37 protein-coding genes, 1 tRNA gene, 1 other RNA gene and 1 pseudogene are annotated in these 52,816 nt (G+C 73.6%); 24 read left to right on the forward strand and 16 right to left on the reverse strand.

Annotated elements, in window-relative coordinates; all coding sequences use genetic code 11:
- Positions 1 to 291: 291 nt before the first annotated feature.
- A tRNA-Ser gene (locus tag AC3ERT_RS32650) sits at positions 292 to 376 on the reverse strand.
- A 72-nt stretch (positions 377 to 448) separates the two neighbouring features.
- Here AC3ERT_RS32650 and ffs point away from each other — a divergent pair.
- The 9 genes from ffs to AC3ERT_RS32695 all read left to right on the forward strand — a co-directional run bounded on the left by ffs (position 449) and on the right by AC3ERT_RS32695 (position 10,321).
- Positions 449 to 545: signal recognition particle sRNA small type (gene ffs / locus AC3ERT_RS32655), an RNA gene on the forward strand.
- A 132-nt stretch (positions 546 to 677) separates the two neighbouring features.
- Complete coding sequence (locus AC3ERT_RS32660) at positions 678 to 3,098, forward strand: DNA polymerase III subunit gamma and tau (RefSeq protein WP_435178480.1); 2,421 nt, start codon at positions 678 to 680, stop codon at positions 3,096 to 3,098.
- Positions 3,099 to 3,397: 299 nt separating this feature from the next.
- The gene (locus tag AC3ERT_RS32665; protein WP_435127779.1) at positions 3,398 to 3,733 is read left to right on the forward strand and encodes a YbaB/EbfC family nucleoid-associated protein; all 336 of its coding nucleotides are present in this window, start codon (positions 3,398 to 3,400) and stop codon (positions 3,731 to 3,733) included.
- A gap of 150 nt (positions 3,734 to 3,883) precedes the next feature.
- A complete protein-coding gene (recR, locus tag AC3ERT_RS32670; protein ID WP_335982420.1) occupies positions 3,884 to 4,483 on the forward strand; it encodes a recombination mediator RecR in 600 nt (199 codons plus the stop codon).
- Positions 4,476 to 5,291 carry a DUF5063 domain-containing protein gene (locus AC3ERT_RS32675; RefSeq protein ID WP_435178482.1) on the forward strand — a complete coding sequence of 272 codons (816 nt, stop codon included), beginning with the start codon at positions 4,476 to 4,478 and terminating at the stop codon, positions 5,289 to 5,291. Before recR ends, AC3ERT_RS32675 begins: the two co-directional genes overlap by 8 nt.
- A 218-nt stretch (positions 5,292 to 5,509) precedes the next feature.
- Entirely contained in the window at positions 5,510 to 6,784 is a 1,275-nt protein-coding gene (locus tag AC3ERT_RS32680) for an aspartate kinase (RefSeq protein WP_202234598.1), read from the forward strand.
- 320 nt (positions 6,785 to 7,104) lie between these two features.
- Complete coding sequence (locus AC3ERT_RS32685) at positions 7,105 to 7,776, forward strand: SigE family RNA polymerase sigma factor (RefSeq protein WP_435127784.1); 672 nt, start codon at positions 7,105 to 7,107, stop codon at positions 7,774 to 7,776.
- Positions 7,773 to 9,170 (forward strand): hypothetical protein, encoded by a 1,398-nt coding sequence (locus tag AC3ERT_RS32690; RefSeq protein ID WP_435178484.1) that lies wholly within the window; start codon positions 7,773 to 7,775, stop codon positions 9,168 to 9,170. Before AC3ERT_RS32685 ends, AC3ERT_RS32690 begins: the two co-directional genes overlap by 4 nt.
- A 179-nt stretch (positions 9,171 to 9,349) precedes the next feature.
- Positions 9,350 to 10,321: an SURF1 family protein gene (locus AC3ERT_RS32695; RefSeq protein ID WP_335982416.1), complete on the forward strand. Its 972-nt coding sequence runs from the start codon at positions 9,350 to 9,352 to the stop codon at positions 10,319 to 10,321.
- Here the strand turns inward: AC3ERT_RS32695 and AC3ERT_RS32700 are convergent.
- The 4 genes from AC3ERT_RS32700 to AC3ERT_RS32715 all read right to left on the reverse strand — a co-directional run bounded on the left by AC3ERT_RS32700 (position 10,301) and on the right by AC3ERT_RS32715 (position 14,423).
- Positions 10,301 to 12,145: a S9 family peptidase gene (locus AC3ERT_RS32700; protein ID WP_435127789.1), complete on the reverse strand. Its 1,845-nt coding sequence runs from the start codon at positions 12,143 to 12,145 to the stop codon at positions 10,301 to 10,303. The genes AC3ERT_RS32695 and AC3ERT_RS32700 overlap by 21 nt on opposite strands.
- Positions 12,146 to 12,304: 159 nt before the next feature.
- Entirely contained in the window at positions 12,305 to 12,814 is a 510-nt protein-coding gene (locus AC3ERT_RS32705; RefSeq protein ID WP_335982414.1) for a universal stress protein, read from the reverse strand.
- A 225-nt stretch (positions 12,815 to 13,039) separates the two neighbouring features.
- Positions 13,040 to 13,627, reverse strand: a complete 588-nt coding sequence (locus AC3ERT_RS32710; protein ID WP_435127850.1) for a TetR/AcrR family transcriptional regulator — start codon at positions 13,625 to 13,627, stop codon at positions 13,040 to 13,042.
- 115 nt (positions 13,628 to 13,742) lie between these two features.
- Positions 13,743 to 14,423: a GNAT family N-acetyltransferase gene (locus AC3ERT_RS32715; protein ID WP_435178486.1), complete on the reverse strand. Its 681-nt coding sequence runs from the start codon at positions 14,421 to 14,423 to the stop codon at positions 13,743 to 13,745.
- A gap of 66 nt (positions 14,424 to 14,489) precedes the next feature.
- Between AC3ERT_RS32715 and AC3ERT_RS32720 the strand changes: the two genes are divergently transcribed.
- From AC3ERT_RS32720 to htpG, 7 genes are all read left to right on the forward strand, one after another.
- Positions 14,490 to 15,494 carry an NAD(P)-dependent oxidoreductase gene (locus AC3ERT_RS32720; protein ID WP_435178488.1) on the forward strand — a complete coding sequence of 335 codons (1,005 nt, stop codon included), beginning with the start codon at positions 14,490 to 14,492 and terminating at the stop codon, positions 15,492 to 15,494.
- A 142-nt stretch (positions 15,495 to 15,636) separates the two neighbouring features.
- Complete coding sequence (locus AC3ERT_RS32725) at positions 15,637 to 16,239, forward strand: GNAT family N-acetyltransferase (protein WP_435178490.1); 603 nt, start codon at positions 15,637 to 15,639, stop codon at positions 16,237 to 16,239.
- A 77-nt stretch (positions 16,240 to 16,316) separates the two neighbouring features.
- Positions 16,317 to 17,111, forward strand: coding sequence for an SAM-dependent methyltransferase (locus AC3ERT_RS32730; RefSeq protein ID WP_435178492.1), 795 nt, complete (start codon positions 16,317 to 16,319; stop codon positions 17,109 to 17,111).
- 141 nt (positions 17,112 to 17,252) lie between these two features.
- A complete protein-coding gene (locus AC3ERT_RS32735; RefSeq protein WP_435178494.1) occupies positions 17,253 to 20,690 on the forward strand; it encodes a hypothetical protein in 3,438 nt (1,145 codons plus the stop codon).
- Between the two features lie 440 nt (positions 20,691 to 21,130).
- Positions 21,131 to 22,222, forward strand: coding sequence for a DUF1996 domain-containing protein (locus AC3ERT_RS32740; RefSeq protein ID WP_335982405.1), 1,092 nt, complete (start codon positions 21,131 to 21,133; stop codon positions 22,220 to 22,222).
- Between the two features lie 110 nt (positions 22,223 to 22,332).
- Positions 22,333 to 24,090 carry a discoidin domain-containing protein gene (locus tag AC3ERT_RS32745; protein WP_435178496.1) on the forward strand — a complete coding sequence of 586 codons (1,758 nt, stop codon included), beginning with the start codon at positions 22,333 to 22,335 and terminating at the stop codon, positions 24,088 to 24,090.
- Between the two features lie 149 nt (positions 24,091 to 24,239).
- Positions 24,240 to 26,207: a molecular chaperone HtpG gene (gene htpG / locus AC3ERT_RS32750; protein ID WP_435178498.1), complete on the forward strand. Its 1,968-nt coding sequence runs from the start codon at positions 24,240 to 24,242 to the stop codon at positions 26,205 to 26,207.
- Between the two features lie 114 nt (positions 26,208 to 26,321).
- Here the strand turns inward: htpG and AC3ERT_RS32755 are convergent, their stop codons facing one another.
- Positions 26,322 to 27,371 (reverse strand): PASTA domain-containing protein, encoded by a 1,050-nt coding sequence (locus AC3ERT_RS32755; protein WP_435178500.1) that lies wholly within the window; start codon positions 27,369 to 27,371, stop codon positions 26,322 to 26,324.
- 315 nt (positions 27,372 to 27,686) lie between these two features.
- Here AC3ERT_RS32755 and AC3ERT_RS32760 point away from each other — a divergent pair, with 315 nt between their 5' ends.
- From AC3ERT_RS32760 to AC3ERT_RS32785, 6 genes are all read left to right on the forward strand, one after another.
- Positions 27,687 to 30,590, forward strand: coding sequence for a DEAD/DEAH box helicase (locus AC3ERT_RS32760; RefSeq protein ID WP_435178502.1), 2,904 nt, complete (start codon positions 27,687 to 27,689; stop codon positions 30,588 to 30,590).
- A 134-nt stretch (positions 30,591 to 30,724) separates the two neighbouring features.
- Positions 30,725 to 31,258, forward strand: coding sequence for an EF-hand domain-containing protein (locus tag AC3ERT_RS32765; protein WP_435127852.1), 534 nt, complete (start codon positions 30,725 to 30,727; stop codon positions 31,256 to 31,258).
- A 122-nt stretch (positions 31,259 to 31,380) separates the two neighbouring features.
- Entirely contained in the window at positions 31,381 to 33,339 is a 1,959-nt protein-coding gene (locus tag AC3ERT_RS32770) for an acyl-CoA dehydrogenase family protein (RefSeq protein ID WP_435178504.1), read from the forward strand.
- 180 nt (positions 33,340 to 33,519) lie between these two features.
- A complete protein-coding gene (locus AC3ERT_RS32775) occupies positions 33,520 to 34,881 on the forward strand; it encodes a cytochrome P450 (RefSeq protein ID WP_435178506.1) in 1,362 nt (453 codons plus the stop codon).
- 229 nt (positions 34,882 to 35,110) lie between these two features.
- Positions 35,111 to 35,914 carry a DUF4232 domain-containing protein gene (locus tag AC3ERT_RS32780; protein WP_435178508.1) on the forward strand — a complete coding sequence of 268 codons (804 nt, stop codon included), beginning with the start codon at positions 35,111 to 35,113 and terminating at the stop codon, positions 35,912 to 35,914.
- Between the two features lie 127 nt (positions 35,915 to 36,041).
- On the forward strand, positions 36,042 to 36,164 hold the full coding sequence (locus AC3ERT_RS32785; RefSeq protein WP_335982393.1) for a hypothetical protein: 123 nt from the start codon (positions 36,042 to 36,044) through the stop codon (positions 36,162 to 36,164).
- Between the two features lie 18 nt (positions 36,165 to 36,182).
- Here AC3ERT_RS32785 and AC3ERT_RS32790 read toward each other — a convergent pair whose 3' ends face one another.
- The 9 genes and pseudogenes from AC3ERT_RS32790 to AC3ERT_RS32830 form a co-directional block, all read right to left on the reverse strand.
- The gene (locus tag AC3ERT_RS32790) at positions 36,183 to 37,100 is read right to left on the reverse strand and encodes a YncE family protein (protein ID WP_435178522.1); all 918 of its coding nucleotides are present in this window, start codon (positions 37,098 to 37,100) and stop codon (positions 36,183 to 36,185) included.
- Positions 37,101 to 37,292: 192 nt separating this feature from the next.
- A pseudogene (locus tag AC3ERT_RS32795) lies at positions 37,293 to 38,702 on the reverse strand (alkaline phosphatase family protein); the annotation flags it as partial.
- 165 nt (positions 38,703 to 38,867) lie between these two features.
- On the reverse strand, positions 38,868 to 39,350 hold the full coding sequence (locus tag AC3ERT_RS32800; protein WP_435127856.1) for a hypothetical protein: 483 nt from the start codon (positions 39,348 to 39,350) through the stop codon (positions 38,868 to 38,870).
- 178 nt (positions 39,351 to 39,528) lie between these two features.
- Positions 39,529 to 40,704: a glycoside hydrolase family 1 protein gene (locus AC3ERT_RS32805; protein ID WP_435178510.1), complete on the reverse strand. Its 1,176-nt coding sequence runs from the start codon at positions 40,702 to 40,704 to the stop codon at positions 39,529 to 39,531.
- Between the two features lie 39 nt (positions 40,705 to 40,743).
- A complete protein-coding gene (locus tag AC3ERT_RS32810; RefSeq protein ID WP_435178512.1) occupies positions 40,744 to 41,658 on the reverse strand; it encodes an alpha/beta fold hydrolase in 915 nt (304 codons plus the stop codon).
- Positions 41,655 to 43,466: an ABC transporter ATP-binding protein gene (locus AC3ERT_RS32815; RefSeq protein ID WP_435178514.1), complete on the reverse strand. Its 1,812-nt coding sequence runs from the start codon at positions 43,464 to 43,466 to the stop codon at positions 41,655 to 41,657. The genes AC3ERT_RS32810 and AC3ERT_RS32815 overlap by 4 nt, the downstream gene beginning before the upstream one ends.
- A complete protein-coding gene (locus AC3ERT_RS32820) occupies positions 43,463 to 44,404 on the reverse strand; it encodes an ABC transporter permease (RefSeq protein ID WP_335982387.1) in 942 nt (313 codons plus the stop codon). The genes AC3ERT_RS32815 and AC3ERT_RS32820 overlap by 4 nt, the downstream gene beginning before the upstream one ends.
- 5 nt (positions 44,405 to 44,409) lie before the next feature.
- Entirely contained in the window at positions 44,410 to 45,390 is a 981-nt protein-coding gene (locus AC3ERT_RS32825) for an ABC transporter permease (protein WP_335982385.1), read from the reverse strand.
- A 31-nt stretch (positions 45,391 to 45,421) separates the two neighbouring features.
- Positions 45,422 to 47,074, reverse strand: a complete 1,653-nt coding sequence (locus AC3ERT_RS32830) for an ABC transporter substrate-binding protein (protein ID WP_435178516.1) — start codon at positions 47,072 to 47,074, stop codon at positions 45,422 to 45,424.
- Between the two features lie 254 nt (positions 47,075 to 47,328).
- Between AC3ERT_RS32830 and AC3ERT_RS32835 the strand changes: the two genes are divergently transcribed.
- Positions 47,329 to 48,477: a LacI family DNA-binding transcriptional regulator gene (locus AC3ERT_RS32835; protein ID WP_335982381.1), complete on the forward strand. Its 1,149-nt coding sequence runs from the start codon at positions 47,329 to 47,331 to the stop codon at positions 48,475 to 48,477.
- Positions 48,478 to 48,549: 72 nt separating this feature from the next.
- Here the strand turns inward: AC3ERT_RS32835 and AC3ERT_RS32840 are convergent, their stop codons facing one another.
- Positions 48,550 to 50,217, reverse strand: a complete 1,668-nt coding sequence (locus tag AC3ERT_RS32840) for an alpha-amylase family glycosyl hydrolase (RefSeq protein ID WP_435178518.1) — start codon at positions 50,215 to 50,217, stop codon at positions 48,550 to 48,552.
- Between the two features lie 494 nt (positions 50,218 to 50,711).
- On the opposite strand from AC3ERT_RS32840, the gene AC3ERT_RS32845 reads away from it, so the two are divergent.
- Entirely contained in the window at positions 50,712 to 52,763 is a 2,052-nt protein-coding gene (locus AC3ERT_RS32845; RefSeq protein WP_435178520.1) for a TolB family protein, read from the forward strand.
- Positions 52,764 to 52,816 lie beyond the last annotated feature (53 nt).

Below are 52,816 nucleotides of genomic sequence, written 5' to 3' on the forward strand. Positions count from 1 at the left end.
TACGCGACATTGGCCCGCGCCCACTCTGCGGTGGTTCCTGTTGCGGGCGCCGGTGGCGACCGGGGTGGAGGAGAGGATGGGTTCCGTCGCGTCGGGGTCCGTGTTGCGACCGGTTTCCGGCCTGTCGAAGGTGGCGAGGCGTTGTCGAGAGCGAGAGCCCAGCCAGCGTCTGACCTCGTAGTTGGTAGGCGGCTTAGAGGTCCGTCTGAGACCAGAACTGAGACCACGCAACGACGAAGCCCCCGGCCGCGGAGCGGTCGGGGGCCTCGTCTGCCCTGCTCGGGCCGAGTGCGGAGGATACGAGATTCGAACTCGTGAGGGGTTGCCCCCAACACGCTTTCCAAGCGTGCGCCCTAGGCCACTAGGCGAATCCTCCGGGGGAGACATTACAGGGTGGTGGGGGGTGGTTGCGAACTCGTTCGCCGGGTGGGGGGTGGGGTAGGGTGGGCGCAGCCCCTCGCGTGGCGCTATCTCGCTGAACTCCCCCAGGGCCGGAAGGCAGCAAGGGTAGGTGAGCTCTGGCGGGTGCGTGAGGGGTCTTTGCATGTCCGGGGCCGGGCTGGGGCGGGTCCGGGGCGCGGGGCGGGGTGGCCGAAGCGCCGGGGCGGGGTGCCGAAACGAGGTGGGGGACCTCGGGGTGGGGCGCGGTGTCGGTGGGCCCGGATACCCTCGGAGGCGTGTCACTTGCCCTGTATCGCCGCTACCGCCCGGAGACCTTCGCCGAGGTCATCGGGCAGGAGCACGTCACGGACCCGTTGCAGCAGGCGCTGCGCAACAACCGGGTCAACCACGCGTACCTGTTCAGCGGGCCGCGGGGCTGCGGCAAGACGACCAGCGCGCGGATTCTGGCCCGCTGTCTGAACTGCGAGCAGGGGCCGACGCCGACGCCGTGCGGGGAGTGCCGGTCCTGCCGGGACCTGGCGCGCAACGGCCCGGGGTCGATCGACGTGATCGAGATCGACGCGGCGTCGCACGGCGGTGTGGACGACGCCCGTGACCTGCGCGAGAAGGCGTTCTTCGGGCCGGCCGGGAGCCGGTACAAGATCTACATCATCGACGAGGCCCACATGGTCACGTCGGCGGGGTTCAACGCGCTGCTGAAGGTGGTCGAGGAGCCGCCGGAGCACCTGAAGTTCATCTTCGCGACGACCGAGCCCGAGAAGGTCATCGGCACGATCCGGTCGCGTACGCACCACTACCCGTTCCGGCTGGTGCCGCCGGGGACGCTGCGGGACTACCTCGCCGAGGTGTGCGGGCGCGAGGCGATCCAGGTCGAGGACGGGGTCTACCCGCTGGTGGTGCGGGCCGGCGCCGGCTCGGTGCGTGACTCGATGTCGGTGATGGACCAGCTGCTGGCCGGCGCGGGTGCGGACGGTGTGACGTACGCCATGGCCACCGCGCTGCTCGGCTACACGGACGCCGCGCTGCTCGACGAGGTGGTGGACGCGTTCGCGGCGGGCGACGGCGCGGCGGTCTTCGGGATCGTGGACCGGGTGATCGAGGGCGGGCACGACCCGCGCCGGTTCGTCACGGACCTGTTGGAGCGGCTGCGCGACCTGGTGATCATCGCGGCCGTGCCGGACGCCGTGGAGAAGGGGCTGATCGACGCGCCCCGGGACGTGGTCGAGCGGATGCAGGCCCAGGCGTCGGTCTTCGGCGCCGCCGAGCTGAGCCGCGCGGCCGACCTGGTCAACACCGGGCTGACCGAGATGCGCGGCGCGACCTCCCCCCGGCTCCAACTGGAGCTGATCTGCGCCCGGGTGCTGCTGCCCGCGGCGTACGACGACGAGCGCTCGTTGCAGGCGCGGCTGGAACGGCTGGAGCGCGGCGTCAGCCTCGGCGGCGGTGCCCCCGCGGCGCCCGCCGGCGATGCGGCGTACCCAGGGGGCCCGGCGTACGGAGGGGGCGCGGCACCCGGCGGCGCACCGGCCGGTCCGGCGGGTCCGTCCGGTGCGGCCGCGGCGCGGGCGGCGCTGGGCCGTACGGCGGCGGGCCCGTCGGCACCCGCACCGGCCCCCGCACCCCCCGCGCCCGCGCCGAGCCCCACCCCGGCGCCCGCACCCGAGCCCGTACCCCCCGCGCCGGAAGCACCGCACCAGCAGCACCCGGCCCCTGAACCGGTACCGGCCCCCGCCGCACCCGAGGCCCCCCGCCCGGGCGCGTGGCCGACGGCCGCCGCCCCGGGAGCCCCGGCGGCCCCGGCGGCCCAGGTGCCCCCGGCCGCTCCGGCCAACGGGTCCCCCCGTCCGGGCGCGTGGCCGACCACGGCCGGCCCCTCGCGACCGGCGGGCTCAACCCCGGCCCCGCCCCCGCCGCAGCACCAGCAGACCCCGCCGGCCGCCGCCCCCGCCGCGCCCAGCGCCCCCCTCGGCGACCCGACCCGCGTCCGCGAGCTGTGGCCGCAGATCCTGGAGGCGGTCAAGCACCGCCGCCTCACCTGGATTCTGCTGCTCAACAACGCCCGGGTGGTCGGCTTCGACGGGGAGACGCTGCAACTCGGCTTCGACAACCCCGGCGCCCGCAACAGCTTCGCCAACGGCGACAGCGAGGACGTGCTGAAGCAGGCGATCGGCACGGTGACCGGGGCGCGGTGGAAGATCGAGACCCTCGTGGACCCGGGCGGTGGCGGTGGTGGCGGCGACGCGCGCGGCGGTGGCCGAGGCGGCCCGCAGCGGCCGCAGGCTCCCGGCGGCCCGGCGCAGCAGGGCCCGGGGCCGGGCGGCCAGGGCGGCGGCGCCGGACCGGGCCGGCCGCAGGGCCAGGGCCAGCCCCCCGCCGGCCAGGCACCGTACGGCCAGGGCGGCCCACCCGGCGGCGCAGCCGCGTACGCACCGGCCCGCACCGCCCAGTCGGCCCAGACCGTTCCCGCCCCGCCCGCACCGCGCCGGGAAGGCCACGGCGGTGCCCCCGCGCCGGGCCCCGGCGGCCCGGGCGGCCCAGGTCCGGACCCGTCCGACCCCTTCGACGAGCCCCCGCCGCTCGAGGACGACATCCCCGAGGACGACGACCCGGACCTGGTCGGCACCGTGCTCAGTGGCCACGACCTGTTCATCAAGGGCCTCGGGGCGACCGTCATCGAGGAGATCACCAACGACTGAGCGCGGGGCCGTACGACCGGAGCCCGCGCCTGGCGGGCGTACGGGCCGCTGGCACCCGTACGGCCCGCACGTACGCGTTACGTCCTGCGGGCAGGGCTACGGCGTTGGTACGTACGGGCGCGCGTGCGACCGGGGGAGGGGCGTGCGCCGCGCCGATCCTCCGTACGGCGTAGGGCGCTGGGCCGTACGAGCACGTAGGCTCGCCCTGTCAGGTAAAACACGCGGCAGTCCCGTAGCCGCCCGTGGAGCCGCAGGGTTTTCGGGCGTGGACGACCGACGGCACAGGCAGGAGCGATTCCGTGATCCCCGGTGGTGGTCAGCCGAACATGCAGGCGCTGCTCCAGCAGGCGCAGAAGATGCAGCAGGACCTCGCGGCGGCCCAGCAGGAGCTGGCCGACACGACGGTGGACGGCTCGGCGGGCGGCGGCCTGGTCCGGGCGACGGTGACGGGTTCGGGCGAGCTGCGCGGGCTGGTCATCGACCCGAAGGCGGTCGACCCCGACGACACCGAGACCCTCGCCGACCTCGTGGTGGCCGCGGTGCACAACGCGAACGAGGCGGCGCAGAAGCTCCAGCAGGACAAGCTCGGCCCGCTCGCGCAGGGGCTGGGCGGGATGCCCGGGCTGCCGTTCTGACCTCGCGGGCCGGCTGAGCGGTCGCCCGAGCCCCGAGCCCCGCGCCCCGGCGCCTGGACCTCGGCGCCCGGCCCCCTGAACTCCCAGAACCCCCGAAACAACCCCCGAAACCACGAACCCCCCGAACCGAACCCCGAAGGAAGGCACGGCGTGTACGAAGGCGTGGTGCAGGACCTGATCGACGAGCTGGGCAGACTGCCCGGTGTGGGTCCCAAGAGCGCGCAGCGGATCGCCTTCCACATCCTCCAGGCCGACCCGGCCGACGTCCGGCGGCTGGCGCACGCGCTGTCCGAGGTCAAGGCGAAGGTGCGGTTCTGCGCGGTCTGCGGGAACGTCGCGCAGGAGGAGAAGTGCCGGGTGTGCAGCGACCCGCGGCGCGACCCGGCGGTGATCTGCGTGGTCGAGGAGCCCAAGGATGTGGTGGCGGTCGAGCGCACCCGGGAGTTCCGCGGGCGGTACCACGTGCTGGGCGGGGCGATCAGCCCGATCGAGGGCGTCGGCCCCGACGACCTGCGGATACGGGAACTGCTCGCCCGTCTCGCGGACGGCACCGTCACCGAGCTGATCCTGGCCACCGACCCGAACCTCGAGGGCGAGGCGACGGCGACGTATCTGGCCCGCATGGTCAAGCCCATGGGGCTGCGGGTCACGCGGCTGGCCAGCGGGCTTCCGGTGGGCGGCGACCTGGAGTACGCGGACGAGGTGACATTGGGGCGGGCCTTCGAGGGAAGGCGGTTGCTGGATGTCTGATGCGACGGTGGGCGAGGACCGAGACGGGAGCGGTGGGAACGTGGGCGTGACGGGAGCAGGCGCGACGGGCAAGGGCGCGGGTGCCGGTGCCGGCGTCAGTGCTGGTGTCGGGGTGGGCGCGGGCGAGGCCGGTGGCCTGGGCCGGCCGGACGCCCCGGGGCCGATCCCGGTGCCGCAGGAGCCGGACGAGTTCGCCGTCCAGATCAGCGACCAGATCGAGAGCTTCATCCTCTCGGTCCGCGAGGTCGCCAAGGGCGACGACCCGGACAGCGCGGTGCCGTACCTGCTGCTGGAGGTCTCGCAGCTGCTGCTGGCCGGCGGGCGGCTCGGCGCGCACGAGGACATCGTGCCGGACGAGCGGTACGAGCCGGACGCCGGGCCGGAGCCCGACGAGGACGACCTGCGGCAGCGGCTGGCCACGCTGCTGGAGCCGATCGACGTGTACTCGGAGGTCTTCGACCCGTACGTGCCGCGCTCGACGCCGGTGGCGTGCCGTATCTCCGACGACCTGGCCGATGTGGTGGCGAACCTGGCGCACGGCCTGAGCCACTTCCGGGCCGGCCGGGTGTCGGAGGCGCTGTGGTGGTGGCAGTTCTCCTACCTGTCGAGCTGGGGGCTGACGGTGAGCGCGTCGCTGCGGGCGCTCCAGTCGCTGGTGGCGCATGTACGGCAGGACAGCCCGCTGGACGAGCTGGACGGCCTGGACACGGGCACCGACGAGGACGAGGAGCAGCTGGCGCGGGAGGCGGGCCGGGTGATGGAGGCGGAGCTGGGCACGATGGGGCTGCGCCGCCGGGGCCGCCGCTGACGGGTGGGCGGTCTGCTGCCGGGCGGTCCGGGACGGGCGGTCCGCTGGTCGGTTGTGCCGGGACGGGCGGGCCGGGCGCGGACGAGATCCACGGTGCCGAACTGATCAACTGGTGAACCTCGCGTCTCAGCATGTGATAAGGGCGGGGCGGTCGGCAGGGGCTCGTTAAAATGGGCCGACCGCATTCACCCGTGATCCACCCTGAGCGAGGAGCGCACGTGGGCCTTGTCGTGCAGAAGTACGGCGGCTCCTCAGTCGCCGATGCCGAAGGCATCAAGCGGGTCGCCCGTCGGATCGTGGACACCAAGAAGGCCGGCCACCGCGTGGTCGTCGTGGTGTCGGCGATGGGCGACACGACCGACGAGCTGATCGATCTCGCGGAGCAGATCTCGCCGATCCCGTCGGGGCGCGAGTTCGACATGCTGCTGACCGCCGGTGAGCGCATCTCGATGGCGCTGCTGGCGATGGCGATCAAGAACCTCGGCCACGAGGCGCAGTCCTTCACCGGCAGCCAGGCCGGTGTGATCACCGACTCCGTGCACAACAAGGCGCGGATCATCGATGTGACGCCGGGCCGGATCAGGACCGCGCTCGACGAGGGCAACATCGCGATCGTGGCCGGCTTCCAGGGCGTCTCGCAGGACAAGAAGGACATCACCACGCTGGGGCGCGGGGGGTCCGACACCACGGCGGTGGCGCTGGCCGCGGCGCTGGACGCCGAGGTGTGCGAGATCTACACGGATGTCGACGGGGTGTTCACCGCCGACCCGCGGGTGGTGAAGACGGCCCGCAAGATGGACTGGATCGCCTTCGAGGACATGCTGGAGCTGGCCAGCTCCGGTTCGAAGGTGCTGCTGCACCGCTGCGTGGAGTACGCCCGCCGCTACAACATCCCGATCCACGTCCGTTCCTCGTTCTCCGGGCTGCCGGGCACCTGGGTCAGCAACGAACCCCCCCAAGGAGACAGGCCAGTGGAGCAGGCGATCATCTCCGGCGTTTCGCACGACACGACCGAGGCGAAGATCACCGTCGTCGGCGTACCGGACAAGCCGGGCGAGGCCGCGACGATCTTCCGGGCGATCGCGGACGCCGAGATCAATATCGACATGGTGGTGCAGAACGTGTCGGCCGCGGCCACCGGGCTGACCGACATCTCGTTCACGCTGCCGAAGGCCGAGGGGCACAAGGCGATCGAGGCGCTCACCAAGGCGCAGACGGTCATCGCCTTCGACTCGCTGCGCTACGACGACCAGATCGGCAAGCTGTCGCTGGTCGGCGCGGGGATGAAGACGAACCCGGGGGTGACCGCGACCTTCTTCGAGGCGCTGTCGAACGCCGGGGTGAACATCGAGCTGATCTCGACCTCGGAGATCCGCATCTCCGTGGTCACCCGGATCGACGACGTGAAGCCGGCGGTGCAGGCGGTGCACTCGGCGTTCGGGCTGGACAGCGACAGCGACGAGGCGGTCGTGTACGGCGGCACCGGCCGCTGAGCGCGGGCGCGGTGCCGGCCCGGACCCGGGTGCCGGACGATTCCCTCCCCCGTGGCCGCAACCGGCGGCCGCGGGGGAGCGTCTTTGTGTCGACGCACACCCGTAGAGGCGCTCGGGGCCGGAGAGTTCACAGCGTTCCCCTAGGGTGGTGCACACTGAGCGCCGGCCCGGGGCGGTCGGTGCAGGTGGGGCACCGCGTGGCGGCACGCGGCAGTGCGCGGCATTGAGGAAGAGCTGGTACGCATGGCGATATGTGGCACTCCGTCGAGCGAAGTGCCTTGCGCGTACAACCCTCGCGGGGGGATGCGTGTCCAACTGGCGTGGCGGACGCATGGGGTATCGAGACGGGGTTCGGGCGGCGCGGCGGCACCCTCGCGCCTGCGCGGCCGTCGCGTACGGCGACCGGCGGGCTGCCGGTGATCGCGCCGTGGCCGGTCCGGGTGGCCGGTGCGAACGCCGACGTGGCGAGCCGCGACGGCGCGGGGACGACGGCCGCCGCAGGCACCACCGTCGACCACCTCACCGAGACCTACCGGGCCCACTACCGCTCCCTGCTCGGGCTGGCCGCGCTGCTGCTGGACGACACCGCCTCCTGCGAGGACGTGGTCCAGGAGGCGTTCATCCGGGTGCACTCCGCGCGAAGCCGGGTGCGTGACCCCGAGAAGACCCTCGCCTACCTGCGGCAGACCGTGGTCAACCTCTCCCGCTCGGCGCTGCGCCGCCGCATCCTCGGCCTCAAACTGCTGTCCAAGCCGATGCCGGACATGGCCAGTGCGGAGGAGGGCGCGTACGAGATCCTGGAGCGCGACCAGCTCAAGGCGGCCATGCGTACGCTCCAGCGCCGCCAGCGCGAGGTCCTCGTGCTGCGCTACTTCGTCGACATGACCGAGGCCCAGGTCGCGGAGACCCTGGGGATTTCCCTCGGCTCGGTGAAGGCGTACGGTTCGCGTGGCCTTGCCGCGCTGCGTGTCGCGATGGAGGCGGCGTCATGACGACACCTCCGTACGACTCCCGGAACCCCGAAGGCCCCACCGGCCCCACCGGCCCTGGCGGTTCCCGCGGTACCCACGGCCCCGAAGGCCCCGACGACGCACTCGAGATGGACGAGCAGACCCCCCGAGACCCGCACGACGCGCAGCCGGACGACGCGACCGTGCAGCAGAAGCCGGCCGATCCGGTCACTCCGGCTGGTTCGGCCGCTTCGGCTGGTTCGGCTGGTTCGGCCGCGGAGCCGGCACCGACGGCGCCCGACGCGGGCGGCGACAGCGCGACTGCGGCCACTTCCGTCTTCGCCGCCTCCGAGGACACGGCGAACGTCCGCTCCCTCACCGCCGCCCTGTTCACGCCCGACGTGACGCCCGGCGGCGCCGACGGCGAGGGCGGCCTGGACGACGGCCTCACCGCGGACGAGGCCGCGCTGCGCGTCCTCATGCACCGCGCCGTGGACGGGCTGCACGCCTCCCCGGACGCCCTGGAGCACCTGCGGCGGGCCGTACCGATGCGCCGCCAGCGCCGCCGGCAGGCCATCCTCGGTGCCGCGGCCGCGGCGCTGCTCGTCTGCGTGGCGGTGCCCGCCGTCCTGCGGGTGGCCCACCGCACCGGCCACACCGCGGCCGCCCCGGTCGGCGTGGGCAGCTCCTACTCGCTCGCCCCCGGCACCGACGGCCACCACAAGGGCGGCCAGGCGGACCCTTCGGACAAGGCCACCCACTCGCCGGACGGCACGCGCACACCGTCCGGGCGGTCGACCGGCCACCACACCACCCCGCCCGTCACCGGCGCCGCGGTGCCGGACTGCTCCAGCACCCAACTCGGGCAGGGCGTCAGCGAGGCCGGCAGCCCCGATGCCGACGGCCGCGTCTACGGCTGGTTCCGCGTCAGCAACGTCTCCGCCAGCTCCTGCACCGTGCCCAGCCCCGGCGTGATCCGCGCCGTGGCGCACGGCTCGGCCGACCAGGCCGCCATACAGGTCGTCGGCCACACCGTGGGCGACCCGGCCTCCGGTCTGCCCGCCACCATGTCCGAGTCCCCGATCGTGCTGCTCCCCGGGCAGGGGTACGAGGTCGCCTTCGCCTGGGTGCCGACCACCGGCACCGGCGGGTGCACCGCCGCCACGACCTCGCCCACCACCTCGACGGCGACCCCCACCGCGACCGGCACCCAGAGCAGCGACCAGGGCACCGGCTCGGGCTCGTCCGGCGGCAGCGTCCAGTCCGCCGACGGCGCCTCCCCGACCACGGCCCCGGCCAGCGTCACCCTGGACCACACCCCGGCCGCGGGCGCGCCCGTCGTCACCGGTCCCGTCATCCAGGGCGCCTGCGCGGGCACCGTCTACACGACGGCCGCGATCGCCGAGTCCGCGTCGACCGGCGGCGCCGAGCAGTAGCGGCCCGGCCCGCGGCCCGCAGCGGCCCACGGCGGTACGGGGCGGCCCCGGCCGTACGGGGCCGGTCCGGGCCCGTGAGCAGGGCCGTTCGCCGCACCGGCGCCGACCGCGGCCGCGGGCCCGGACCATCCGCCGGGGGCGGTTGCGGCCCGCCCGGGCCCGCACCGTAACGTGGTGGCGTGTACCGGTTCCTGCTCACCCCGCGCTGGCTGGCGGTCAGCCTGCTCGCACTGCTGGCCGTGCCGGTCTGCGTGTTCATGGGCAGTTGGCAGCTGAGCCGCTTCGACATGCGGGTCGAACAGCACAAGTCCGCCGAGCACGACGAGAAGCGCACCGCCGCCGCGGCCCCCGTGCCCCTGGCGCGGGTGCTGCCCACGACCGACGCCACCGTCGGCAGCGACGACACCGGGCGGATCGTCAGCGCCACCGGCCGCTACGACACCGCGCACCAACTCCTCGTCCCGAACCGCCTCCTCGACGGCCACGACGGCTACTACGTCCTCACCCCGCTGCGCCTGTCCGGTGGTGCCGCCCTCCCGGTGGTCCGCGGCTGGCTGCCGGGCAAGGCCGCCGACGCCGCCCGCGAGGGCCGGGTGCCGGCCCCGCCGGCCGGGCAGGTCACGGTCACCGGGGCCGTGCAGTACCCCGAGACCACCGAGACCAGCGGGGTGGACACCAGCGGCGCGCTGCCCACCGACGAGATCGGCATCATCAGCGGCGCCTCCCTGGTCAATGTGCTGCCCTACCCCGTCTACAACGGCTGGATCACCGCCAACCACCCGGCGAAGCCGCTGACCGCGGTGCCCCCGGCGGCGGCGCCGAACAGCGGCCTCGACCTGAAGGCGTTCCAGAACCTCGGCTACACCGGGCAGTGGTTCGTCTTCGCGGGCTTCGTCGTCTTCATGTGGTTCCGCTTCGTCCGCAGGGAGGCCGAGGCGCGGGCCGACGCCGCGCTCGGCATCCTCCCGGACCAGCCGGACGGGCCGGACGGGCCGGGCGGACCCGGCGGCTCCGGCCGGCCGGGCGGGCCCGCCGCCCCCGACCCGCACGCCGCGGACGGCGAGCCGGGGGAGCCGGACCCCGAGGGCACCCGGCAGGCCGAGGGCACCCGGGACGCCGAGCCGGTCGGGTCAGCCGCCCACGTGGCGTAGCGCGAAGGCCAGCTCCAGCCTGACCTGCTTGATCCGCTCCTCCACGACGAGCGAGCCGTGTCCCGCGTCGTACCGGTACACCTCGTGGGGCTTGTCGAGGGCGCGCAGCCGCTCCACGTAGTTGTCGATCTGGCGTATCGGGCAGCGCGGGTCGTTCATCCCCGCGCTGATGTAGACCGGTGCGGCGACCTTGTCGACGTAGGTGATCGGCGAGGACGCCTCGTAGCGGTCCGGGACCTCCTGCGGGGAACCGCCGAACAGGGTGCGGTCCAGGGCCTTGAGCGCCTCCATCTCGTCCGCGTACGCCGTCGCGTAGTCCGCGACAGGGACCGCGGCGATGCCGACCGTCCACGCCTCGGGCTGGGTGCCGAGGCCGAGCAGGGTCAGATAGCCGCCCCACGAGCCGCCGGTGAGGACCAGCCGGGCGGGGTCGGCGAGGCCGGATTCCACCGCCCACTGCCGCACCGCCGCGATGTCCTCCAGCTCGATCAGGCCGACCCGGTGCTTGAGGGCGTCGGTCCACTCCCGGCCGTATCCGGTGGAACCGCGGTAGTTGACCCGGACGACCGCGAAGCCGTGGTCGAGCCAGGCGGCCGGGCCCGCTGCGAAGGAGTCCGAGTCGTGCCAGGTGGGGCCGCCGTGGATCTCGAAGACCGTCGGGAACGGCGCCGGCGCCGCGTCCTCCTCGCCGGCCGGGCGGGGTGGCCGCTGCACGAGGGCGTGGATCGGCCCGCCCGGGCCCTCCACCCACACGTCCTCCACCGGCACCGACTCCGGGGCACGCAGCCCCGGCGCCTCCAGGACGATCCCGCCCGCCGTCGAGCGCACCGCGGGCGGCTGCGCGGCCGAGGACCACAGGTACTCCACGCTTCCGTCGGGCCGCGCGGTCGCCCCGCCCACACTGCCTGCCGGGGTGTCCAGCCGGGTCAGCGAGCCGTCCGCCAGGTCGTACCGGAACAGCTCGCCGCGGGCGTGGAAGTCATGCACCACCAGCAGCGCGGAGCCGTCCGGATACCACTCGGCGTGCACGTCGCCGGGCAGGTCGAAGGCCAGCTCGGTCTGCTCGCCGCCGGCCACGTCCCACACCATCGGCAGCCAGCGGCCCGTGCGCTGGTGGCCGACCAGGAGGCGGGTGTCGCCGGGCACCGGTGCGAAGCCGAGGCAGTCCAGCCCCAGCTCCAGCCGGCCCCCGTCGGTGTCGTCCAGCTCGGCGACGGTACTGCCGTCGGAGACGCGCAGCACCCGCAGCGCGCTGTGCATCGCGTCGCCGTGCTCGGTGTGCTCGATGACGACCAGCGTGCCGTCCTCGGAGAGGTCGCCGACGCCCGCGGACTCCGGGTGCCGGTAGATCTCGTACGCCTCGCCGGACGCGGGCACGACGTGCACGGAGGTGCCCTCGTCGTCGCTGGAGCGGCCTATCACGGCCAGCCCGCCGACACCCAGCGCGAGGCCCGCGGGATAGGACGGGGGCAGGCCGGGCGCGGCCGGTATGTCGTCGCCGCCGCCGAACGGCTGCTTCATCCACACCCCGAACTCGTCGCCGTCGGTGTCGGAGAACCACCACACCCAGGCGCCGTCCCTGCTGAGGGTGCCGTCCGTCGTCCCGTTCGGCCGGTCGGTGACCTGGCGGCGGCCGCCGGTGGTGCGGTCCCACGCGTACAGCTCGTACGTCCCCGTGACGTTCGACACGAACAGGCTGCGGTCCGGGGCGTCCTCGGCCCACTCCGGCAGCCCCACCCGGGGCGCGCGGAACCGCGTCTCCCACGCCGGCATGGCGCCGGTCTCCGACATGGGCCCGACGGCGGACCCGGTGATCTCGTTCATGACCCCATCATGCTCCGCCGCGCCCGACTTCTGTGCGGCTCCCCGCACAGCCTGTGGATAACTTCGCGGCGCCGCGGGTCGGAGCGCGGGGCCGGAGCCACGGGACGGAGTGGCGGATCGGAGCCGCGGATCGGAGTGGCGGGTCCGGGTGCGTCCGGCTCAGTCGGCCTGCTGCGCCTCGCCGCGCACCACCACGACCGGGCAGGCCGCGTGCAGCGTCACGGTGTGGCTCACCGACCCCAGCAGCGTCGCGCGGAAGGTGCCGCGGCCGCGGACGCCGACCACGATCAGCTCCGCCCCCTCGCCGCGGTCGAGGAGGACCTGCGCCGGGTTGCCCATGACGGTGACCGGGCTGACCTCGGCGGCACGGGCGGGCGGCAGCGCCTGCTCGATCGCCTCGCGGAGCGCCTGCGCCGCCGACGCGCCCAGGTCGTAGTCCTCCGGGAGGCCCGGCACCGCCCCGCCCCAGCCGAACGACGCGGGCATCTCCCACGCCGTCACCGCCTCCAGCGTCGCCCCGGTCAGCACCGCCTGCCGGTCGGCCCAGCGCAGCGCGTGCAGGGAGGGGTCGGAGCCGTCGACGCCGACCACGATGCGCCCGTGCTCCGTCGCGGACTCGCTGGTGGGCGCGCTCGTGGCCTCGCTCTGCTCGGCGGCCGGCTCCGTCATGGCCTGCTCCTTACCCGCTGTGTCCCGCGGTCGGGCCGCGGAATCCGCCGCCGGGCGCGCGGCCCGGCCCCTGCCACTTCCTGTTCCTGTTCCTGTTCCTGTTCCTGTTCCAGGGCAACTTTAGGGGACATAACGGCGCATTGCCGGATGAGGTGGGCGAGGGAGCGGATGTGCGTGCGGGACGCCGACGGATGTGCGGGCGTGGTGCGGCGGGCCGCGGGCGGCTCAGTCCGCGGCCGGGCGCTCCGGCAGCCCCGCGCGCAGGTCGAGGAGCGGGCCGAGCTCGCGCGCGACCGTGTGCAGGGGCGCGGGCGACTGCTCGGCCCGGGCGATGAGCAGGGCCCCTTCGAGCGCGCTGATCATGAGGGTGGCGAGCGCGGGCGCCTGCGCGGCGGGTACGCCGAGGCCGGTGAGGGCGGCGGCGAGGGGTGCGTTCCAGGTGGCGAAGGCGGCAGCGGCGGCCTCGCGGGTGGACGCGGCGGACTCCGCGCAGTCGACGGTCGCCGCGGCCACCGGGCAGCCCGCGCGGAGCCCGTCGGCGTCGAATTCCCGCGTCCACTGCCCGACCATCGCGGTGAACAGTGCGCTCGGCGACGGCTCGGCCAGTTCGGCCACCTCGGCCAGGAAGCGGTCGACCCGCCCGGCGGCGTACCGGCCGGCCCACGCCACCGCCTCGTTGACCAACTGCTCCTTGCCGCCGGGGAAGTAGTGCTGGAGCGAGCCGCGCGGCGCACCCGCGTGGGCGGCCACCTCGCGCATGCCGGTCGCGTTCACCCCGTCGCGGCGGATGAGTTGGGCCGCGCTGAACACCATCCGCTCGCGCGGGCCGTACGTACGCGCCGGCGGGCCGCCTGCCCGATCGGACCCGCCCGCCGCCGAATTGTCGCCGCTCCCCGGCCCGTTCACCGTCGCGGCGGCGTCCGCCGCGTCAGCCGGGTTCCCCACGTCCGCCGTGCCCGCCGCGTTCGCCGTGTCCGCTCCCACCGTCTCCCGCCTCCGTCCACTCCGCCGGGTCCAGCCTATAGACGCCGGTCAACGTGTCGGTCGCGCGCGACATCCGCACCGGCCGCAGCCGCCGGCCCAGCGTGCCCAGCAGCGCCTGCCGGCCCGGGAGCACCGACGCCGACACCAGCCGGGTGCCGCGCGCCCGGGCCCGGTCGAACAGCACGTCGAGCATGGCCGCGCCGGCCCCGCGACGCTGCCAGCCGTCGACCACCAGCAGCCCCAACTCGCCCAGGGGGCAGGGGTACGGCGCCGCTCCCGGGCCGTCCGCCCACTCCGTCGCCAGGCTGCCGAGCCCCACGGGCGCCGGGCAACTGCTGTACGCCGAAGGGCTGTCGGGCGGGAAGGGCCCCTGCGGGTAGGCGATCACCGCGTCATGCCGCTCGGGTCGGCCGGCGAGCACCGCGTCCAGGTACGAGCGGGGCAGTTGCCGCAGCCGGCCGAAGAAGCGCAGCCGTACGGTCTCGGCCGAGCAGCGTGCGAAGAGCCCGTCGAGTACGGGGCCGTCCTGCGGTCGTACGGCCTCGACCCGCCACCGGAGAGCGGGGCCGGGGCCGGGACCGGGGCTGGGCGTACTCGACGCCGCACCCGTTATGACGTTCGTCATAGCTCCCAGTATTATGACGGCTGTCATAGATCGCAAGCGGGGGCGGACGAGGCGGGGAGGACCGGGATGAGCGCAGGTCACGCGGGTGGTACGGAAGGCGCGGGCGGCCGTACGGGGTTCATCGGCCTCGGCGTGATGGGGCAGCCCATGGCGCTCAACCTCGCCCGGGCCGGCGTCCCGCTCGTGGTGTGGAACCGCAGCCCGGACCGGTGCGAGCCGCTTCGCGCCGCCGGGGCGAGCGTCGCCGCGGACCCGGCCGACGTGCTCCGGCGCTGCCGTACGGTGCTGCTCATGCTCTCCGACGGCGCCGCCATGGACGCCGTACTCGGCCGCGGCACCCCGGACTTCGCCGCGCGCGTGGCCGGGCGGGTGATCGTCCACATGGGCACGACCGCGCCGGAGTACTCCCGGGAGTTGGGCGCCGACATCCGTGCGGCGGGCGGCGGTTACGTGGAGGCGCCGGTCTCGGGCTCCCGGGTGCCCGCGGAACAGGGGCGGTTGGTGGCGATGCTCGCCGGGGACGAGGAGGACGTCCGGACCGTACGCGAACTGGTCGCGCCGATGTGCCACGAGGTGTTCGTGTGCGGGGACGTGCCCGAGGCGCTGCTGACCAAGCTGGCGGTGAACATCTTCCTGATCACCACCGTCACCGGGCTGGTGGAGGCGTTCCACTTCGCCGAGCGGCACGGGCTGGACCGCGAGCGCTTCCTCGCCGTGGTCGACGCCGGGCCGATGGCCAGCGGGGTGTCCCGGATGAAGGCGCCGAAGCTCAGGGACGAGGACTTCGCCGTGCAGGCAGGGGTGCTGGACGTGCTGAAGAACAACGAGCTGATCGCGGCAGCCGCCAGGCAGGCGGGAATCGCCTCACCGCTGCTCGACGTCTGCCACGGCCTCTTCGCCCAGACCGCGCAACTCGGCCACGGCGGGGCCGACATGGTGGCGGTGCTGCGCGCCCTCGAGGCCCGCACCGAGGCGCTGCCCGGAGCCCGCGGCCAGGCGCGGACCGGAGCACATGACGAGGCCCAGCCCGGAGCCCAGGGCGGGAAAGCCGCCGCCTCCCGAACCGCCTGACCGCGCCGCCGCCCACCGCATAGGCTGCAACCGCCGCCCGCCCCTGACGTGTTGCGAGGTGCGGGACGGGACACCGGGGGCGCGCAGACGCGGCCAGGACGGAACGCGGACGGACCGACGGCGGACGGAAGGCGGGCGCGCGATGGGTGTGGCGATACGCAGGGCCGGGGCGGACGACCGGGCGGCCGTGGTGAAGCTGCTGGACGAGGGCTTCGCACAGGACCCGGTGAGCAACTGGGTGTTCCCCGACCCCGAGCGGTTCCGCCGCAGCCACGGCACCCTGATGGGCGCCTTTCTGGACATCTCGCTCGCCGAGGGCTGGACGGACGTCACCGAGGACGGCACCGGGTGCGCGCTGTGGGTGCCGGTGGAGGCGGGCGACCACGGTGACCCGGACGACCCGGCGCGCTTCCGCGAGGCGGTCGACCCCGGCAACGAACGGGTGGAGCAGATCGCCCGCCTCACCTCGGCGACCCACCCCAGGGACCGCGCCCACGCGTACCTGATGATGATCGCCGTCGCACCGTCCGTACGCGGGCGAGGCGTTGGCGCCGCCCTGATCAACAACACGCTGCGGCGGTGCGACCGCGACGGGCTGCCGGCGTACCTCGAAGCGAGCAGCCCGCGCAGCCGCGGGTTGTACGAGCGCCTCGGGTACGGCTTCCTCGGCACCGCGGTGGAACTGCCCGGCGGGCCGCACATGTACCCGATGTGGCGCGAGCCGCGCACCCCGGCCCAGGGCTGAGCGCGGCGCCCGCCGTCCGCGTGCCCGGTCGAAAACCGCTTCCGGTCGGCCCGGTCGGCCGCATAGCGTGCCCGCCCATGGACCAGCACCACGGCAACGATCACGGCAACGACCACGGCACACCGCCGCGCCTGACCCGGCTGACCTTCCACGGGCCGCTCTCCGACGCCCGTGCGGCGGCCATCATCGACCGGCTGGCCGGCACCGCGCCGCCGCGGACCGTGCTCGACATCGGCTGCGGCTGGGGCGCGTTCATGCTCCCGGTGCTCGAGGCGGTGCCGGGCGCGACCGGTGTCGGCGTCGACCTGAACGCCGAGGACCTCGCGCGCGGCCGTGCGGCCGCCGAGCAGCGGGGCCTGGCCGACCGCGTGGCCTTCGTCGAGGAGTCGGGCATCGGCACCACCCGCGGGCCCGCCGACCTCGTCCTGTGCCTGGGTGCCGGGCACGCGCTCACCGACCAGAGCCCACCCGGCCACATCAAGGCGGCACTTGAGGCTCTGCGCGGCCTGGTGACCCCGAACGGCCGCGTGCTGTACGGCGAGGGCTTCTGGGAGCAGCCCCCGCCGCCGGACCGGCTCGCCGCGATGTGGCCCGGCGCGTCCGCCGGCGAACTGCCCGACCTCGCCGGGCTGGTGGACCTCGCGGTGGCCGCCGGGTTCCGCCCCTCCTGGATCGAGACCGCGAACGCCGACGAGTGGGACGCCTTCGAGTCCGGCTACCAGTCCGACACCGAGGACTGGCTCGCCGCGCACCCCGGCCACCCGCTCGCCGCCGAGACCCGCGCCCGCCTCGACGCCCACCGCGCCAACTGGCTGCGCGGCTACCGCGGTTACCTCGGCATCGCCTACCTCACCCTCACCCCGGCCGCCTGAACCGCCCTGCCCCACCCCGCCCTGCCCCACCCCGCCCTGTCCCAACCCAACCCAACCCTGCCCCACCCCCCGGCCGCCTGGACTCCCACCGCCGAACCCGCCGCCTGGGCCTTGCCGACCGACCGCTTGGAGGACCACCGCATGACCCACGCACCCGGGTCCGTACGCGCCGCCGTCGACGAACTGCTCGCCGCTGTCGACCCGCTGCCCCACGGCGAGCGGATGCGGCACCTCGCCGCCTGGGCGCGGGAGCAGGCACGGCGTCCGGCGGGAGCCGGTCCACCCGACCTGCGGGCCGCGCTCCACGAGTTGGACCGCCGCGGCAGCTACGGCCGCCGGCTGGCGGGCACCGCGGCGGTCGCCGGGCGGGACCTGGAGTTCCTGGAGCACCGCCTCCTCGACCCGGACCCCGCGGTGCGCCGCCACGCGCAGAAGGCGGCGGTCCGGCTGCCGCTCCGCGACGACGCACTGGCCCGCGCGGTGCACGACGCACCGCAGGACGCCCGGCGCCGACTCGCCCACGTCGTCGTGGCCGGCGGCCGGACCGCACTGGCCGAGCGACTGCTGCCGACCGTAAGGGAGTTGTGGGACGACGAGGAGGCGGCCCGGCTGCTGCCCGGCTGCGGCGGCGCGACGGTGGCGCGGCTGCTGCCCGAGCTGTTCCGGGCGGTGGTGAACTGGCAGGCGCTCTGCCGCAGCCACCCCGACCAGGTGCTGGCCGAGGTGGAGCGCCAACTCGCCGAGCTGCCGCAGCAGTCCCGCGCCGCCTGGTGGGCCCGCAACGCCGACGTGTTCCCCGCCGTCGCGAAGGCCCGCCCCGCGCGCGTCCTCGACCTGCTGGACGCGCACTGCCCGCCCCGGCTCCCGCCGCCGGTGCGGAGCATCCTCGGGCTGCTGGCCAGGGCGGAGCCGGGCCGTACGATCCGGCTGATCACCGCGCCCCGCCGCGCCGCCGCCCCCGCGAGCGACCTGATATCCCGTGCCGCCCTGGCGCGGATCGCCCGCTGCGACCCGCCCGAACTGGCCGACCTCGCCCGGGCCTGGAGCCACCGGCAGGACGCCCTCGCCCACCTGCTGCGCGCCCTGCCGCCCTCCCGCCGCGCGTCCTGCTACGACGCCGCCACCGCGGGGCAGGACCTGTCGCGCACCGAACTGTCCGACGCGCTGCTCGAGGTGCTGCCGCGCCCGCGGGCCCAGGCAGAGGCGCGGCGGACGGCCGGGCAGCTCGAACGCGCCGGCGCGGCCTGGCAGGTGGTGCTGGCCGCCGTCGCCCACCTGCCCCCCGTCGAGGCCCGCCCCCGGCTGCTGGCCGCCACCCGCCGGCCCGCGGCCGAGGACCGCGCACAGGCGTACCCGCTGCTGGCGGCCAACGCCGCCCGGTCGGGCGACCCGGCCGCGGTGGCCGAACTCGTCGGTGAACTCGGGAGGTTGCGCAACGAGCAGGAGCCGGTCCGCACACCCGCGCTCGCGGCCCTCGCACGCGTCCCGGCGCGGCTGTTCACCGGTACCGATGCCGACGCGCTCGACCGGATCGCCGCCGACGCCGTGGAGGCGCGGGACAGCTCGTACGGCACCCGGCACGCGCTGTCCCGGCTGGCCGTCGCACTGCTGCGGGAGCACGCGGTCAGCGGTGAAGAGCAACTGGTCGCCGCCGCGTTGAAGATCCTCGCCCGGCTCTCGGGCGGCACCGGTGGCGCGAACCTCGGCCGGCTGGACCAAGTGCTCCGCCGAGGGCAGGAGTTCCAGGTCTTCGACGTACTGCGGCCCTGGCTGGAGGCGGGCGCGGACCGGGTCGACCACACGCTGACCTTCGCGCTGGCCCGGGCCCTGGGCCGCCGGGCGCGCCACATGCCCCAGCTCCAGGAACTCCTGTGGCAGGCCGTGCAGTTCGGCAACAGCACGACGGTACGCACCGCCGTCGGCCTGTGGCTGGACGACCCGCGGACCCGCAGCGAGCGGGCCGTGCGGGTGCTGGAACTCGAACCGTCCGCCGCCGTCCTCGCCCCGGTGCTGCACGTCCTCGCCCGCCACCGCACCGACCTGCTCGACACGGTGCTGGGCGACCGGCCGCCCTACGGCCGCTTCCTGACCCCCGGCACGCGCTGGCTGCCGCCCACCGACAGCGCCCACCGGTGGCTGCCGCGCCAGCAGCAGGCCGCGGCACGGCTGTTGCGGCGAGCCGCGGGCGAGGCGTCGCTGCCCACCTACCAGCGGGCCGGGTACATCCGCGACGCGGCCACGATCCCGGACGCCGGGTTCGACGTCGTACGCCGCCACCTCGGCGCCACCGACACGGTGCTCGCCGAGGCCGCGCTCGGCGCCCTGCCCTGGACCGACCGGCCCGCCGAAGCGCTCCCGCTGCTGCTCGCCCACGCCGGCGACGACCGGGCGCGGGTCGCGCTGTACGCGGCGGGGCGCGCGGCGCGCTTCGTCGCCCCGTCACGGCTGGAGGCGGCGCTGCGGGCCGCGCTGCTGCCCGCGCCCGACGGCACCCCGCCGCCGGCGGCCAAGGTCACCAGCCGCAAGGAGATGATCCGGCTCGCGGCCACCCGCCTACCCGTCGAGGCGGCGAGCGCGCTGGTCGCGGCCGCCTACGGCCTCCAGGAGCAGCACCCGGACGTGCGGGCCTCGTGCGTGCCGTTCGTGGCCGGGCGGCTGCTGCGCACACCCGCCGCATGGGAACTGCTCGAACAGGCCGCCGCCGGGGCACCGGTCACCCAGGGTGCGATCCTGCGCACCGCGCCCTTCGAACTGCCCCCGGCCGAACGCGCCCGCTACGCACGGCTGGTGGCACGGGTCCGGGACTCCGCGGACCAGGAGACCGCCGACGCGGCCACCGGCCGGCTCGCCGCCTGGTCGCCCTGGTACCCCGAGGCCGCACCGCTCCTGGTCGCCTCGGCGGTCGACCAGGGCAACCGGACATCCTGGCGGCCGGCCGCCGACGGACTGGTGTCGCTCGCCCGCGGCGCCGACGGCGCCCGGCCGCTCCTGGACGCCCTCGCCCGCCTCGTGGCGGACGACGCGCAGGCCGCCGCCCGCGGACTGGACGCCGCCGACGAACGGGACCGGCCCGCCCGGCAGCGGATCGACCACCTCGTGCAGCGGCTGACCGGCACCGTGTCCGCCACCGGCGGCCGGGCCACCCGCGCCGCCGTCCGCCGTGCGGGCGAACTCCTGAGTGCCCACGACGACTTCGTGCACCAGGGTGCCCATCTCGCCGCCCTCGCCCTCGACCTGGACGCCGAACCGCCCGCGGCGCTGGTCGAGTCGCTGGAGCTCCTGGCCGCACCGCTGCGCCGCCGGCCGGTGCTCGCCGCGCACATCGCGGGCGTCCTGCGCGCCCGGCTCGGCACCACCCGCCGCCCGGGCGATCCGCTCGCGCTCCTGGCCGCCGTCGACCGCCTCAGCGCGGCCGACGGGCAGGCCGCGGAAGGGCAGTTCGCGGTGGCCGTCACCCAGGCGCTCGGCGTCCGCACCGGCTGGAGCGAGGACTGGCGCGCCCGCCTGCGCACCCTGCGCCGCCACCCGGACCCGGACGTGCGCGCCGCGGCCCTCGCGGTGACCACGGCGGCGGAGTGAGCGGGCGAGCCCCGACCCGCGCTTTTCGGGGCCTCGGTGGTGTACGACCCGGCAGCCCGGCGCCGTACACCACCGAGGCCCGTACGGCCGGTACGCCGTCCGCCCCTGGCCGCCACCGTTCGCCCCCTGAGCCCCGCCCGCCCCAACTCCCGCACAGCATGCGGAAGAGGGCTCCCCATGCTTCCTCCACAACCTTCACGACATCGCCACGACCTGTGAAGCGCCAGGCCAGCACCCCGCAGGCGCCCTTGCACGACGGGCCGCTCCGCACCAGCGACTTCAAGAACTGTTGACACCCCCGAACCGGAAGCGCAACATGCCGTGACGCGGGAGAGCGCTCTCCGAACTCTTCGCCGCGTTGTCGGCCGCACCGCGGGCACCCTCGGGCGGAGCGGCCGCGCGAGGACATCCACCGGAGCCGGGAGGACGAGGAGGTTCCCATGGCACGCAGGTCCAGAAAGCTTCCAGGGCTGCTCATAGCGCTCGCGATGACCGCGGTGGGGGGTGCGGTGGCACTCACCGGAAACGCTTCCGCCGCACCGTCGTCGCACACCGCGGCGCACCACGCCGGCACGGCGGCGGCGATGGACATGCCGGTGTCCACGCAGACGTCGGGCGACGACCCCGACGGGGACGGCTACATCATGGCCGACCCGCCGGTCACCGGGGTGACGCCGTCGACGTACGACCCGCCGCACGCGTACTTCCACGAGTTCCAGGCGAAGTGCGCACCGTCCCACACGCTGCCGGACGACCCGATCGTCTTCCCCGGGCAGCCGGGCAAGTCGCACGACCACACCTTCATGGGCAACGTCAGCACGAACGCCGACTCGACGACCGCCTCGCTGGAGGCGGCGAGCGGCACCACGTGCAACGCGCCCGGCGACAAGTCGGCCTACTGGATGCCGAGCATGTTCAACGGCGACCAGAAGATCCTGCCGATCGGCCCTCAGACGATCTACTACAAGTCGGGCGTCAACGACTACACCAGCGTCCGGCCGTTCCCCAAGGGGCTGCGGTTCGTGGTCGGCAACCCGATGCAGACCAAGGAGCAGTTCCAGAACCTCAAGGGCACGGTGGAGGGTTGGGAGTGCGGGAACAGCTACGGGAACTTCGACATCCCCGTCTCCTGTCCCGACACCCCTGACGTGCAGCTCAACATCCGCCTCCAGGCGCCCAGCTGCTGGGACGGCATCCACCTGGACACGCCGGACCACCAGAGCCACATGGCGTATCCGGTCCCGTCGGGCGCCAACCAGAACGTCTGCCCGGCGGACCACCCGGTGGCGCTGCCGATGATCGAGTTCAAGATGGCCTTCCCGGTCAACGGCGACATGTCGCAGGTCCACCTCGCAAGCGGGGCGGGCTTCTCCTTCCACTACGACTTCTTCGCCGACTGGGACGACGCCACGCTGGCCGCCATGGTCACCCACTGCATCAACGGCGGGTTGCAGTGCGACGACCACGGCTACGACCAGAGCCAGCCCGGCAAGGGCGCCGTGCTCGACAGCAACTACGAGTTGATCCCGTAACCCGTGCGCGGGTCTCTCCCGGAGGGCGCCGTTCCACGCCCTTCGGGAGAGCGCTCTCCCAACGTCTCGTACCGAGCGCGTACCAAAGCTCGTACCAAGGAGGAAGACACATGCAACGACCCTTCCGGAAGGGGCGGGCGCGACGCGTGGTCGCCCCGCTCGCGGCGACCGCGCTCGCCGTCGCCGGGCTCGCCGTGATCCAGGCGCCCGCCGCCCACGCGGCCGGGTCCGTGGTCAAGGTGACCGGCTCGCAGGGCCACTGGCAACTCACCGTCGACGGCGCCCCGTACGAGGTGAAGGGCCTGACGTGGGGGCCGGCCGCGACCGACGCGGCGCAGGACCTGCCGGACCTGGCGAAGGCGGGCGTCAACACGGTCCGCACCTGGGGCACCGACGCGACCAGCGCGCCGCTGTTCGACGCGGCCGCGGCCAACGGCATCAAGGTGATCGCCGGCTTCTGGCTCCAGCCCGGCGGCGGCCCGGGCTCGGGCGGCTGCGTCGACTACCTGACGGACGACACCTACAAGAACGACATGCTCGCCGAGTTCCCCAAGTGGGTGGACACCTACAAGGACAACCCGGGCGTGCTGATGTGGGACGTCGGCAACGAGTCGGTGCTCGGGCTCCAGAACTGCTACAGCGGCGACGCGTTGGAGCAGCAGCGCGCCGCGTACGTCAGCTTCGTCGACCAGATCGCGCAGAAGATCCACGCCGTCGACCCCAACCACCCCGTGACCTCCACCGACGCGTGGACCGGCGCCTGGCCGTACTACAAGAAGTACGCGCCGGATCTGGACCTGTACGCCGTCAACTCCTACAAGGACGTCTGCAACGTCAAGTCGGCCTGGGAGGCGGGCGGCTACGACAAGCCGTACATCGTCACCGAGGGCGGCCCGGCCGGCTCCTGGGAGGTGCCGAACGACGCGAACGGCGTGCCCGACGAGCCGACCGACCAGCAGAAGGCCGACGGCTACACCACCGCCTGGAACTGCATCACCAGCCACCAGGGCGTCGCACTCGGCGCCACCCTCTTCCACTACGGCACCGAGGACGACTTCGGCGGCATCTGGTTCAACCTGGTGCCCGACGGCCTCAAACGCCCGTCGTACTACGCGGTGAAGAAGGCGTACGGCGGCGACACGTCCGGGGACGACCAGCCGCCGCTGGTCTCGGACATGACCGTCAGCGGCGCCACCGACGGGGTGCCCGCCGGCGGTGACGTGACGATCAGCACCGACACCACGGACCCGGAGCACGAGCAGATCAGCTACCAGGTGCTCTACAGCAGCATCTACCTCGACAACAACGGCGCGCTCACCCCGGTGGCCGCCACCGTCAACGGCAACACCCTCACCGCCAAGGCGCCCGACCGGCCGGGCGTGTGGAAGGTCTACGTCAAGGCCACCGACGGCCACGGCAACGTCAGTTACGGCGCGAAGTCGCTGAAGGTGGTGCCCCCCAAGGTGTCCGGCACCGATGTGGCGCTGAACAAGCCCGCCACGGCGTCCTCGTTCCAGACCGACCCGACCGGCGGCTGCCCCTGCACCGCGGCCGACGCGGTCGACGGCAACACCGCCACCCGCTGGTCCAGCGACTGGAGCGACCCGCAGTGGCTCCAGGTGGACCTGGGCCAGCACACCGCGTTCACGCATGTGCAGCTGTACTGGGAGGCGGCGTACGCGAAGGCGTACGACATCCAGACCTCGGACGACGGCGTCAACTGGACGACGGTGAAGTCGGTCACCGACGGTGACGGCGCGATCGACGACATCGATGTGAACGGTGCCGGGCGCTACGTCCGGGTGCTGGGCACCCAGCGCGGGACCGGATACGGCTACTCGCTGTACGAGTTCGGCGTGTACGCGTGACACAGGGCGGCCGAGCGGTCGCCCGACGGCCCCGCGGGCGCGCTGCCCGCGGGGCCGTTGCCCGGTGGGCCGGTCGCGAGCGGCCCGGCTGATCTACAGTGCTGAGGTCAGGACCTGCCACCCGGTGATCTGTGAAGGACCAACGGACGATGTCGACCGAGACGTTCGAGTTCCAGGTGGAGGCGCGCCAGCTCCTCCAGTTGATGATCCACTCGATCTACTCCAACAAGGACGTGTTCCTGCGGGAACTCGTCTCCAACGCCTCCGACGCCCTCGACAAGCTGCGGCTCGAAGCCCTCCGCGACGACTCGCTCGGCGCGGACGTCTCCGACCTCCACATCGAGCTCGAGGCCGACCCGCAGGCCCGCACGCTCATCGTGCGGGACAACGGCATCGGCATGTCGCGCGACGAGGTGGTCCAACTCATCGGCACGATCGCGAATTCGGGCACCGCGAAGTTCCTGCGGGAGCTGAAGGACACCGAGGGCGCCGCGGCCACGGAGGGCCTGATCGGCCAGTTCGGCGTGGGCTTCTACGCGAGCTTCATGGTGGCCGACGAGGTGACGCTGCTGACACGGCGCGCCGGCGAGTCCCAGGGCACCCGCTGGGTGTCCGACGGCGAGGGCACGTACACCGTGGAGACCGTCGAGGACGCGCCGCAGGGCACGTCGATCCTGCTGCGGCTCAAGCCCGAGGACGCCGAGGACCAGCTGCACGACTACACGTCGGCGTGGAAGCTCCGCGACATCGTCAAGCGGTACTCGGACTTCATCACCTGGCCGATCCGGATGGCCGCGCAGCCGGCGCCCGCGGCGGCGGAGTCCGGCGACGGTGACGGGGACGCCGAGACCGGTGACGGCGAGTCGGGCGGGGAGTCCGCAGCTGCCGCCGAGCCGGAAGTGCTCAACTCCATGAAGGCGCTGTGGGCCCGGTCGCGGGAGGAGGTGACCGACGAGGAGTACCACGAGCTCTACAAGCACATCAGCCACGACTGGGTCGACCCGCTGGAGGTCATCCGCCTCCAGGCCGAGGGCACCTTCGAGTACCAGGCGCTGCTGTTCATCCCCTCGCACGCCCCGCAGGACCTCTTCATGCAGGGCTACCAGCGCGGTGTGCAGCTGTATGTGAAGCGCGTGTTCATCATGGACGACTGCGAAGCGCTGATGCCGTCGTACCTGCGGTTCGTCAAGGGCGTCGTGGACGCGCAGGACCTGTCGCTCAACGTCTCACGCGAGATCCTCCAGCAGGACCGCCAGATCCAGCTGATGCACCGCCGCCTGGCGAAGAAGGTCCTGTCGACGGTGAAGGACATGATGTCCGCCGCGCCCGACCGGTACGCCACACTGTGGCGCGAGTTCGGGCGGGTGCTCAAGGAGGGGCTGCTCGACGACACCGACAACCGCGAGGCGATCCTCGGGGTGTCCTCCTTCGCGACCACCCACGACAAGGACGCGCCGACCACCCTCGCGCAGTACGTCGAGCGCATGAAGGACGGCCAGGAGCACATCTTCTACCTCACCGGCGAGTCCCGGCAGGCCATCGAGAACTCGCCCCACATGGAGGCGTTCCAGGCCAAGGGCATCGAGGTGCTGCTGCTCACCGACCCCGTCGACGAGGTGTGGGTGGACGCCGTGCCCGAGTTCGACGGGCGGAAGTTCCGCTCGGTCGCCAAGGGCGAGGTGGACCTCGGCACCGAGGAGGAGAAGGCCGAGGCCGGCAGCGAACGGGAGAAGCAGCAGGAGGAGTTCGCCGGGCTGCTCACCTGGATGACGGCCGAACTCGGCGACAGTGTCAAGGAGGTGCGGCTGTCCTCGCGGCTGACCGTCTCGCCCGCCTGCATCGTGTCCGACACCAATGACATGACGCCCGCGCTGGAGAACATCTACCGCGCCATGGGCCAGGAGCTGCCCAAGGTGAAGCGCATCCTCGAACTCAACCCCAAGCACGCCCTGGTGACCGGCCTCAACCGAGCCCACGGCGAGCGGGCGGACGACCCGGCCCTCAAGGAGACGGCCGAGCTCGTCCACTCCATGGCGCTGCTGGCCGAGGGCGGCGAACTCGCCGACCCGGCCCGCTTCGTCAAGCTGATGGCCGACCGCCTCGAACGCACCCTCTGACCCCCGCGTCGCGCCGAGCCGCCGCCGAGGGCCGCCCTCACCCGCCCCAGGCGGCGCCCAGCGCGACCAGCCGCTCGCGGTATTCCACGCCTGCGCCGACGCGGTCGACGGCGGTCAGGAGTGCCAGCGGTCGCGGCCGTCGGAACCGGGGCCGCAGACCATGGCGGTGCCGTGGTCGGTGACACCGTTGGCTCCGCGCGGCGAGCAGAACGCGCCAGGATGCACCGCGCCAGCGCTGCCGCCGCCGGTGGTGGACGAGGAACCGCCCGTCGAGGTGCCGGCTGCGTGGGATGCGCTGCCACCGCCGGTCGAGCCCGACGAGTCGGAACTGCTGCCCGGGAGGCTGCTGTCACCGGCGTGGTCCGGATCGTCCTCGGGGTTCTTGTAGGTCGTGTCCTTTGCCGACGGGCAGTGGTCGCCTGTGTCGGACGCGCTCCACCTGCCCAGGTCGAGCCGGACGGTGGTGGTGGATGTGATCTCCTCGCCGCTGCCCGGGTCTTGGAAGCAGACCCGCCATTCGTCGCCGTTCTTGGCCGCCTCCGTGGCGGTGGGTGGGGCGACGTCGAGGTAGACGTCGTCGAGCGTGACGCGGGTGAGGTCGATGTGGGCGTGTTCCAGGATCTTGACGGCCGCGTTGTAGGTGTGGCCCACGACCTTCGGCATGTCCGGCCACGGGAGCGGGCCGCCGTCCTTCGCCGGACAGGGCTCGTCGGTCTTGACCGCGGCGAAGTCGATGGTCTTCGCGGTCGGGTCCGCCTGCTGGAAGCACACGTTCCACCCGCCGCGGATGATGACAGTGCGGGCCTTGTCGGCGGCATCGTGGTCGATGGTGGTGAATCCGGCGGACCGTGCCTGCTCCTCAGCCGTGTCCAGCGGCTCGCCCGTGTAGTCGACGGTCCGCACAGCATGGGTCGTTGCCGCGGGCGCGGCGGCCGTCCGTGTTGCCCCCGGGGCGGCTTTCGGCTTGGCATCGGTCGTGCTGGCGCTCGTGTCGCTTGCCTGGCCCGTGAGCGCCGCACCGAGCGTCATGAGCGCGATGGCCCCGAACATGGCCCCCAGCTTCGCGAACCAGCGCCAGGGCGGCAGCACCCACACCAGCACCATTGCCGCGATCATGACGAGGCACCCGAGGACCGCGTTGACCGCGCTGAAGACGGCGATCAAGGCCAGTACGCCCAGCGTGGCGGGAGTCTTCCTCCACCAAGGCCGACGTGCCGCCGGGGAGTTGTACGGGTTCACAGGTGTCCTCGGTGCTCGGGGGGAGAGACGGGTTTCGCCATCGGCGGGTAGCCGACGAATCCTACCGAAAGTGTTCGCATCCTCGCGTTGGGTAACGACGATCTTCCTTGACGCACCCCGCGGTGCGTGCCGCACGCTGCTTCCGCTTTCCCGTCGCCGGGCGCAGAGGCGGGGGCGGGGGTCCAGGGGGATTGTCGGTGGGGGTGATTAGCCTGGTGGGACGGATGGAGGGGGGTCGGGGTGCTTGAGGTGGTGGAGGTGGAGCGGGAACGGTTGGGGGCCGCGGTGGCGGGGTTGGCGGGTGGGGAGGCGCTGTTCGTGGTGGGGGAGCCGCCGGGGCGGGGGCGGGTGGTGTTCTGGGGCGCGGAGGGGGTGGCGGACGTGGGGGTGCCGCCGGAGTGGGTGGCGGTGGTGTGCCCGGACGGGGAGGGCGGGCTGCGGGAGGAGAAGGTGGCGGCGGTGGCCGTCGGGGTGGAGCAGGCGGTGCCGGTGCTGACCCGCTGCCGGGGGCTGGGGGCGAGCGGCCGGGCGTCGGAGGGGATGGTGTTCTGGGGCGCGGCGGCGACGCTGGGCCTGGGCCTGCTGGCCCGGGGGCGGGCGGTGGCCGGGGTGACGGCCGAGGGCCACGACGCGTGGCGGATGGGTCCGCTGGACCGCGCCGACGAGGAGCGGCTCGCCGCACTGGCCGCCGCGATGCCGCACCGGGCCAGGGCCGTACCGGTGGCGGACGGGGCGCCCGTGGCGGTGCCGAGCGCCGAGGTGACGCTGCGGGGGTTCCTCGACGCGATGGCCGACGCGTTGACGCGCAAGCCCGCGGCTCGGGAAGCGGCCGGCGGCGCACCGTACGCGTCGCGCCCGCCGCGGGCCGTACGGGAGCGCGGCGCGCCGCCGGAGCCCGAACGGCGGGCGCCGGCACTGCGGGTGTCGCTGCGCGTCGAGGTGACTGGCGGGGCCGGCGGGGACGGCGGGGACGTGTCCTTCCGCGCCGTGGTCCAACTGCACAGTGCGGCCGACCCGTCGGTGCTCGCCGACGCCGCCGACCTGTGGGCCGGTACGGCCGCGGCGCCCGAACGGTTCGGCCCGTACCCGCGGTTGGACGCGCGGGCGCTGCTGCGGGAGGCGGCGCGCGGATGGCCGCCGGCCGCGCGCCTGCTGGTGCCGACCGCGCCGACCGCCCTCGACCTGACCGACGGCGAGGCGCGGGAGCTGCTGGGCGCGGCTGCCGAGCGGCTCACGGCGGGCGGCATCGCGGTGCACTGGCCGAAGGACCTGGTCCGCGGCCTGACCGCGACCGGCGTACTGGAACCGGCGGCCGCCGCGCGCCGCGCCACGACCTCCGCGGCCGCGTCCTTCCTGTCCGGCGGGCTGCTGGACTTCCGGTGGCGGGTGGCGCTCGGCGGCGAGGAGCTGACCGGCGCGGAAGTCGAGCACCTGGTCCGTACGCACCGCCCGGTCGTACGGCTGCGGGACAGGTGGGTGCCGCTGGAAGCGGAGCTGGTACGGCGGCTGCGGGCGGCCGCGCGCCGGGGCGGCACCCCGTCACTGACGCCGGTGGAGGCGCTGGGCGCGGCGCTGACCGGCAGCGTGGACGTGGAAGGGGAGCGGGTCGAGGTCACCGCGGGCGCGGCGCTGGAGGAGCTGCGCGCACGGGTCGCCGACCCGGAGGCCCGCGCGTCCCGCGAGCCGCGCCACCCGCCGAAGGCCCTCGCGGCCACCCTGCGCGGCTACCAACTGCGCGGCCTGAACTGGCTGCACCGGATGACGTCCCTCGGTCTGGGTGCCTGCCTCGCCGACGACATGGGCCTGGGCAAGACCGTCACCCTCATCGCGCTCCACCTGCGCCGCCAGGAGCGCAAGGCCACCGCGGGCCCGACGCTGGTGGTCTGCCCGGCCACGCTGCTGGGCAACTGGGAGCGCGAGATCCGCCGGTTCGCGCCGACCGCGCCCGTCGCCCGCTTCCACGGCCGCGGACGTGAACAGGCCATCCAGGACGCGGTGGCCGCGGGCGGCTTCGTGCTGACCACGTACGGGACGATGCGCCGCGACGCGGAACTCCTCGCCGCGCGGCCCTGGTCGCTGGTCGTCGCCGACGAGGCCCAGCACGTCAAGAACCCGCACGCGCACACCGCGCGGGCGCTGCGCCGTATCCCGTCCCGCGGCCGGGTGGCGCTGACCGGCACCCCGGTGGAGAACAACCTGTCGGACCTGTGGGCGCTGCTCGACTGGACCACGCCCGGGCTGCTCGGCACCCTCGGCGCCTTCCGGGACCGCTACGCGCGGGCCGTGGAGGGCGACCGCGACCCGCGGGCTGCCCGCGAACTGGCGTCGCTGGTACGGCCGTTCCTGCTGCGGCGGCGCAAGTCCGACCCGGGGGTCGCGCCGGAGCTGCCGCCGAAGACCGAGACCGACCGGCCGGTGCCGCTCACGAAGGAGCAGGCGGCGCTCTACGACGCGCTGGTCCGGGAGCTGATGGCCGAGATCGAGGGCGCGGACGGCATGGCCCGGCGCGGGCTGGTGATGAAGCTGCTGACCGGCCTGAAGCAGGTGTGCAACCACCCGGCGCAGTACCTGAAGGAGCCCGAGGGGATGGGACTCGGCGGCAGGTCGGGGAAGTTGGCGCTGCTGGACGAGCTGCTGGACACGGTGCTCGCCGAGGACGGCTCGGTGCTGGTCTTCACGCAGTACGTGGCGATGGCGCGGCTGATCGAGCGGCACCTCGCCCGGCGCGGTGTGCGGGCGCTGCTGCTGCACGGCGGCACCCCGGTCGGCCGGCGGGAGGAGATGGTGGACGCCTTCCAGAGCGGCGCCGTACGGGTGCTGCTGCTCTCCTTGAAGGCGGCCGGGACCGGTCTGAACCTGACGCGCGCGGGCCATGTCGTGCACTACGACCGGTGGTGGAACCCGGCGGTGGAGGACCAGGCCACCGACCGCGCGCACCGGATCGGGCAGACCCGTGCGGTGCAGGTGCACAAGCTGGTCGCCGAGGGGACGGTGGAGGAGAAGGTCGCCGCGCTGCTGCGGCACAAGCGCGAACTCGCCGACGCCGTCCTGGGTTCGGGCGAGGCGGCGTTCAGCGAGCTGAGCGACGGGGAACTGGCCGAGCTGGTCGCGCTGCGCGGGCGGGTGCCGCGCCGGAAAGGCTGAATTCATTCGAACGAGGGGTCGGCGAGGGGTCGGCGAGCGGCCGGTTCACTCGATCGAGTGTGGTTGCCGGTCATATGCGGGGGGAGAATTCCTGATGTGGCCGGGCGGTCATTCCGGGAGGGTGGAGGGGCATGATGGGGGCTTTGCTGGACCGTAAGTACGAGCGGCTTTTCGCGCTCTTGGACGTGAATGGCGACGGTGTCATCGCGGAGGACGACTTCGTGTTGATGGCCGGTCGTGTGCGCGCCTCGTTCGGCGAGGAGCGCAGCCTCGCCAAGGGCCGGCGGTATGCCGACGCGATGACGCACTACTGGCAGGCGCTGCGCGCGACCGCCGACACGGACGGCGACGGCGTGATCGACCGGGACGAGTTCCGCCGGGCGGTGCTGCACGTGAGCGCCGACTTCGACACGCTGATCGGCCCGCTCTACGAGGCGGGCTTCCACTTCGCCGACCGCGACGACGACGGGCTGGTCGGGCGGGACGAGTTCGCCGCGGTCATCGCCGCCGTCGGCGTGCCCGAGCGGCACGCGGCGCAGACCTTCGACCTGCTGGCCGGCCCGGACGGCACGCTGACCCTGGAGCGGCTGATGGCCGCGGCCGCGCGGTACTACCGCGGCGACGGCTCGGCCGACGACGCCGGCGACCAGCTCTTCGGACCGCTGTGAACCCCTACCCCACGGTGACCCCGCCCGTGTGGATGCCGACGGCGCGTGTCGCGGACGGGCCGGGCCCACCGGGTGCGCCGGGCCGACCGGGCCCACCGTCCGGCGCGGGCGGGGCGGTTCCCGTGGACACCGTCCCGGTCGAGGCCGTCCCGGCGGGCGCGGTGCGGGCCGGACCGCTGACCGACGCTCTCTTCGACGGCGGCTTCGAGGCGGCGCACCGGCCGTGGACCGAGGTGCTGCGCCGAGAGGTATTCCGTTACCGCGACGGATTATCGCTTTCCGAGCGGGCGGAATCCGCCTATGAACGGCTGCGGGAGGTCAATGGCGCCGTGGGTTCGGTCCCGGAATTCGTCGGTTCGACCACGCGATTGGTCGCGCTGCACGAATGGCTGGGCATGGTCGACGGCTCGCTCACCACACTCGCGACGATCCATTACAACCTCTTCCTGGGCAGCCTGCTCCGGCTGGACCCCGGAAAGGCGGTCGACCCGGCGCCGTTCATCCGGCTCGACGACTACGGCGCGGTGCTGATCACGGAACTCGGCTACGGCAACAACGCGGCGGACCTGGAGACCACCGCGACCTACCGCCAGGAGACGGACGACTTCGTGCTGCACACCCCGACCGCGGGCGCGCAGAAGTTCATGCCCAACACCGGCCCCGCGGGCGGCCGCAAGAGCGGCCTGGTGGCGGCCAGGCTGATCGTCCGGGGCCAGAACTGCGGGGTGCACCTGTTCTTCGTACCGCTGCGCGACGCGCGTGGGCCGCTGCCCGGCATCCGCATACGCCCGCTGTCGGAGATCCCGGGGTCGTCGGTCGACCACGCCCTCACGTCGTTCGACCGGGTGGTGCTGGCGCGGTCGGCGCTGCTGGCGGGCGAGCACACGGAGTTGACCGCCGAGGGCGCCTTCCGCAGCGCGGTCGGCAGCCGGCGGCGCCGCTTCCTGCGGTCGATCCAGCGCGTCACCACCGGCAAGCTGTGCCTGAGCGGGGCGGCGGTGGGCGGCGCCCGGTCGGCCCTGGCCATCGCGGTGCGGTACGCCCACCACCGCCACACCTTCGCGCCGGTCGGCCGGACCGGGGTCCCGGTCTTCGCCTACCGCTGCCATCAGACGCGGCTGCTGGGCGCGGTGGCGCGGGCGTACGCGGCGACGTTCCTGCTGCGGGCGGCGGTGCGGGAGTGCGGCCGCCGGGACGACGGCGAGTTCGCGGAGGCCCGGACCGGCACCGGGGAACCGGGCGGCGGCGCCGGGGCGGCCGACGCCGCCGAGGTGGACGTGCTCGTCGCCGCGGCGAAGGGCTGGACCACCTGGCAGGCCCGGGACATCGTGCTGGAGTGCCGTGAACGCTGCGGTGCGCAGGGGCTGTTGTCCGTCAACCGGATCGTCGACCTGATCACGCCCATCGAGAGCACCATCACCGCGGAAGGGGACAACCTCGTCATCTGGACCAAGGCCGCCGCGGACATGCTGACCGGGCGCGGCTACCGGCCGCCCGCCGAGACGGCCGCCCCGGCCGAGTCCGCCGTACCGGCCGCGTCCGCCGTGCCTGCCGGGGCGGCCGATCGCGCCGGACCCGCGGCCGCGCCCACCGGCTCCCGCCGGCTGCTGGAGGTGCTGATACGCCACGAGCTGCGGTGCCTGCGGCGGGCCAGAGAGCGGCTCGGCCGCCCCAGCACCGGGCCGTTGGACCGCTGGAACCACGCGGTGAACCCGGGGCTCGAACTGGTCGACGCGTATGCGGCCCGGCGGGCGGCGGAAGCGTTCCTGGCGGCGGTCGACCAGGTCGGCGACACCGCCACGCGTACGGTGCTCGACCAGCTCTTCCAACTGTTCGCGCTGCAACGCCTCGCGCCGCACGCGGGCCTGCTGCTGGCCGACGGCCACCTGTCCGCCGAGGACGTCCGCGAACTCGACCCGGCCGCCGACCGGATCAGCGCCTGGCTGGCGCCGCACGCGCTGACGCTCGTGGACGCCTTCGCCATTCCGGACGAGGTGCTTCAGGCGCCGATCGCGACGGAGGGGTTCGCCGCCGCCTACGACGACCCGGCCGGCCCCTGGCGGGAGGAGGACGCCGGCTGAAGCAGGCGGGGCCGGGCGAACGGGGGCCGGTGCAGTGCACGTCAGTAGGCGCCCGTGAACCGGGGCACCTGGCCTGGGACGCGGGGGCCGTGACGCGCGGAGCCGGCCCCCCGGAGCCGGACCCGCGGCGCCGTGAACCGCTGGTCGGAACTCGTGGGACCCAGGAGGGGGAGGTCGGGCATGAGTGACCCGTTCGCGCGGGAGCCGTCGTGGGACCCGCGGCGCTTCCCGCCGGCGGCCAGGGCGCCGCGGGCTGTGCAGACGCTGCGGATGCTGCTCGACCCGCAGGGGTACGGACTGGCGCTGCGCGAGCGGTTGGGGCCGGTGTTCTCGCTGCGGGTCCACCCGTACCGGGCGGCGCTGGTGTGCTCGGCGGACATCGCGGCCAACCGGGCGGTGCTCACCGACCACGAGCGGTTCGCCGGCGGGGACGGCGCGGCGCTGCTGCGGCAGGCGGTCGGCGCGGGGTCGCTGATCTGCACACCGCCGCCCCGCCATCTGCCGCACCGCAAGCTGCTGCTGCCCCCCTTCCACGGTGATCGGGTCGTCCGCTGGGCGGCGCGGATGCGGGAGTTGGTGCGCGCCGGGCTGCCGGAGCTGCTGACCGGCGACGGCGTGGCGGTACGCCCCTGGGCGCAGCGGGTGGCCCTCGACGTCATCCTGCGGGTGGTGTTCGGCCTGACCGACCCCGGCCGGGTCGCGCTGTTCCGGCGGGCTCTGACCGCGTTCGCCGGGATGGACAACGTGGCGGTGCTGTTCCTGCCCAGGCCGTTGCAGCGCGACGCGGGCCGGTGGTCGCCGGCCGGCCGCTTCGCACGGCTGCGGGCGGCCGTCCAGGACCTGACGCGCACGGAGATCGCGGTGCGCCGGGCCGAGAGCCGCCGGCGCGGCGGCACCGCGCGGGAGGACGTGCTGTCGATGCTGCTCGAGGCCCGGGACGAGCAGGGCGCCGGGCTCGACGACGAGCAGGTGCTCGACGAGCTGACCGGCCTGGTGCTGGCCGGGTACGAGACCACCGCGACCACGATCGCCTGGACGCTGCACCTGCTCGCCCACCACCCCGCGGCGCGCAACGCGTTGATCGACGACCTCGACGCGGGCTCCGACCGCCTGCTGAAGGCGACGGTGAAGGAGTCGACCCGGCTGCGCCCCGCTGTCTACTACGCGATCCGCACCGCCGTCCGGGACACCCGGCTCGCGGGGTACCCGGTGCCGCGGCACGCGTTCGTCGCCGCGCTCTTCCCGCCGGTCCACCTCGACCGGCGGCTGTGGCCGCAGCCGCACCTGTTCCGGCCGGAGCGGCACTTGGCGGCGGACCCGGTGGCGTACTCGCTGACGCCGTTCGGGGGCGGGGTGCGCCGCTGCATCGGCGCACCGCTGGCGCAGTTGGAGGTGGAGACGGTGCTCCGGGAGGTGCTCGCCCGGGCCGTGCCCGCGCCGGCCGGCCCGCCCGAGCCGGCCCGGCTGCTGTCGGTCACGCTCGTGCCCGCCCACGGAGCCCGGGCCCGCTTCCACCGCCGGCTGCGACCGGCGGCCCGGTAGGCCGGCGACGGGTCGGCGAGGGTCGGCGAGGGGGCGGCAGGGGCGGTGCCCGGCCGTCGGGCGTCCCGTTCCGCCGTTCCAGGGGAAGCACGTTCGCGCTGGTCAGATGGTGTTTCGACGTTCCATCGTCCCCAACCGGCCGCCAGGCGTGGCGGCTGGGACGGATCACGCCGCAGGCTCAGGTCGTCCAAGCGATCCACCGGCTCGAACCGCGAAAGAGGCCCACCCGATGTTCAGCATCCGCACCACCCGCACCCGTACCGCTCGTGCCGCCCGTACCCGTACCTCGGGTGTCCGGCTGGCCGGCGCCGCCGCGGCCGTCGTCGTCGCCGCGCTGTCCCTGACCGCCTGCTCGGACGACGGCACGGGCAGCCGGGCGGAGGGCGCCGCGAACGGCGTCTCCACCACGAAGACCGCGGACCCGGCGGTGACGCTCCCCGCGGACCAGGCGCAGACCCCGACCGCCCCCGCGGCCCAGGGAACCGACCCGGCCAAGGCCCCGGCCGCGGACGACACCAGCGGGAAGAACACCGGCAGCGGGACCAGCGGGAACAGCGGGACCAGCGCCGGCAACGGGAACAGCGGGAACAGCAGCGGCACCGGCAAGGCGGTCACCTGCGAGGCGTCGAACACCAAGACGGTGGCCGCCCCGCTGACCCGCCCGGTGAACCACCTGCTCCTCACGGTCACCAACACCGGCACGCACACCTGCTACCTGTACGGCTACCCGGAGCTGGACTTCACCGGCGCCCAGGCGGTGCCGCCGGTCATCGACGACTCGCAGCCGCAGGCCGTGGTCACCCTCAACCCGGGCGAGTCCGGCTACGCCTCCGTCTCGCTGTCGGCCACCGACGGCAGCGGCAAGTACGGCTACACCGCGAAGACCCTGGACGTCCTCTTCCAGCCCCGCTCCCTCTCCGGCAGCGTCGGCGGCGCCGCCCACCCCGCGCTGCCGCCCAAGGGCGTCTACATCGACGACACCCTCACCACCACCTACTGGCAGCAGTCGATGGACGACGCCCTGAGCTGGTGACCGCGCGGGGTTCGCCCTCGGCAAGCAGCCGCGGACGACCCCCGGTCAACCCCCGCGGACCCCGCGGACCCCGCGGACTCCGCGGACCCCGTCCCCCCCGCAGACCCGATCGGACAGGTGGCATCTCATGCGCAGCACCCGTAGGATCTCCCGTTTCGTGGCCGCGGTCGCCGGCGCGGTCTTCCACGTCGTCGTCCTGGGCGACGTGGGCGCCTCGGCCCTCGAGGCGGGCGTCCGCCGCCCGCACTGACCGAGGCACCCCCGTGGCTCAGGCGACGACGAGCCCCACCGGGCTCGTGGTCAGCCCCAGCGGCGTACTCCCCAGGAGCGCCAGGGACTTCGCGTCGATCGCGTCGATCGTCGCGGAGGCGTTGGTGGCGACCCAGACGGTGGAGCCGGTCGCCGTGACGGTGGTCGGGACGTGGGCGACGCCGACGGTGCCGACCACCCGGTTGCGGGCCGCGTCGAGCACGGAGACCGTGTCGTCCCTGGAGTTGGTGACGTAGAGCCGCGAGCCGTCGGGGCTGACGGCCACCTGCCAGGGGGTGCGGCCGACCCGGACAACGTCGAGCACCCGGTGGGTGCGGGTGTCGACCACCGAGAGGGTGTCGTGCCAGGTGTTGACGACGTAGACGCGGGTGCCGTCGGGGTGGACGGCGACGCCCTGGGCCTCGGCCTGGTCGGTGAGCAGGGCGCGCTGCCTGCCGGTGCCGGTGTCCACGACCGACAGGCCGTCGTAGCAGGAGACGTAGAGGGTGCGGCCGTCGGTGCCGGGGGCGACGGAGTGCGGGCTGTTGCCGGTCTGCCAGGTGGCGGTGACGGTGTCGGTGGCGGTGTCGAGGACCGACAGGGTGCGCGAGCCGCCGAACCCGCTGTCCGGGCCGGTGTTGGCGACGTAGAGGCTGCGGCCGTCGGGCGAGGTGGCCAGGCCGTGCGGGTAGGGGCCGACGCCGACGGTGCCGGTGACCAGGCCGGTGGTGGTGTCGTAGACGGAGACGGAGTTCTCGCCGGAGCTGCTGAAGTACAGCTTGGCGCCGCCGTCGGCGCTCGCCAGGCCGTACGGGCTCACGCCGGCCTTGACGCTGGCGACGAGTTGGCGGCTGGAGGCGTCGATCACCGCGAGGGTGAAGCTGACCACGCCGACGGTGTAGACGTGGGTGCCGGTGGTGGGGCCGACGGTGGGCACGGCCTCCTGGGTGCCGGGGAAGTCGGTGCCCTTGGTGCCGTGCGGGAAGTCCGAGCGGTGCGTGGTGGCGTTCTCGACGATGCGGCTGATGGCGTACGGGCGGGTGCGCGGGTGCGCGGACCCGGTGGCGGGCGCGGTGTCCGGCCCGTACGGCCCGCCGGACGCGGGCTGCTTCGCGGTGTCCTCGGCGGCGCGCTTCCCCTCCTGGTGCGGCGGGGTCTGGTCGGCGCCCGGCAAAGTGATCGGCGGCAGCGTGGCGACCTCGTTCTCGGCGGCCCAGAACTGCTTCTTGGTGTCGGGCAGCCGGGGGAAGGGGCGGGAGCCGGGCAGTCCGAGCGCGGAGGTCAGGTCGCCGAAGGTGGAGCGCCGCCAGGCGCTGATGTTGGTCTCGCGCACCCCGGTGATCCGCTCCAGGAAGCGCAGCACCGAGGTGTGGTCGAAGGGCTCGCCGGCGACGTAGCCGCCTTGCGTCCAGGGGGAGACGATCAGGCACGGCACGCGGACCCCGGCGCCGATGGGCAGCCCGCCGACGAACTCGTCCGGGGTGCCGGGCGGCGGCATCGGCGGGACCATGTGGTCGAACAGTCCGTCGTTCTCGTCGTAGTTGACGATGAAGACGGTCTTGCGCCACACGTCGGGGTTGGCCGCGACCGCGTCGAGCTGGCGGGCGAGGAAGTCGGCGCCGGCCGCCGGGGTGTAGTCGGGGTGCTCGCTCTGCTCGGAGGTCGGGATGATCCAGGAGACGGTCGGCAGGCGGTCGTTGACCGCGTCCCGCGCGAACTGGTCGGCGGGGCCGATGGTCAGGGCGTGCTCGTGGAGGGCGTCGCCGGGTCTCGCGTCCTGGTAGGCCTGGAACCACTCCAGCGGGTTGGTGCCGTAGTCGTCCTCCTGCTGGTAGACGTGCCAGGACACGCCGGCCGCGGTGAGGCGTTCGGGGTAGGTGGTCCAGCGGAAGGGGGCGGGGATGACATTGCTGATCACCGGGCCGCCGGCCAGGCCCGCGGGGTCGATGGTGCCGCTCCAGTGGTAGAGCCGGTTGGGCCAGGTCGGGCCGAGCAGCGAGCAGAAGTACGCGTCGCACAGCGTGAACGACTCGGCGAGCGCGAAGTGGAACGGGATGTCGTCGCGCTTGTAGTAGCCCATCGTGTAGGGGCCGTTGGCCTGGCCGTCGGCGGCGCGGTGGGCGGGCAGCCACTGGTCCATCCGGCCGCCGTTGACCGCCGCGTGCTGCACGGTCCAGGCGTGGCTGGTCGAGGGGATCGCCTGCGCACTGCTCGACCTGGTGTCGAGGTGGAAGGGCAGCAGGTAGCCGTCGGGGTTGACCGGGTCGGGCTGGTAGAAGACCGACCGCCCGGTGGACAGCGTCACCGCGTCCGGGTCGTCGAAGCCGCGGACACCGGGCATGGTGCCGAAGTAGTGGTCGAACGAGCGGTTCTCCAGCATGAGGACCACCACGTGCTCGATGGCGTCGAGCGAGCCCGGGTCCCCGGCCGGCTCGGCCATGGCGCGCCGCAGGTTCGGGGGCAGCAGCGTCATCGCCGCCGCCGCGCCGCCGGCGCCGAACGCGGACCTGAGCAGCCGTCTGCGCGAGAAGTCAGCCATGTTCCACACCTTCACCGTCGAAGATCGGGAACGGCCGTACGACACACCACCAGGCCGCCGAACGGCCGTGCACACAACGCGCTGTCGCCTCAATGGGCGGCCGCCTCGACGGGCGGCCGCCGGACCGGGGACGCCGGTATGTCCCCACGTCCCCACGTCGGTACGTCAGTAGACGGTGACGTCCCAGTGGTTGCCCTCGTCGCAGTAGAGGTTGCCGGACGCCGCCTGCCACTGCGGGTAGCCGTCACCGCGGTAGCCGATGTACGTGAAGCTGTTGTGCACGTAGGCGTCGATGCAGGTGTTGTGCGACAGGTCGACCTTGTAGCCGTTGTAGTGGCTGTAGGTGCCGGAGGCGTGCCCGACCTCGGTGCCGCCGGTGATGTTGAGGGCGCAGCCGCTGGCGTTCTTCAGGGTGACCATGGCGTCGACCGTGCCGGAGTTGATCTGGTCGAAGGAGGTGCAGGTGGAGTTGGAGCGGGTGGTGCAGTTGCCGCTCGAACTCCAGGTGATGCCCGCGGCGGACAGTTCGGCGGCCGCCGCGGCCTGGGTCATCTTGCTGCCGCTGGCCTGGGCTAGCGGCGCCGCGGCCAGGAGGGCGGCCGCCGCGACCAGCGTGGCGGCGGCGAGTCGGCGGGGGCGTACGGACACGGGCGCGGACGCGGGCACGGGGCCTCCTGGGGCGAGGGGGACGGGCGGGACGTACGGACCGGGCAGCTCTCAGGCTAGCCCGATCCGTGAACATGACAAGTACGTCGGGCCATCCGGCCGCCACCCGGCCACCGTGCCGCCGCGCCGCCCGGCCGTTGTCCTGCCCGTCCGGTTGCCGCTACCGCGGCTCGAGCCCGCCTGCCCGCGCCACGCCCCCCAGCCACGCCAGCGACGGCTTCGGGGTGCGGACGAAGGTCTGCCGGTCCACGGCGATCAGCCCGAAGGTCGGCCGGAAGCCGGACGCCCACTCGTAGTTGTCCAGCAGGCTCCAGTGCAGGTAGCCCTCCACCTGGACGCCGTCCGCGATGGCCGCGTGCAGCCCGGCGAGCGCGCCGCGGGTGTAGTCGATCCGGCGGGCGTCGTCGGCGGTGGCGATGCCGTTCTCGGTGACGAACACCGGGGTGCCGCCGGTCTTCTCCCACGCGCTGCGCACCCCGAGCTCCAGCGCCCGCGGGTAGAACTCCCACCCGGTCAGCGTGGTCTCCACGCCCTCGGGCACCTGGCGCGGGCCGTCGGGGCCGATGATCGTACGGGTGTAGGCCTGCACGCCGACCCAGTCGTCGCCGCGCGCGGCCTCCAGGTACCAGTCGTCGCGGTGGTAGCCGTAGGCGTGCGCGATGTCCTCGCTGCCCGGCTCAGCCTGGAACGCCTGGGTGGCGACGGTCCAGCCGGAGCGCACCCCGCCCACGCCGGACAGCACCTCGCGCGCCCGCTGGTGGCAGGCCAGCAGGGTGTCCGCGACCTGGAGGTCCGGCGCCGGCAGGCCGTACGCCACCAGGTTCGCCGGGTCCTCGCCGCCGGCGATCATCGCCGCGATGTTGGGCTCGTTGACGGTGCAGACCCACTTCACGTCATCGCCCAGCACCGGCAGCGCCAGCTCGGTGAACCGCGCGAAGCGGTCCGCCGCCTTGGGGCTGCGCCACATGCCCTCCTGCGCGAACCAGCGCGGCACGGTGAAGTGCATCAGCGTCACCATCGGGGTGATGCCCAGTTCCAGCGCGGTGTCCACCATCCGCCGGTAGTGGTCGATCGAGGCGCGCGAGACCACGCCCTCCTCCGGCTCGATCCGGCTCCACTCGATGCTGAACCGGTACGTGTCCAGGCCCGCGTCACGCAGCAGCGCCATGTCCTCGCGGAACCGGTGGTAGCTGTCGCAGGCGTCCCCGGAGGGCTCCACGATGCTGGTGCCGGGCGCGTGCTCGCGCGGCCACCAGTCGTTGTTGATGTTGTTCCCCTCGATCTGGTGCGCGGCGGTCGCGGCGCCCCACAGGAAACGGTCCGGGAAGTGCAGCACGGAGAAAACCTCGTTCGTGTCGTGAAAGGTGACGACCGGTCAGCCGGTGTGCGACCAGAAGTCGGAGAGCAGGTCCGCGGTGGCGGCCGGGTTCTCCTGGTTGGGCAGATGGCCGGCGTCGGCGATGACCTCGTGGCGCGCGCCGAGGCGTTCGGCCATCGTGCGCTGCCACTCCTGCGGCCAGGCGTCGTCGTACGCGCCGTGGGCGACCAGGACGGGCAGTCCGGTGGCGGCCAGGTGAGGGGTGGAGTCGGCCGGGTCGGCGAGGACGCCGATGGCGCCCAGCAGGTGGTCCACGCTGGTGCGCAGCGACCGCTCGCGCAGGAACCGCTCGGTGGGGCTGAGCCGTTCCGGGGCGCGCCGGGCGGTCCTGGCCGCCTCGGGCCGGTCGAGGGTCCACAGGTCGGTCTGCTTGCCGGCCCCGCGCAGCCGCGCCTCTTCCGCGGCCTTGCGGCCCGGCCAGCCGTGCGGGCCCGAGCAGAGCATGGCCAGGTCGGCGAAGACCGCCCGGCCGCCGCGGATCGCCGCCGCCCGGGCGACGGTGCCGCCGAAACTGTGGCCCAGCAGATGCGTGCGCTGATGCCCCGTCAATTCGGCGATGAGCGAGGCGACATGGAGGACGTCTCCGGTGAACGCGTCCAGCGTGTACGCCTCCTCACCGGCCGGCGCCGCCGAGTCGGCCTGCCCGCGCTGGCTGAACGCCCAGGCGTCGACGCCGCGTTCGGCGAGCAGCGGCAGCAGCGGGAGGAAGTCCTCCTTGGAGCCGGTGAACCCCGGCACCAGCAGCGCGGTGCCGCCGGCGGCGGGACCGGCGGGGTGCGCCCGCAGGGCGGTCAAAGTGCCGACGGGCGCCTCCAGTTCCAGCACTTCGACGGTGTCTGGCACCGGCAGGACGCTGAACGGGCGGCCCGGGCGGACCTGCCCGCCCGGCAGCGCGCTTCCCTGCCCGCTCATGCCGCGCCCTCCCCCGCGGCGCCGCCGCTTCCCTCACCGCTGCCGGCGGCCGCCGCGAAGCGGCGCGCGGGCTGCGGGATGGAGTCCAGCAGCCGTGTCGTGTAGTCGTGTTCGGGGAAGCGCAGCACCTTGGCGGTCGGCCCCGACTCCACCACGCGCCCCTGGTGCAGCACCATGATCCTGTCGGTCACCACGCGCGCCGACAGCAGGTCGTGGGTGATGTACAGCAGCGAGACCCCGAAGTCGGCGCGCAGGTCGCGCAGCAGGGCCAGCACCCCGGCGCGCAGCGAGACGTCGAGCATCGAGACCGGCTCGTCGGCGATCAGCACCTGCGGGTCGCTCGCCAGCGCGCGGGCGATCACCACACGCTGCCGCTGGCCGCCGGACAGTTCGTGCGGCAGCCGCGCGGCGAACTGCTCGACCGGCGTCAGCCCGACGATCTCCAGCAGTTCAAGCACCCGCTTCCTGGCCGCCGCGCCCTTGCGCCCGGTGAAGTTCACCACCGGCCGGGTGAGCGTGTACTCGACCGTGTGCAGCGGGTTGAGCGCGGCGTACGGGTCCTGGAAGACCATCTGGACGTCGGCGTGCAGGGTGTGCAGCTTCCGCCGCCGCAGCCGGTCGACCCGCAGGTCGCCGAAGGATACGGTGCCGCTGGTCGGCTGCTCTACCCCGGTGATCAGCTTGGCCAGGGTGGACTTGCCCGAGCCGGACTGGCCGACCAGGGCCATCGACTCGCCCGGCTCCAGCCGGAAGGAGACGCCCTCCACCGCCGTCACGGGGGCGTCCCCGCGCCGCCGCCCCGGGTAGACCCGGCTGACATCCGCCACGACCATCGCGTCCTGCGCGGCCGTACGCGTTCCCGTCCGCGTTCCCGTACGGCCGCCGGTACGACCGCCGTTACGGCCACGCGCGACGGTCGCGGCGGATGCCGTACCCGTATCCGTAGCTGCGCCCGCCGTACCCGTACCCGCCGCCGTGTCCGTACCTGAATCCGCCGCGGGCAGCCCCGGCAGCTCCACCACCTCCGCGCGCGGGTCGGCGTAGTGCCCCAGCAGCGACCGCGTGTAGGGGTGCTGCGGCCGCTCGAAGACGTCCTTGGACGGCGCGTCCTCCACGATGACGCCGTCCTTCATCACCAGCACCCGCGCCGTGGACTCCAGCACCACGCCCAGGTCGTGGCTGATCAGGACCGCGGTGAAGCCCTCGCTCTCCTGGAGTTCGCGGATGGTGCGCATCACCGCGTGCTGGACCATCACGTCCAGCGCCGTGGTCGGCTCGTCGAAGACCATCAGCCGCGGCTCCAGGCACAGCGCGAGCGCGATCGACACGCGTTGCCGCATCCCGCCGGACAGCTCGCCCGGGTAGCGGTCGAGCACGGCGGCGGTCAGCTCGACCTTCTCCAGCAGCTCCACCGCCCGCGCCCGGCGGCGCGGCCGCGGCACATGGCCGTGCGCGGCGAAGATGTCACCGAAGTGGTGGCCGATGGTGCGCACCGGGTTCAGCGCGTTCATCCCGGACTGGAGCACCATGGCGAAGCCGCCGTGCCGCTGCAACCGCACCTGCTCGGTGTCGAGTTCGGCGATGTCGGTGCCGTCGAAGAGGATGCGGCCGGCGGAGATCCGCGCCGGGGGCTTGGCCAGCCGGGTCAGCGCGAAGCCCAGGGTGGACTTGCCCGACCCCGACTCGCCGACCAGGCCGACGAACTCGCCCTGCGCCAGCCGGAAGGACGCGTCCTTGACCGCGAGCGTCGGCTCGGCGCCGCGCGGCTCGTAGACGATGCTGAGGTTCCTGACGTCGAGCAGGCTCATCGCGTGCTCCCTTCCCGCAGCCGCGGGTTGCTCAGCCCGTCGACACCGAAGTTGACCAGGGTCATCGCGGTGGCCAGCAGCGCGACGCACAGACCGGGGGCGAACAGCAGCACCCACTGGCCGGTGAGGAGGGCGTTGGAGTTCTGCGCCCAGTAGAGCATCGAGCCCCAGCTGACCGTGAAGGGGTCGCCGAGCCCGAGGAAGGACAGCCCGGACTCCGACAGCACCGCGGCGGTCGCCGCGCCGAAGAAGGAGCCGGCGATCATCGAGGTCATGTTGGGGAGGATCTCCCGGAAGACCACGCGGGTCGCGCTCTCGCCGCTGAACAGCGCCGCGGTCACGAAGTCCCGGCTGCGCAGCGACTGGGTCTGCGCCCGCAGCACGCGCGCCCCCCACGCCCAGCCGGTGATCACGACCACCAGCACGACCATCTTCAGGCCGCCGTTCTGGAGGTAGGCGGCGATGATGATCATCAGCGGCAGGCCGGGGACCACCAGGAAGAGGTTGACGACGAAGTTGACCACGTCGCCGAGCCAGCCGCGCAGGTAGCCCCAGGACAGGCCGACGGCCACCGCCACCAGCGTGGCCAGACCGCCGGCGACGAAGCCGACCACGATCGACACCCGCGCCCCGTACAGCAGTTGGGACAGCACGTCCTCGCCGGCGCCGGTGGTGCCCAGCAGGTGTGCCGAGCTGCTGCCGGCGCCGGTGGCGAAGTCGTTCTCGTGCGGCGAGTACGGCGCCAGCACCGGCGCGAAGACCGCCACCAGGACGAAGAGCGCCAGGATCACCAGGCCCACCCGGGCCTTGCCGTTGCTCCACACGGTGCCGAAGGAGCGGCCGAAGACCTGGGCCGCGCGCATGGCGCCCGAACTCGACGGCGCCGCGGGCCCGGTCGGAAGCGCGGGGCCCGGCAGGTTCGTTGCAGGGGAGGTCATCTCGGTCACCGCCTGGTCCGGGGGTCCAGGACGCCGTAGAGGACGTCCACGATGAAGTTCGCGACCAGCACGCACACCGTGATCATCAGGAACAGCGCCTGCATCAGCGGGTAGTCGTGGTTGGTCACCGCGCTGTACAGCAGGTGGCCCACACCGGGGTAGTCGAAGACCTGCTCCACCAGCAGCGAGCCGCCGACCACCCCGCCCAGCGCCATGCCGAAGCCGGTGAGGTTGGGCAGCAGCGCGTTGCGTGCCGCGTACCGCAGGGCGACGGTGCGCCCGCGCAGGCCGTTGGCCTCGGCGAAGGTCACGTAGTCCTCGCCGATGGTGCCGATCATGGTGTTGCGCATGCCGAGAATCCAGCCGCCCAGCGAGGTCAGCAGGATCGTCAGCGCGGGCAGCACCGCGTGGTACAGCGAGTCCTGGACGAAGCCGAACGACAGGTTCGGCACCGCGTCCGCGGAGTACGCGCCCGAGGTCGGGAACCAGCCGAGCACGTATCCGGCGAAGAAGACCAGCAGCAGCGCGGTCCAGAAGTACGGGAACGCCGCCAGGAACGCGCCGGACAGCGTCGGCAGCGAGTCCAGCCAGGTCCCGCGCCGCCAGGCCGCGGCCACGCCGATCAGCGAGCCGACGACGAACGCCAGCACCGTGACCAGGCCGACCAGCATCAGCGTCCAGGGCAGCGCCTGCGCCACCATGCTGGACACCGACTGCGGGAAGAAGGTGTACGACACCCCGAACCGCAGGTGGACCACCGTGTTGAGGTACTCCACGTACTGGTGCCACCAACTGCCGCTGGGCACGCCCAGTTGGGCCTCGATCGCGGCCCGGGTCGACGGCGACACCGGGCCGCTCTGCGAGAGCTTCGCCACCGCCGCGTCGGCCGGTGAGCCCGGCATCAGCCGGGGGAGCGCGTAGTTGAGCGTGACGGCGGCCCACAAGGTGAGCAGCAGCAGCCCGAACTTGCGCAGGATGTAGCGCATGAGGGGTTCTCCTCGTCCCTTCCGCGGTCGCCTACTTCGCCAACCGCAGATGCGTCATCACCAGCAGCGGGGTCGAACCCCAGGTCATCAACGACGCATACGGATTCTTCTGGCTGGGCCAGCCGGTGAACTTCTTGTCGCTGGACAGGCCCCACAGGCCGCCGTAGAAGAGCGAGATCTCGGGCAGCTGCCCGTACACCACGTTCTGCAACTGGTCGGCGAGGCGCTGTTGCGCGGCCGGGTCGGTGGTCGTGCGCAGCGTGTTGAGCAGCTTGTCGGTCGCCGCGTCGCCGTAGCGCTCGTAGTTGGACGCGGTGGAGGTGCCCACCGCCTTCTTGAACGCGGAGTTCAGCAGGTTGTTGTAGTCCTGGTAGAGCGAGCCCGAGCCGCCGACGGTGCCCAGCGCCAGGTCGAAGTCGCCGTTCTGGAGGTCCTGCTGGTACGCCGCGGGCTGCGGCTTGTCGAGCTTGACGGTGATGCCGACCGCGCGCAGCTGCTGGATGATCTCCTGTGCGCCCTGGAGCCAGTCCGACCAGCCGTCCGGCACCGTGAGGTCGACGCTCAGCGGCCTGCCGGACGCGTCCACCAGCTTGCCGCCGTGCCTGGTGTAGCCGGCCTTCGCGAACGCGGCGAGCGCGGCGGCGGTGTCCTGGGTCACCATGCCCTGGTCCGGGATGGCGGTGTTGAGCGACGCCTTCTCGTTCGGCAGCAGCAGCCCGGTCTGGCTGGCCGCCCGCACATAGCCCTGCTCCGCCTTGTCGGCGATCTGCTGGCGGTCCAGCGCGAGCGACAGTCCCTTGCGGAAGTCGATGTTCTTGAACGGCGCCTTGGTGAGGTTGGGCAGCAGCGAGACGATGCCGCCGGGCGGGAACCAGTAGCTGTTGTGCTGCTCGTCCGCCTTCACCCAGGTCTTGTCGACGTTCGGGAAGAAGGAGTACGCCCAGTCGAAGCCCTGGGTGGCGATCGCCAGGTCCGAGCTGGAGCCCGGCACGACGACCTTCTGCACCTCGACCTTGTCGGCCTGCCAGTAGCTCTTGTTCTTCGCCAGGGTGTACTGGTTGGGCGTGAAGCGCGCCAGCGTGTAGGGGCCGGTGACCACCGGGTTCGGATCGGTGTAGGTCACCGGGTCCTTGACCTTGCGCCAGATGTGCTCGGGCACGATGAGCGTCTGCTCGATCAGCTTCGCCGCGGGCACGTCGGAGTTCTTCAGGTGGAAGACCACGTCGTCGCCGTCGACGGACACCGAGCGGATGTGCTGCCAGACGCCGGCGGCGTCCAGCGCGGCATGGGTGCGCAGCAGCTGGAAGGTGTACGCGACGTCGGCCGCGGTGAACGCCTTGCCGTCCGACCAGCGCACGCCCTGCCGGATGTGGAAGTCGACGGTCCTGGCGTTCGGCAGGTCGTAGCCGGTGGCGAGGAACGGCGTCTCGGCGCCGTCGAGGTTGTTGACGACCCCGAGCGGCTCGTACATCCACGTCGTCAGGTTGCGCTTGTTCGGCGAGAACGGGTTGAAGTTCCGGAACAGCGCCGGTGAGCCGTTGTCCGCGCCGCCGACCAGCAAGGTGGTCGGGCCGACGTTCGAGGTGCCGGACTTCACCGAGACCGAGCAGCCGGTGGCGACGAGCATGGCGGCGACCCCGAACGCTGCGGCGGCTTTCAGCCGTCTCCCGCTGGCACGCGTCATGGTGGGGTGATCCTCTCCCTTGAGGCACCTCCGAGGAGGGAGGGCACAGGCCCCTGCCTGCGCTTTCCGCACTGTATGCGCATACATTTCGTTTCCGCAAGGTTCCTGTCCTGTGAACTGCGCACGGCCTCGGGCGGTTGCTCGCGGCCCTCCCGGGCGGACGGTGGCCGTCTTCCCGGGGGGTACCGTGTGTGCTGCGTGTATGCGCATACGGGGAGCAGGCGTGTTCGCGCGCACCGGAAGAGGAGCACCAAGTGGCCACTGCGCGGAAACCGGCGACCGGCACGACCGGGACGCCGACGGTCTACGACGTGGCCGAGCTGGCCGGTGTGTCGATCGCCACGGTCTCCCGGGTCTACCGCTCGCCCGACGCGGTCCGCGCGCCCACCCGGGAGAAGGTGCTCGCCGCCGCCCGCGACCTCGGCTACGTCCCCAGCGGCAGCGCCCGCGGCCTGGCCAGCCGGACCACCGGCATCCTCGGCCTGTGCATCCCCGACCACGCCGACCCCGAGACGGACACCCCGGGCGACGGTGACGAGGGCGCCGCGACCCTCTACGCCGACCACATCATCCGCGGCATGGAGCGCGCCGCCCGCAGCCGCGGCTACGCCCTGCTGGTCGCCGCCTCGCTGCGGGACGGCCCGTCGAGCCTGGTCGCCACGCTGGCCGGCCACGTCGACGGCTTCGCGATCATGTCCAGGACCGTGGCCGCGCGGGAGCTGGAGACGGTCTCCCGCCGGATGCCGGTGGTCATGCTGGCCGGGCCGCCGGAGCTGGACCACCTCGACAACGTCCAGGTCGACAACCGGGCCGGGCAGCGCGAGCTGACCCGCCATCTGGTCGAGGAACACGGCCTGCGCCGACTGGAGTTCGTCGGCGGGCCCGCGGACTCGCCGGACGCCGAGGCGCGTTTCCTCGGGTACCGGGACGCGTGCCGGGACGCCGGGCTGCCGGTGCCGGAGGAGCCCGCGCTGCGCGGCGACCTGACGCGGACCGCGGGGCGGGACGCGGCGCGGGCACTGATCGACGCTGCCGGGGGCGCCGTCGCGGGGCCGGACGCCGCGGCCGGGGGCGCCGAACGCGGGCTGCCCGACGCGCTGGTGCTCGCCAACGACCAGATGGCCGTAGGGGCGTTGGAGGAGTTCGCCGCCCACGGCATCCGCGTGCCCGAGGACATCGCGGTGACCGGCTTCGACGGCATTCCGCTCGGTGCGATGGCCCAGCCGCCGCTGACCACCGTCCGCCAGCCGAGCCGGCGGATCGGCGAGGAGGCGGTCGCGCTGCTGGTGGACCGGATCGGGGCGCCGCCGCGCGAGCCGCACGCCCTCATGCTCCCGGTCGCGCTGGTGCTGCGGGCGAGCTGCGGCTGCGCGGAGTCGGTGCCGGCGCCGCGCCGCGGCTGACGGGCGCCCCAAGTCCCCTTCGGTTGAGGGCCCGTCGGCCGGGACCCGGGGCGCCTGCGGCCGGGTACGCCGTCAGTCCGCCGTGGCGGCGTCGGCGTCCTCGTACGCGGACACCTGGGCGCCCGGGGCGAGTTCGTAGACCGCGTAGGAGAACCCGGCGGCCTGGATGCCGGACGCGGTCAGCTCGACGCCGTGCGCGGCGAGCACCCGCGGGGCCGGGCCGCTCGCGGGCCAGGGCGCGCCCGCCGGTTCGCGGCGGCCGTTGACCACCACCAGGTGGCTCTCGCCGCGCAGGTAGACGAACGGGTAGTCCCGGTGCAGCACCCGTACGGTGCCGCCGCTGCGGAGCGCGGGTGTCTGCTTGCGCAGCGCGATCAGCCGGTGGACGTGGTGCAGCAGGGAGCCCTCGTCGGCCCGCTCGGTGGCCACGTCGGGCCGGTCCGGCGCCGGGTCGACCGGCAGGTAGTACCGCTCGGCGCCGGCGGTGGAGAAACCGGCCCCCGCGGAGGCGTCCCACTGCATCGGGGTACGGGACCCCTGGCGCGCCTCGGCGTCGAGCTGGCTGCCCTCCTTGTCCGGCAGCCCGGGGACGTACCGCATGCCGATCTCGTCGCCGTAGTAGATGACCGGCAGCGTGGGCCAGGTGAGCAGGAAGGCGAAGGCGGGCGCGACCATGTCGCGGGTGCGCGGGCCGCAGGTCAGCCGGGAGAAGTCGTGGTTGGCGGTGGGCAGGGCGATGTGGCCGGCGCCGTCGATCGCCTTGTCCGCCTCCCGCCAGGCGTCGAGGAAGGTGCCCATCGAGCCGCCGCCGTCGGGGTCGAAGTAGCAGGGGCCGATGGCCGGCCACGAGCCCTGGCTGCCGGTGCCGTTGTCCCACAGGGAGCGCAGCGCGGTGCCGGTGAAGTGCAGGAAGAAGTCCGCGTGGAATCCGGCCGGCACCGACGTCTTGGGGTCGCCCCACTCCGACAGCAGGATGCGGCCGGGGTACTCCCGGTCGATCCAGTCGCGCATCTCGGCCCACAGCCGGCCGGTCTCGACCGACCCCGGGTCGTCCTTGACCAGCGAGGCGGCCATGTCGACGCGGAAGCCGGACACGCCCCGGTCGAACCAGTACGCCATGACCTCCCGCAGCGCGGCGCGGTTGGCCCGCGGGCCGGGCGCGTCCACCGGCTGCCGCCACGGCTCGGCCGGGTCCGGCCGGGCGTAGCCGAAGTTCAGGGCGGGCTGGATGGCGTAGAAGTTGGCGAGGTAGTAGCCGCCGCGCCCGGCGTGGTTGGGAATCCAGCCGCGCACCGGGGCGCCGACGCGGTCGGACCAGATGTACCGGTCGTCGTCGGGGTTTCGTATCGACTCCAGGAACCACGGGTGCTCGTGGGAGGTGTGCCCGGGCACCAGGTCGAACATGATCCGCATCCCGCGGGCGCGGGCGGCCTCGATCAGCGCGTCGGCGTCCTCGTTGCTGCCGTAGCGCGGCGCGATGGTCAGGTAGTCGCTGATGTCGTACCCGCCGTCCCCGAACGGCGAGGCGAAGCAGGGGCTCAGCCACAGCGTGTCCACGCCGAGCCAGGCCAGGTGGTCGAGGTGCTCGCGCACCCCGCGCAGGTCCCCGATGCCGTCGCCGTTGGAGTCGGCGAAGGCCGCCGGGTAGATCTGGTAGATCACGGCTTCGGAGAGCCATGCCGGTGGGCGCCGGTGGGCGCCGGCGCCCGTCGTGCCGTGCGGTTGTCCGTCGAGAGCCACAGATGCCCTTTCCTCGAGCGAGATGGTGATGGCGCTGTCACCATGTAAGCGCATACGCGCGGTGATCGGGGACACCGGCCGTATGACGTTCCCCCCAGGGCGCCGCGGCCCTTCCGGCCCGGCGGGGGCCGCGCCGGCGTCCGGCGGTGGGCCGCTGTTCACCAGGATTTCCCCTGCCGCCCCGTGCCCGCGGCAACCCGGCCCGCATAGGGTCTGCGGGCCGGCAGGAGATCATCAGGAGCAGCGGTGTGCGGCGGGGGCGCACGTCGGGGGGACACGGCCGACGGTCGAGGGGACCGGGGCCGGATCTGACGGCACCCGCACGCAACGCACCACCGGCACTCGGGCAGCACCGGGAGCAGTCCGCCTCGTTGAGCGGTCGGCCGCCCGCGCCCGCGGGCCGGAGCGCGCACCGCCACCGCACCTGCTGCACGCCGGCACACCGTATGCCGTAGGTCGATGCCGCACGGCATCGCATCTTTGGGGGGCTCCACGTGAAAGCTCGTACGCGCCGCGGTCTCGCGGCGCTCACCTCGGCCGCGTCGCTGGCCACCGGCCTGCTGTACGTGACCGCACAGCAGGCCGGGGCGATGACGGTCGCCGCCGGCACCGGCCAGATCTCGGTCGTCGACTCCTTCGGCGTGAGCACCGCCGACGCCGACGCCAACGAGGCGTCGGAGGTGCCGAACCTGCCCGACACCGCTCGGCTCTCCGCCAACTGGGCCCCGGACGGCAGCCGTCTGGTGGCCGGCGGCCAGGACCCGACCCGGCTCACCAGCACCCGCCTGGTCGGCTCCCCCTCGCACGTCACCACCGAGTGGCCGCAGGGCGCCTCCGGCGCGCAGTACACCGACGCCGCCTTCTGGCTGGACGGCAGCGACATCGTCACCAGCACCGGCCAGGAACTCTTCTACGGCCCGTCCGACGCCTCCTACGGACAGCAGCCGCTGCTGACCGGCGACAACCAGCAGCCGGCCGGGACGTGCGACACCCACCCGAGCGCCAGCATCCTCGGCCCGCTCGCCTTCGAACGCGCCACCTGCGGTGAGACCGGCTCGGACATCTGGACGCTCGACCCGAGCACGAACGCCGTGCGGCGGATCGTCTCCGACGGCGCCGACCCCGCCTACTCCGCGGACGGCAGCCAGTTGGCCTTCACCCGGGTCGTCGACGGCTACCGCCAGATCTTCACCGCCGCCGCCGACGGCACCGGCGCCAAGCAGATCACCACCGACGCCGTCAACCACGTCGACCCCGCCTGGGACCCGGCCGGCGGGCGGATCGCCTATGGCGCCGCCACCTCCTCGTCCGCCTCGGCCGACGCCACGACCACCAGGATCGTCAACCTGGCCAACGGCATCAGCACCGTCTACAGCAACAGCGGCACCAAGCCCGCCTGGCAGCCGGTCCGCAACAACACCCTCGACCGGGTCTACGGCACCGGCGGCATCACCATCGACCAGGCCGCGTCCCGCTTCACCTTCGACACCACCGGCGCGACCCACGAGCCCGGCCTGATCACCGCGCACTCCGCGGTCCTGGTCGACAAGGCCAACGCCACCTACGCCACCCCCGCGATCTCGCTCGCCGCGGAGAAGCAGGGCCCGATCGTGCTGACCTCCAGCACCTCGCTGGACGCCACCGCCACCGCCGAACTCAAGCGCACCCTCCCCAAGGGCAGCACCGTCTACCTGGAGGGCAACACCTCGCAGTTGAGCGCCACGGTCCTCTCCCAGGTCACCGCGCTCGGCTACACCGCGCTGCGCATGGACGGCGCCGACCTGGCCTCCGTCTCGGCCCGTACGGCCGTCCAGATCACCAAGAAGCCCGACTGGGTCTTCGTCGCCGACGGCATGGACTACCACGACCCGGTCGCGGCCTCCACCGCCGCCGGCGCCCTCGGCTACCGCGGCCTCGGCGTGGTCCTGCTCACCAAGGGCACGACGATCCCCGCCGCCGTGAAGACCTACCTCAACTCCCTCGACCCGGACACCACCGGCCTGGTCTCGGTCGGCGCCAACGCCCGTACCGCGCTGGAGAACACCCCGCTCGCCGCACAGTGGCAGTTCTACGACGTCAGCGGCAGTTCCTACGAGCAGACCGCGGTCAACCTCGCCCAGTTCTGGTGGACCTCGCCCAACGTCGCGACCGTGGACGGCGGTTCCACCTGGTCCAACGCCGTCACCGGCAACGCGGTCACCGCCACCTACGGCCCCGCCCTCTGGTCGGCCGCCGACTCCCTGTCCCCGCTGACCGCCGGCTACCTCACCAAGGAGTCCGCGAGCATCCAGGAAGTCGTCGCCTTCGGCGGCAACGACTCCTACGCCCCCGCGGCCCGCACCTCCATCGGCAACGCCGTCGCGATCAGCAGCGCCCAACTCACCACCGTCTGGTGGGCGGGAGGCGCCGCCCCTGCCGCCGCCTCTGCCAAGACCGCGGCCAGGGCCCTGCCGACCCTCCGCGCATCCACCACCACGGACCGCCTCGCGCCCACCCTCCAGCCCCACGGCACGCACCGCTCCACCCCCACCGCCCGCACCCCCTGACGGGGCCGGACACGACTGCGGGGGCGGTGCGCTTGTTTGCGCACCACCCCCGC

Source organism: Actinacidiphila sp. bgisy145, assembly GCF_057708125.1.

Bases quoted from the DNA above. Each gene is read 5' to 3' on its own strand.
- AC3ERT_RS32765 (WP_435127852.1), top strand. From the start codon at position 30,725: ATGGGGGCTTTGCTGGACCGTAAGTACGAGCGGCTTTTCGCGCTCTTG.
- AC3ERT_RS32740 (WP_335982405.1), top strand. From the start codon at position 21,131: ATGGCACGCAGGTCCAGAAAGCTTCCAGGGCTGCTCATAGCGCTCGCG.
- htpG (WP_435178498.1), top strand. From the start codon at position 24,240: ATGTCGACCGAGACGTTCGAGTTCCAGGTGGAGGCGCGCCAGCTCCTC.
- AC3ERT_RS32825 (WP_335982385.1), bottom strand. From the start codon at position 45,390: ATGCGCTACATCCTGCGCAAGTTCGGGCTGCTGCTGCTCACCTTGTGG.
- AC3ERT_RS32815 (WP_435178514.1), bottom strand. From the start codon at position 43,466: ATGAGCCTGCTCGACGTCAGGAACCTCAGCATCGTCTACGAGCCGCGC.
- AC3ERT_RS32775 (WP_435178506.1), top strand. From the start codon at position 33,520: ATGAGTGACCCGTTCGCGCGGGAGCCGTCGTGGGACCCGCGGCGCTTC.
- AC3ERT_RS32810 (WP_435178512.1), bottom strand. From the start codon at position 41,658: ATGAGCGGGCAGGGAAGCGCGCTGCCGGGCGGGCAGGTCCGCCCGGGC.
- AC3ERT_RS32730 (WP_435178492.1), top strand. From the start codon at position 16,317: ATGGACCAGCACCACGGCAACGATCACGGCAACGACCACGGCACACCG.
- AC3ERT_RS32780 (WP_435178508.1), top strand. From the start codon at position 35,111: ATGTTCAGCATCCGCACCACCCGCACCCGTACCGCTCGTGCCGCCCGT.
- AC3ERT_RS32725 (WP_435178490.1), top strand. From the start codon at position 15,637: ATGGGTGTGGCGATACGCAGGGCCGGGGCGGACGACCGGGCGGCCGTG.
- AC3ERT_RS32690 (WP_435178484.1), top strand. From the start codon at position 7,773: ATGACGACACCTCCGTACGACTCCCGGAACCCCGAAGGCCCCACCGGC.
- AC3ERT_RS32745 (WP_435178496.1), top strand. From the start codon at position 22,333: ATGCAACGACCCTTCCGGAAGGGGCGGGCGCGACGCGTGGTCGCCCCG.
- AC3ERT_RS32830 (WP_435178516.1), bottom strand. From the start codon at position 47,074: ATGACGCGTGCCAGCGGGAGACGGCTGAAAGCCGCCGCAGCGTTCGGG.
- AC3ERT_RS32715 (WP_435178486.1), bottom strand. From the start codon at position 14,423: ATGACGAACGTCATAACGGGTGCGGCGTCGAGTACGCCCAGCCCCGGT.
- AC3ERT_RS32720 (WP_435178488.1), top strand. From the start codon at position 14,490: ATGAGCGCAGGTCACGCGGGTGGTACGGAAGGCGCGGGCGGCCGTACG.
- AC3ERT_RS32710 (WP_435127850.1), bottom strand. From the start codon at position 13,627: ATGGTGTTCAGCGCGGCCCAACTCATCCGCCGCGACGGGGTGAACGCG.
- AC3ERT_RS32675 (WP_435178482.1), top strand. From the start codon at position 4,476: ATGTCTGATGCGACGGTGGGCGAGGACCGAGACGGGAGCGGTGGGAAC.
- AC3ERT_RS32820 (WP_335982387.1), bottom strand. From the start codon at position 44,404: ATGACCTCCCCTGCAACGAACCTGCCGGGCCCCGCGCTTCCGACCGGG.
- AC3ERT_RS32700 (WP_435127789.1), bottom strand. From the start codon at position 12,145: ATGAACGAGATCACCGGGTCCGCCGTCGGGCCCATGTCGGAGACCGGC.
- AC3ERT_RS32705 (WP_335982414.1), bottom strand. From the start codon at position 12,814: ATGACGGAGCCGGCCGCCGAGCAGAGCGAGGCCACGAGCGCGCCCACC.
- AC3ERT_RS32785 (WP_335982393.1), top strand. From the start codon at position 36,042: ATGCGCAGCACCCGTAGGATCTCCCGTTTCGTGGCCGCGGTCGCCGGC.
- AC3ERT_RS32735 (WP_435178494.1), top strand. From the start codon at position 17,253: ATGACCCACGCACCCGGGTCCGTACGCGCCGCCGTCGACGAACTGCTC.